Here is a 52,930-nt window from a genome sequence, read left to right on the forward strand (position 1 = left end):
GGAGGAGGGGCTGCGCTTTGCCATCCGCGAGGGCGGGCGCACGGTGGGCGCCGGCGTGGTGGCGAAAATCATCGAATAGCGGCTGGGACGCGGGCCACGGCCGTGGAGGGGCGCTTTCCCCTACGGAACCGGCCGCCGCGCCCAGACGCTTACATGGGGTTAAAGCATGCAGAGCCAGAAGATACGAATCCGCCTCAAGGCGTTCGATTACCGCCTGATCGACCAGTCGGCGCTGGAGATCGTCGAAACTGCCAAGCGGACCGGGGCGGTGGTGCGCGGCCCCGTGCCGCTGCCGACACGCATCGAGCGCTTCGATGTCCTGCGCTCGCCCCACGTCAACAAGACCTCGCGCGACCAGTTCGAGATTCGCACGCACTTGAGGCTGATGGACATCATTGATCCCACCGACAAGACGGTGGACGCGCTGATGAAGCTCGATCTGCCGGCGGGGGTGGACGTGGAGATCAAGTTATAGCGATGGGCGAAGGGTAAAGGCGGAACGGGTGCTCTCCGAGCCGCCCCCCTTAACCGAATCGTGCATGACCGCCGGTCAACCGCAACCGGCGCTGTTGAAGGGAACGAGAACGATGACACTGGGACTGATGGGCCGCAAAGTCGGCATGACCCGCATTTTCGCGGAGGACGGGACCGCCGTTCCCGTGACCGTGCTAGACGTCTCCAGCAACCGCGTCACCCAGATCAAATCGCCCGAGACCGACGGCTACAGCGCTGTGCAGGTGACTTTCGGCAAGCGCCGTGCGAGCCGGGTAACCAAGCCGATGGCCGGGCATTTCGCCAAGGCCGGGGTGGAGGCGGGGGAGGCGCTGAGCGAGTTCAGGGCCGCTGCGGAGGTCCTGGCGAGTCTCAAGCCCGGCGACGCGATCGGGGTGGAACTGTTCCAAGTGGGCCAGCACGTGGACGTGAGCGGAATCACGATCGGCAAGGGTTTCGCCGGCGTCATCAAGCGCCACAACTTCAGCTCCAACCGTGCGAGCCACGGCAATTCCATTTCCCACAACAAGCCCGGCTCCACCGGCCAGAACCAGGATCCGGGGCGGGTGTTCCCCGGGAAGCGCATGCCGGGCCACCTCGGCGCGGTCAAGCGCACGGTGCAGAATCTGGAAGTGGTGCGCGTCGACGGCGAGCGGCAGCTCCTGCTGGTCAAGGGCGCTGTGCCCGGCTCGAAGGGGAGCCGGGTGATCGTTCGTCCCAGCGTGAAGGCGGGTGCGTGATGGACCTCAAGTTGATCGACGACAAGGGGCAACCCAAGGCGAGCCTCAGCGCCTCCGACAGCCTGTTCGGGCGCGAGTACAACGAGGCGCTGGTGCACCAACTGGTGACCGCTTATCTGGCCAACGCGCGTCTCGGGACGCGCAAACAGAAAGCGCGGGGGGAGGTCAATAAGTCCCACCGCAAGCCCTGGCGCCAGAAGGGCACCGGCCGTGCCCGCGCGGGCTTCGCCGGCAGTCCCCTGTGGCGCGGTGGCGGGAAGATCTTTCCCAGTACGCCGGACGAGAACTTCAGCCACAAAGTGAACCGGAAGATGTACCGCGCCGGGATGGCCTCCATCCTCTCCCAGCTGGCCCGGGAAGGGCGGCTGTCGGTGGTGGAGGAACTCAAGGTCGAAGCGCCGAAGACCAAGCTCCTGGCGCGGAAGCTCAAGGACATGGGCCTCGAACGGGTTCTGATTATCGCCGATGGGGTCGACGACAACCTCTACCTCTCCGCGCGCAACTTGCCCGATGTGTTGGTGCTGGAGCCCCATCAAGCCGATCCGGTGAGCCTGGTGCGTTTCCCGAGCGTGTTGCTCACCCGGGGTGCGGTGGCCAAGTTCGAGGAGATGTACGCATGAGCGGGTTCAACCAAGAACGGCTGATGAAGCTCATCCTGGCGCCCGTGGTCTCGGAAAAGAGCACCCTGGTGGCGGATCGCCACCGGCAGTACGTTTTCCGGGTGGCCCAGGACGCCACCAAGCCGGAGATCAAGGCGGCGGTAGAGCTCATGTTCAAGACCCAGGTGTGGTCGGTCCAGGTGGCCAACGTGAAGGGCAAGAGAAAGCGCTTCGGGCGCCACGAGGGACGCCGGCGCAACTGGAAGAAAGCGTACGTGTGCCTTGCACCTGGGCAGGAGATCAATTTCGCCGCGGAGGTCAAGTAAATGCCGCTGGTCAAACTGAAGCCCACGTCCCCCGGACGGCGCGCCGTCATGCGGGTGGTCACGCCCGGGCTGTACAAGGGCCGGCCGTACGAGCCTCTCACCGAGTCCCAGAAGCGCGGCTCCGGTCGCAACAACGCCGGCAGGATCACCACCCGGCACCAGGGTGGCGGACACAAGCACCACTACCGGATCATCGACTTCCGCCGGACGAAGGACGGCATTCCCGCCCGGGTGGAGCGCATTGAGTACGACCCGAACCGCTCCGCCCACATCGCGCTCTTGTGCTACGCGGACGGTGAGCGCCGCTACATCATCGCCCCCAAGGGCCTTGCCGTGGGGGATCGGGTGATGAGCGGGGTGGACGCGCCGATCAAGCCTGGAAACGTCCTGCCGCTGCGCAATATTCCTGTGGGTACTACCGTCCACTGTGTGGAAATGGTCCCGGGCAAGGGCGCCCAGCTTGCCCGGGCGGCGGGCACGTCGGTGCAGTTGCTCGCCCGGGAAGGCGATTACGCCCAGCTGCGGCTGCGTTCCGGGGAGATCCGCAAGGTGCACCTGAATTGCCGAGCCGCCATCGGCGAGGTGGGCAACGAGGAGCACTCCCTGGAGTCGATCGGCAAGGCCGGGGCCAGCCGCTGGCGCGGCATCAGGCCCACCGTCCGCGGCGTGGCGATGAACCCCATCGACCACCCCCACGGCGGCGGCGAGGGCAAGACCTCGGGGGGGCGCCACCCGGTGTCGCCGTGGGGCGTACCCACCAAGGGCTACAAGACCCGGCGCAACAAGCGCACCACCGCAATGATCGTCAGCCGTCGCAAGAAGACTTGATGAGGCATCAGGCCAATGGCACGTTCAGTTAAGAAAGGCCCGTTCGTCGATCACCACCTCATGCGCAAGGTGGAGGCAGCGCGGGCGGCGAACGACAAGCGTCCGATCAAGACCTGGTCGCGCCGCTCCACCATCATTCCCGACTTTGTCGGCTTGACCATCGCCGTGCACAACGGCAAGCAGCACATCCCCGTGTTCATCACGGAAAACATGGTGGGCCACAAGCTCGGGGAATTCGCGCTCACCCGCACTTTCAGGGGCCATGCCGCCGACAAGAAGGCGGCGGTGGCGACGAAGAAATAGGGAGGGAGGCCATGGAGACTACCGCCAGGCTGTGGGGCGTGCGGCTTTCGGCGCAGAAGGGGCGGCTGGTGGCCGACCAGATCCGCGGGCTTCCGGTGGAGCGGGCGCTCAATATCCTGACCTTCAGCCCCAAGAAAGCGGCCGGGATCATCAAGAAGGTGCTGGAATCCGCCATCGCCAACGCCGAGCACAATGAAGGAGCGGACGTGGACGAGCTGAAGGTGGTGCGCGTCCTGGTGGAACAGGGACCCACCCTGCGCCGCTACCACGCCCGCGCCAAGGGCCGGGGGGCCAGGATCCTGAAGCCGACCTGCCACGTCTTCGTGACCGTCGGCGACGAAAAGACCGGCAAGGCGGCGAAAACTTAAGGAGCATCCATGGGACAGAAGATCCATCCGACCGGCTTCAGGCTCGCGGTCCTGCGCAATTGGACTTCCCGCTGGTACGCGAACGACAAGAATTTCCCGGTGATGCTCAACGAGGACATCAAGGTCCGGGATCATCTGCGCCAGAAGCTCGCCCACGCGGCGGTGAGCAAGATCGTGATCGAGCGGCCGGCCAAAAACGCCAAGATCACGATCCACAGCGCCCGCCCGGGGGTGGTGATCGGCAAGAAGGGCGAGGACATCGAGATGCTGCGCACCGAGCTGCAGCGGTTAATGGGAGTCCCGGTGCACGTGAACATCGAGGAAATCCGCAAGCCGGAGCTAGACGCGCAGTTAATCGCCGACTCCATTTCTGCCCAGCTGGAAAAGCGCATCATGTTCCGCCGAGCCATGAAGCGCGCCATCACCAACGCCATGCGGCTGGGTGCCCAGGGCATCAAGATCATGAGCGCCGGCCGATTGAACGGCGTGGAGATCGCCCGGACGGAATGGTACCGGGAGGGGCGCGTGCCGCTGCACACCCTGCGGGCCGACGTGGACTACGGTTTTTCCGAGGCGAAGACGACCTATGGGGTAATCGGCGTCAAGGTGTGGGTGTTCAAGGGGGAAATCCTGGGCAAGGCCGAGCAGCCGGCGACGGCCTTGCCGCCTGCGGCGCCGACCGAGCAGCCGCGGCGTGCTCGGAGAGCAGGAGCGAAAAATGCTGCAGCCAGCTAGAACCAAGTACCGCAAACAGCAGAAGGGGCGCAACAGGGGCATCGCCACCCGTGGCCACAAGGTTTCCTTCGGCGAGTACGGACTCAAGGCGATTACCCGCGGCCGCCTGACCGCACGGCAGATCGAGGCCGCCCGCCGCGCCATGACGCGGCACGTCAAGCGCGGCGGCCGGATCTGGATCCGCATCTTCCCGGACAAGCCCGTTTCCAAGAAGCCGGCGGAAGTGCGCATGGGCAACGGGAAGGGGAACCCGGAATTTTTCGTCGCCGAGATCCGGCCCGGCAAGGTTCTCTACGAAATGGACGGTGTGTCCGAGGCCATCGCCAGGGAAGCCTTCCGCCTGGCGGCGGCCAAGTTGCCGGTGCAAACCGAATTCGTCGTTCGCCAACTGGGGTGAGTCCGTGAAGCCAAGAGAGTTGCGTTCCAAGTCGGTGGACGAATTAAGAAAAGAGCTGGGCGAGCTGCTGCGCGCCCAGTTCAGCCTGCGCATGCAGCACGCCACCCAGCAGCTCGCCAACACGAGCCAGCTCGGCAAAGTGCGGCGGGACATTGCCCGGGTGCGCACGATTCTGAGGGAGAGGGCGGGTAAGCAATGAGTGAGGAACAGGCGAAACGCCGCCGCACCCTCATGGGGCGGGTGGTGAGCGACAAGATGGACAAAACCGTCACGGTGCTGGTGGAGCGCCGAGTCAAGCATCCCTTGATAGGCAAGGTGATTACGCGCTCCAAGAAGTATCACGCCCACAACGAGAACAACGAAGCACGCGAAGGCGACCTGGTGGAGATCGAGGAGTGCCGGCCGATTTCCAAGACCAAGTCGTGGCGTGTGACCAAGCTGCTGGAGAAGGCGCGGGCAGTTTGAGTCCTGGTACCGCGGCGGATTAGTTGATATAATTAGCGATTTTCCCTTTGTAGGGTGGCCTTTCCCGGACGGGATCCAAAACTGGCCGGTCAGCCGGGCGAGCCCGGCATCGGGTTAAGTTGGAGAGGGATTCGAAATGATACAGATGCAGTCCCTGCTGGACGTGGCCGACAACACCGGCGCGCGCACGCTCAAGTGCATCAAGGTGCTGGGCGGCTCGAAGCGGCGCTACGCCAACATCGGCGACGTCATCAAAGTGAGCATAAAGGAAGCGGCTCCCCGCGGCCGCGTCAAGAAGGGCGAGATCTACAACGCGGTCGTGGTGCGCACCGCCAAGGGCGTGCGGCGGGCGGACGGCTCGCTCATCAAGTTCGACTCGAACGCGGCGGTGCTGCTCAACAACAAGCTGGAGCCGATCGGGACCCGCATCTTCGGTCCCGTGACCCGGGAACTGCGCACCGAACGGTTCATGAAGATCGTTTCGCTTGCGCCCGAAGTGCTCTGAGGAAAAGCCGATGCGCAAGATCCGCAAAGGTGACGAGGTCATCGTGATCGCCGGCAAAGACAAAGGCCGGCGGGGCACCGTGCTGCGCGTGGTCGACGACGAGCGCGTGGTGGTGGAGGGCGTGAACAGAGTGAAAAAGCACCAGCGTCCCAACCCCATAAAGGGGACCACCGGGGGCATCATCGAGAAGGAGATGCCGATTCACGTCTCCAACGTGGCCATATTCAACCCGCACACGCAGAAGCCCGATCGGGTGGGATTCAGGCTCCTGGAGGACAAGCGCAAGGTGCGCTATTTCAAGTCCAACGGGGAAGTGATCGACGTTTGAAGGGACGGTCGATGGCACGTTTGCAGCAGTACTACCGCGAGACTGTGGTGCCCGAGCTGATGAAGCGGTTCGGGTACAAGAGCGTGATGCAGGTGCCGCGCATCGAGAAGATCACGCTCAACATGGGGGTGGGCGAAGCCGTGGCGGACAAGAAGGTGATAGAAAACGCGGTCGCGGACCTGGAAAGGATCGCCGGGCAGAAGCCCGTGGTGACCAAGGCCCGCAAGTCGATCGCCGCTTTCAAGATCCGCGCGGGCTTTCCGGTGGGCTGCATGGTCACGCTGCGCCGCGCGCGGATGTACGAGTTCCTCGACCGCCTGATCTCGATCGCGATTCCCCGCATCCGTGACTTCCGGGGTCTTTCGCCTCGGGCCTTCGACGGCCGGGGCGGCTACAGCATGGGCGTGAAGGAGCAGATCATCTTCCCGGAAATCGAGTACGACAAGATCGATGCGCTACGGGGCATGAACATCACGATCACCACCACCGCCAGGACAGACGAGGAAGCCCGGGCGCTGCTGGCGGCGTTCAAGTTTCCGTTCAAGAGCTGAGGGGCACATGGCGAAGAAGTCCTTGATCAATCGCGAATTGAAGCGCCGCGCCACGGTGAAGAAATACGCGGCCAAACGCCGGGAACTGCTCTCGATCGCCAGGAACCAGAAGCTTTCGGAAGATGAGCGGCACCTGGCGTTGCTCAAGTTGCAGCGCCTCCCGCGCAACGCCAGCCCGGTGCGGCTGCGCAACCGCTGCGCCCTCACCGGCCGTCCCCGGGGCACTTTCCGCAAGTTCGGGCTGGGCCGGAACAAGCTGCGGGAGATCGCGATGCGCGGCGAGATCCCGGGGATGATCAAGGCAAGCTGGTAACCGAATCGAGGCATCGGCCGGGCTCGCCTCGTCGACGGAGGATGGGTGACCGGAGCAAGCAGCCTGCAGGAGAACTTAGATGAGCATGAGTGATCCGATCGCCGACATGCTGACGCGGATCCGCAACGCGCAAGCGGCGGAGAAGTCGAGCGTCAGCATGCCGTCGTCCAAGCTCAAGGTGGCGATCGCCAAGGTGTTGAAAGAGGAGGGCTACATCGAGGACTTCGCCGTTCGCGAAGCGGAGGGAAAGCCCGTACTGGAGATCGCGCTCAAGTATTACGCGGGACGGCCGGTGATCGAAACCATCGAGCGCGTGAGCCGTCCCGGGCTGCGCGTCTATAGGGGGTCCAGGGAGATGCCCAAGGTCATGAACGGCCTGGGAATCGCCATCGTGTCCACGTCCAGGGGCGTGATGACGGACTATCAGGCTCGCGCCGCCGGCATCGGCGGCGAGGTGCTGTGCATCGTGGCGTGAGGATCTGGCCGTGTCCCGAATCGCGAAATATCCAATCCTGCTGCCCAAAGGGGTGGAAGTGGCGCTCTCCCGAAGCGAGATCACGGTCAAAGGCCCCCTCGGGACCTTGACCAGGCCGCTGACCCGCCACGTGATCGTGGAGAAGAACGGGGATGCCCTCCATTTCAAGGCGGCGAACGACAGCGCCATGGCGAAGGCCATGTCCGGAACCACCCGCGCCAATGTGGCCAATATGGTTCACGGCGTGACCAAGGGTTTCGAGAAGCGGCTGACGCTGGTCGGAGTGGGCTACCGGGCCCAGGCGAGCGGCGACAGCCTGAATCTGACGGTGGGCTTTTCCCACCCGATCAGCCGCAAGATGCCCAAAGGGATCAAGGTGGAGACCCCGAGCCAGACCGAAATCGTGGTCAAGGGCATCGACAAGCAGCAGGTCGGGCAGGTGGCGGCGGAAATCCGCGGCTACCGCAAGCCGGAGCCCTACAAGGGCAAGGGAATCCGCTACGCGGATGAGCACGTGGTCTTGAAAGAGACCAAGAAGAAGTGAGCCGAGGCTTCCCATGCTGAACAAGAAGCAAGCACGACTGCGCCGGGCTCGCAGGACCCGGCTGAAGATCGCGGAGCTCAAGGTCCCGCGGCTGACCGTGTTCCGCAGCAACCTCCACATCTACGCCCAGGTGATCGACGCCAGCGGCGGGAGGGTGGTGGCGAGCGCCTCCACCCTGGAGCCCGATGTGCGCAAGGACCTGCCCCGGGGCCACACCATCGCCGCGGCGGCGCTGGTCGGCAAGCGCATCGCGGAGAAGGCGAGAAACGCCGGGATCGAACGGGTGGCGTTCGATCGGAGCGGCTTCAAGTACCATGGACGCGTGAAAGCCCTCGCCGAGGCGGCGCGGGAAGGCGGCCTCAAGTTCTAGGACACGGGGAGAGCAGCCCTCGGGCAAAGGCCTGTATAGTCAGCCGACGAGGTTAAGCAGATGGCAAAAGGGCAGATCGAAGAGCGGCAGGACAACCTCCGGGAGAAAATGGTCGCGGTCAACCGGGTCACCAAGGTGGTGAAAGGGGGCCGGGTCCTCGGATTTGCCGCGCTCACCGTCGTCGGCGACGGCGACGGCGGAATCGGGATGGGCAAGGGCAAGGCGCGCGAGGTGCCGGTGGCGGTGCAGAAGGCGATGGAACAGGCGCGCCGCAAGATGGTGAAGATCAAGCTCAGGAACGGCACGCTGTATCATCCGGCGGTCGGGCGGCACGGCGCGGCGAAGGTCTACATGAAACCCGCCTCCGAGGGGACGGGGATCATCGCCGGCGGCCCCATGCGGGCCGTGTTCGAGGTGATGGGGGTGACCAACATCCTGGCCAAGTCCATCGGCTCCACGAATCCTTATAACGTGGTGCGGGCGACGATCAAGGGGCTGCTCGCCGTCCACGCGCCCTCCGAAATCGCCGCCAAGCGCGGCAAGAGCGTGGAAGAGATTCTGGAGCGGACCAAATGAGCGGGACCGGGAAGCGGTTGCGGGTCACACTGGTGCGCAGCCTGATCGGGACCAAAAAGGAGCACCGCGCCTGCGTGCGCGGGCTGGGGCTCAGGCGGCTGAACCACACGGTCGAAGTCGAGGACACGCCGGCGGTGCGGGGCATGATCCGCCGCGTCGGCTACCTGGTGAAGTGCGAGGATTGAATGCGGCTGAACGATCTTAAGCCGGCGGCGGGCGCCAAGCGACCGCGCCGCCGGGTCGGACGGGGCATCGGCAGCGGGCTGGGCAAGACCTCGGGCCGGGGCCATAAAGGCCAGAGGGCCCGCTCCGGCGGCTATCACAAGGTGGGCTTCGAGGGCGGGCAGATGCCGTTGCAGCGGCGGCTACCGAAACGGGGCTTCAACTCCCTGACCGAGGACGCCGTGGCCGAGGTGCGGCTCGGTGCGATCGATAAGCTCGGCATCGACAACGTGGACCTGGACGCCCTCAAGAAGGCGGGCGTGGTCCCGCGCCGAGCGCTGGGGGCGAAGGTCATCCTTTCGGGCAAGATCACCCGGGCGGTGAAGCTCCAGGGCGTCAAGGTGACCAAAGGGGCGCGGGCCGCGATCGAAGCCGCGGGCGGCAGCGTCGAGGGTTGAGGACCGTTCCATGGCGACGACCCGGGAGTCATTGCTGGGCATGACCGGCAAGATGGGCGATCTCAAGCGCCGGCTATGGTTTCTGGTCGGCGCGTTGATCGTCTACCGCATCGGCGCCCATATCCCCGTCCCGGGCATCGACGCCGCCGTGCTGGCGGAGCTCTTCCGCTCCCAGCAGGGGGGCATTCTCGGGCTGTTCAACATGTTCTCCGGGGGAGCGCTGTCGCGCTTCACCATTTTCGCCTTGGGCATCATGCCCTATATCTCGGCTTCCATCATCATGCAACTGGCGACGGTGGTGGTGCCGCAGCTTGAGCAGCTCAAAAAGGAAGGGGAGGCGGGGCGCCGCAAAATCACCCAGTACACCCGGTACGGAACCCTGTTCCTCGCCACGTTCCAGAGCATCGGCATATCCATCGCCCTGGAGGCGCAGCCGGGTCTCGTGCCGGAGCCGGGACTCATGTTCCGCTTCACCACCGTCGTCACCCTGGTCACGGGCACGATGTTCCTGATGTGGCTCGGGGAACAGATCACCGAGCGGGGCATCGGCAACGGGATTTCCCTGATCATCTTCGCCGGGATCGTGGCGGGCCTGCCCCAGGCCATCGGCGGGACGCTGGAGCTGGCGCGCACCGGTGCGTTCTCCATTCCCCTGGTGCTGATGCTCCTAGTCGGGGCGCTGGCGGTTACCGCCCTGGTGGTGTTCGTGGAGCGGGGGCAGCGCAAGATCCTGGTGAATTACGCCAAGCGCCAGGTCGGACGCAAGATCTACGGCGGCACCAGCTCGCACCTGCCGCTCAAGCTGAACATGGCAGGCGTCATTCCGCCCATCTTCGCCTCCAGCATCATCCTGTTCCCGGCTACCCTGGCCGGCTGGTTCGGCAGCCACGAGTCCGTCACCTGGCTGCGCGACATCGCGGCCACCCTTTCCCCCGGCCAGCCGATTTATGTGCTGCTGTACGCGGCGGCGATCATATTCTTCTGCTTCTTCTACACCGCCCTGGTCTTCAACCCGAAGGAGACTGCGGATAACCTGAAGAAAAGCGGTGCCTTCGTGCCCGGCATCCGTCCCGGCGAGCAGACCGCGCGCTACATCGAGCGGATCATGATGCGGCTGACCCTGGCCGGCTCCGTTTACGTGACCCTGGTCTGCCTGCTCCCGGAATTCCTGATCCTCAAGTGGAACGTCCCGTTCTATTTCGGCGGCACGTCCCTGCTGATCATCGTGGTCGTGACCATGGACTTCATGGCCCAGGTCCAGGCCTACGTGATGTCGCACCAGTATGAAAGTCTGCTCAAGAAGGCCAATCTGAAGGGCGGGCTTCCGGTGCGCTAGGTCGTATGGCCAAGGAAGAAACGATCCAAATGCAGGGCGAGGTACTGGAGACCCTGCCCAACGCCACGTTTCGCGTGAGACTGGAAAACGGGCATGTGATTTTGGGGTACATCTCGGGCAAGATGCGGATGCACTACATCCGCATCTTGCCCGGAGACAAGGTGACGGTGGAGCTCACCCCTTACGATCTTTCGCGCGGCCGCATCGTGTTCCGGGCGAAATAGGGCCGGTCGAGGGCGCGAGCCCCGGCCGCGGAGCCCGTAGAAGGAGCGTGGCGGGGTGGACTGCCCCAAGCTTTCGAGGAGCTGATGATGAAGGTTCAGGCGTCGGTGAAGAAAATCTGCCGCAAGTGCAAGATCGTGCGGCGCAAGCGGGTGGTCCGGGTGATCTGCTCGGACCCTCGTCACAAGCAGCGCCAAGGTTGAGCGGCTGCGCCTTTTCGCCTGGCGCGGCAAGGTTGTAGTGGATATAATTTAAAGTTTTCCGTTTTCGGAGTCTTTGCATGGCCCGCATCGCAGGCGTCAATATTCCGAACCATCAGCACGCCGTGATTGCGCTCACCGCGATCTACGGCATCGGGCGCAGCCGGGCGCGCCGCATTTGCGCTGCTGCCGGAATAGATGGATCAAAGAAAATCAAGGACTTGAGCGATTCCGAGATGGATCGCCTGCGCGACGAGGTGGGCAAATACACGGTCGAGGGCGATCTGCGCCGGGAAGTGTCCATGAGCATCAAACGGCTGATGGACCTCGGCTGCTACCGGGGGGTGCGGCACCGCCGGGGGCTTCCCGTGCGCGGGCAGCGAACCCGCACCAACGCGCGCACCCGCAAGGGCCCGCGCAAGATCATCGGCGCCGCCAAAAAGACGGCGACACAAGCCAAGTAAGGAACCAGCATGGCGAAAACCAGCACCAGGGTGCGAAAGAAGGTCAAGAAGAATGTGGCCGAAGGCATCGCCCACATTCACGCGTCGTTCAACAACACCATCGTGACCATCACCGACCGGCAAGGGAACGCCTTGGCCTGGGCCACGGCCGGAAGCAACGGATTCAAGGGCTCGCGCAAGAGCACGCCGTTTGCCGCCCAAGTCGCCGCCGAGCAGGCGGGGCGCGCGGCCCAGGAGTACGGGGTAAAGAACCTGGAGGTCAGGATCAAGGGGCCCGGTCCTGGGCGCGAGTCCGCGGTGCGCGCGCTGCACGCGGTCGGTTTCAAGATCACCAGCATCTCGGACGTGACCCCGATTCCGCACAACGGCGTACGCCCGCCGAAGCGGCGTCGCATCTGATTTTCCAAGGAGAGCAAGCGTGGCGAGATACCTGGATGCCAAATGCCGGCAGTGCCGCCGCGAAGGCGAGAAACTGTTTCTCAAGGGCGAGAAGTGCTTCACGGACAAGTGTCCGGTGGAGCGCCGCAGCTATCCGCCCGGGCAGCACGGCCAGAAGAGCGGACGGCTTTCCGACTACGCGATCCAGCTGCGCGAGAAGCAGAAGCTGCGGCGCACCTATGGGCTGCTGGAGCGGCAATTCCGCAATCTCTACTTCGAGGCCGACCGCCGCAAAGGGATCACCGGGGAAACCCTGCTGCAATTGTTGGAGAGCCGCTTGGACACCGTCGCCTTCCGCATGGGCTTCGGGGCCTCCCGCGCCGAGGCCCGGCAGCTCGTGCGCCACAACGGCATCCTGGTGAACGGCCGCCGCGTGAACATTCCGTCGTATCGGCTTCGACCAGGCGACGTGGTGGAGGTGGCGCAAAGGGCCAAGGAGCAACTGCGCATCAAAGCGGCGGCCGAAGCGGCCGAGCAGCGGGGCTTTCCCGAGTGGATCGAGGTCGATGTCAAGGCGCTGAAGGGAACGTTCAAGGCACGGCCCCAGCGCTCCGAGCTTCCCCAGACCATCAACGAGAACGTGGTGGTGGAGCTTTATTCCAAGTAGTCGGCCAAGGCGCCCGGGGGCGAGATCCTTGGTGCGGCGCCGTTGCGGGAGCAGAAAACGGAACGCAAGGGCGGTCGTGTGCCAGTTGACCAAGAGGTAGTGAACATGCAAGCCAGTGCTTTTCTCAAGCCGCGCATCGTCGACGTGCAGCATCTGTCGCCCATGTACGCGCGCATCACCATGGAGCCGTTCGAGCGCGGCTACGGCCACACGCTGGGCAACGCGTTGCGACGCGTCCTCCTTTCCTCGATGCCCGGATATGCGCCGACGGAAGTGCACATCAACGGCGTGCTGCACGAATACTCGACGATCGAGGGAGTGCGCGAGGACGTGGTGGACATCCTGCTCAACCTGAAAGGCGTGGTGTTGAGACTGCATAATCGCACCGAGGCAACCTTGACCCTCAAGAAGCAGGGCGAGGGCCCGGTGACGGCCGCCGATATCGAGGTCACCCACGACGTGGAGATCGTCAACCCCGAGCACGTGATCGCCCATTTGGCTGCCGGAGGCAAGCTGGAAATGCAGATCAAGGTGGAGCAGGGCCGCGGCTACGTGCCAGCCACCGTGCGCCGGCCGACCGAAACGGCCGGGCGGGGCATCGGCACCATCATGCTGGACGCCTCGTTCAGCCCGGTGCGCCGGGTGAGCTATACGGTGGAAAGCGCCCGGGTCGAGCAGCGCACCGATCTGGACAAGCTCGTCATGGATGTCGAAACCAATGGCGCCATCGAGCCCGAGGAGGCGATCCGCTACGCGGCGCGGATCCTGGTGGATCAATTGTCCTTGTTCGCCGATCTCAAAGGCACGCCGGCCCAAGTGGAGGCTCCCAAGTCGCCCCAGGTGGACCCGATCCTGCTGCGGCCGGTAGATGACCTGGAGCTTACCGTGCGCTCCGCCAACTGCCTCAAGGCGGAAAATATCTATTACATCGGCGACCTGATCCAGCGTACGGAAACGGAGCTGCTGAAGACGCCCAATCTGGGGCGCAAGTCGCTCAACGAGATCAAGGAAGTGCTCGCCTCGCGCGGGCTGACCCTGGGGATGAAACTGGAAAACTGGCCGCCCGCGGGACTGGAAAGGCCGTAAGGGAGGTGACATTGGCCGATCTCGGCCGCAGGCCCTTGGGGCCAGTTTCAGCGCAGGGTAACCTTCAGGTTGGCCGGAGCTAAGACTGACCGCCGCGGGACTGGAAAGGCCCTAAGCGCGGGCCGGTAGGGGGAAAGGACATCATCATGCGCCACCGTCAGGGATACCGCAAGCTCAACCGCACCACCAGCCACCGGCTGGCCATGTTCCGCAACATGACCAACTCGCTGCTGCGGCACGAGGTCATCAAGACCACCCTGCCCAAGGCGAAGGAGCTGCGTCGCGTGGCGGAACCCCTCATCACCCTGGCCAAGACGCCGACCCTGGCCAACCGCCGGCTCGCTTTCAACCGGCTGCGGGACCGGCAGAGCGTGGTCAAGCTCTTCGACGAGCTGGGTCCCCGCTACAAGAACCGTAACGGCGGTTACCTGCGAATCCTGAAATTCGGCTTCCGCCGGGGTGACAATGCGCCGATGGCACTCGTAGAGTTGCTGGATCGCCCAGAGACGGGCGAGAAGACCACGGGGGCGTCCGAAGCGAAAGAGTAAGGCTCATTGCTGCGGAGACTCACCCCCGGCGCAGCCGGGGTGATGTCGGAGCTACCATGCGCCGATGGGACTGGTAGAGCTCTTGGGTAGATCCGAGGCAGCGGAAAAACCCGAAAAGAAGGCGCGAGCCAAGCCCTAAGACGTGCGGGGGGCGAGAGTCGGCGCGCTTCAGGAAGCCGGGCGCCGCCCGGCTTTCGGCTTTGTGGGAAGCCACCGTGGCCATCGTCTTGTTAACCGATTTCGGCGCATCCGACCTCTATGTCGGCCAGGTGCACGGGGTGCTGGCGCGGGAAGCGCCGCAAGCGCGGGTGGTTGACCTGCTGCACGACGCGCCGGCCTTCGACGTGGAGGCGGGCGCCCACCTGCTCGCTGCGCTGGTTTCCGAGTTCGGAGCGGGATCGGTGTTCATGGCGGTGGTGGATCCCGGCGTCGGCGGCCCACGCCAGCCGGTGGCGGTCCAGGCCGATGGCCGCTGGTTCGTCGGACCGGACAACGGCTTGCTTTCGGTGGTGGCGGAACGGGCTCAGGAAGCGAGGTGCCATCGCATCGTCTGGCGGCCCGCCCGCCTGAGCGCCTCCTTCCACGGCCGCGACCTGTTTGCACCGGTGGCGGCGCGCCTGGCCAAAGGCGACGATCCGGCGGCCTTTCTCCAGCCGGTGCCGGCGCTGGAGGTGGCACTGCCCGCTGGCGACCTGGCCCGGATCATTTACATCGACCACTACGGCAACGCCATGACCGGGCTCCGCGCCCAAGGGGTGGACCCCGAGCGCCGTCTGCGGGTGGGCGGAGGCTCCCTTCCCCATGGCCGCGTCTTCAGCGAAGCGCCTCCCGGTACGCCTTTCTGGTACGAGAATTGTCTGGGCCTGGCGGAGGTGGCGGTGAACCGGGGCAGCGCGAAGGCCGTGCTGGGACTCTCCGTGGGCACCCGGGTTGCATGGGAGTGAGGGGCGCATGGCATTGGTCTACACGGTGGGCCACGGCGCTCGTCCGGGGGCGGCGCTGATCGACCTGCTCGCAGCCCAGGGCGTCGCCTGGCTCGTGGACGTGCGGGCTTACCCCGTCTCCCGCCGGCATCCCCAGTTCGAGCGGGCGCGGCTGGAGGCTTCCCTCCGGGAAGCGGGAATCCGCTACCAGTGGCAGGGAAAGGCCCTGGGAGGTTTCCGCGCGCCCGGGACCGGCTCGCCCCACGGGGCGCTGGAGGAACCGGCGTTCCGGGGCTTTGCCGATCATATGCAGACGGAGGCCTTTCGGGCCGCCGTCGCGGAGATTCTCTCCCTGGCCCAGCAGACGCCCCTCGCCCTCATGTGCGCGGAACAGGCGCCCCAACGCTGCCACCGTTCCCTGATCGCGGATTACCTGTGCGCCTGCGGGAACCCGGTCGTCCACCTCCTGCAGCCGGGGATGAGCGTTCGTCACCGGCTTCATCCGGCGGCCCGGTGGACGCCCGAGGGGCTGGTCTACGACGGCGGGCGGGTTCAGGCCCGCCTGGACTTCACAGGATCAGGATCGCCCGGTAGTCGTTGACGTTGGTGCGGGTGGGTCCGCTGATCACCAGATCCCCCAGCCGCTCGAAGAAGGTGTAGCCGTCGTTGTCCGCGAGCCGCTCTTTGCCATCCAGGCCGAGGGTTCGGGCCCGGGCCAACGTCTCGGGGCCGCAGACAGCGCCCGCATTGTCTTCCGTGCCGTCGATGCCGTCGGTGTCGCAGGCGAGGGCATGGACGTCCGGCAGGGCGTCCAGCGCCAGGGTCAAGGCCAGGAGGAACTCGCAGTTGCGCCCGCCGCGGCCCTTGCCCTGCACGGTGACGGTGGTCTCCCCGCCGCAGATCAGAGCGACCGGCGGCCTCCAGGGATGGCCGTAGGCGCGCACTTCCCGCGCTAGCGCTGCGTACACCTGGGCCACCTCCCGCGCCTCGCCCGTGACGCTGTCGCCCAGGATGGCGGTGGGGATGCGGCGGCGGCGAAAATACTCTCCCGCGGCCACCAGGGACCCGTGGGCCGTGGCGATGATCCGATTCTCCACCCGCGCAAAGACGGGGTCCCCCGGCTTGGGGGTCTCGGGAAGATCGCCGGCGCGGCCGCGCTCCAGATGGGCGCGCACGGCTGGGGGGGGTTCGATCCGGTAGTCCCTCAAGATCGCCAGGGCGTCCTCGTAAGTGGTGGGATCGGGGGCGAAGGGCCCCGAGGCGATGTGGGTCGGGTCGTCGCCGGTCACGTCGGAGACGATGAGCGCCAGGACCGGCGCCTGGGAGGCGGCGGCGAGGCGTCCGCCCTGGATCAGGGACAAGTGCTTGCGCACCGTGTTGATCTCCTGGATGGAGGCCCCGCAGGCGAGCAGCTCCCGCGTCACCGCCTTGAGGTCCACCATGCCGATGCCCGGCGCCGGGAGGGACAGCAGGCTGGAGCCTCCGCCGCTCACCAAGGCGAGGACCAGGTCGTCCGGCCCCACCCGTTTCACCTCCTCGAGGATTTCTCGGGCCGCCGCCTCCCCGCTCTCGTCGGGAACCGGGTGGCCTGCTTCCACCACCCGGATGCGCCGGGTGGGCAGCCCGTGCTGGTAGCGGGTGATGACCAGGCCCGAGAGGGGCGCCTCGGCCGGCCAATGGTCTTCCACCGCCTTGGCCATGGAGGCGGCGGCCTTGCCCGCCCCGACCACCAGGGTGCGCCCTTTGGGCGGCGGCGGCAGGTGCCTCGGCACGATGCGCAGAGGATCGGCCGCGGCAACCGCCGCGCGGAAGCTCTCGATGAGGAGAGTCCTCGGTTCTGTCGTTCTTTTTGCCATGGATGCCTCGTCAGGTGGTGAGTATGCGCCGTAAATATTGTCCGGTGAAACTCTCCGGTACCGTGGCTACCTGCTCGGGCGGCCCTTCGGCGATGATGCGACCCCCCCGGTCGCCGCCCTCCGGGCCTAGGTCCACGATCCAGTCGGCGGTCTTGATCACGTCCATGTTGTGCTCGATGACGATCACCGTATTGCCGTGGTCCCGCAGGCGGTGCAGCACCTTGAGCAGCAGATCGATGTCGTGGAAATGAAGCCCCGTGGTGGGCTCGTCCAGGATGTAGAGGGTGCGCCCGGTGTCCCGTTTGGAAAGCTCCAGGGCGAGCTTCACCCGCTGGGCTTCCCCGCCGGAGAGGGTGGTGGCCGACTGGCCGAGGGACATGTATCCCAGCCCCACGTCCAGCAGGGTGCGCAGTTTGCGGGCAACCAGGGGCACGGACTGAAAAAACTCGTAGGCCTGCTCCACGTTCATCGCCAGGACCTCGTGGATGGTCTTCCCTTTGTAGCGGATCTCCAGCGTCTCCCGGTTGTAGCGACGCCCGTGGCACACGTCGCACTGCACGTAGATATCGGGCAGGAAGTGCATTTCCACCTTGAGCATGCCGTCGCCCTGGCACGCCTCGCACCGTCCGCCCTTGACGTTGAAGGAGAAGCGGCCGGGCCCGTAGCCCCGCGCCCGGGCCTCGGGGACCTGGGCAAAGAGCTCCCGGATCGGGGTGAACAGGCCCGTATAGGTGGCCGGATTGGAGCGGGGCGTGCGCCCGATGGGGCTCTGGTCCACGCTGACCACCTTGTCGAAGTACTCGAGCCCTTCGATACGCTCGTGGGGCGCGGGCTCCAGGCTCGCCCCGTACAGAGCGCGCGCCACCGCGGCGTACAGGGTATCGTTGATGAGGGTCGACTTGCCCGAGCCGGAGACGCCTGTCACGCAGACGAACAAGCCCACTGGCACGTCCAGGGTGACGCCCTTCAAGTTGTTGCCGCTCGCCCCCACCAGCCGCAGCCGGCGTTCCGTATGGGGCCGGCGGCGGCGCCGGGGAACGGCGATGGTGCGCACTCCCGAGAGGTACTGTCCCGTGAGGGAGGCCTCCGCCGCCAAGATCGCCGCCGGCGGTCCCTGGGCGATCACTTCCCCGCCGTGCTCTCCGGCGCCGGGGCCCATGTCCACCACGTGATCGGCGCACAGGATCGCCTCCCGGTCGTGCTCCACCACGATCACCGTGTTGCCCAGGTCGCGCAGGCTCTTGAGGGTCGAGAGCAGCCGGTTGTTGTCCCGCTGGTGCAGCCCGATGGACGGCTCGTCCAGCACGTACATCACTCCCGTCAGGCCGGAACCGATCTGGGAGGCGAGGCGGATGCGCTGGGCCTCTCCTCCCGAGAGGGTGTCCGAGGAGCGATCCAGGGTGAGGTAGTCCAGCCCCACGTCGTTCAGGAAGCGCAGGCGATTGCCGATCTCCCTCACGATCTTGTCGGCGATCGCCTGCTTCGTGCCGGAAAGGCTCAAGCTCTCGAAAAACGCCTGGGCCTCCTTGAGAGGCATGGAAGATAGCTCATAGATGGTGCGGCCGGCGAAGCGCACGTGCCGCGCCTCCAACCGCAGCCGGGTGCCTTGGCACTGGGGGCAGACCCGGGTGTTCAAGTACTTGGCCAGCTCTTCTCGCACCACCGTGGAATCGGTTTCCCGGTAGCGTCGTTCCAGGTTGGAGATGATGCCTTCGAAGGGATGCTCCCGCCGGTGGCGCTGGTCCTTGTCCCCCAGATAGGTGAAGCGGATGCGCTCGTCGCCCGAGCCGTAGAGGATCACCTGCTGTATCTTCTCCGGCAGCTCCTCGAAGGGCTTTTCGATGTCGAAGCCGTAGTGCTTCGCGAGGCTCACGAGGAGCTGGTAATAGAACTGGTTGCGCCGGTCCCAACCCCGAATGGCGCCGGCGCCGAGGGATAGATGGGGAAAGGCTACCACCCGCTTCGGGTCGAAGAAGGTGATGGTTCCCAGTCCGTCGCATTCGGGGCATGCCCCCATTGGATTGTTGAAGGAAAAAAGCCGGGGCTCCAGCTCCGGCAGCGAGTAGCTGCACACTGGGCAGGCGAAGCGGGACGAGAACACGTGTTCCCGGCCGGTATCCATTTCGACGGCGAGGGCCCGCCCGTCGGAGTGGCGCAGCGCCGTCTCGAAGGATTCCGCCAGGCGCTGCTTGGCGTCGGGCGCGACCCGCAGCCGGTCCACCACCACCTCCACGGTGTGCTTGCGGTTCTTGGCGAGTTTGGGCAGCGCATCCACCTCATAGACCCTGCCGTCCACGCGCACCCGCACGAAGCCCTGGGCGCGCAGCTCGTCGAATAGTTCCGCCTGCTCGCCCCGGCGGCCCACCACCGCCGGCGCCAGGATCATGAGCCGGGTGCCTTCCGGCAATTGCAGCACGTGGTCCACCATCTGGCTCACGCTCTGGGCCTGCAGGACGATGCCGTGCTCGGGACAATGGGGGTCGCCCGCTCGGGCGAACAGCAACCGCAGGTAGTCGTGGATCTCGGTTACCGTGCCCACGGTGGAACGGGGATTCTGGGAGGCCGCTTTCTGCTCGATGGCGATGGCCGGGGAGAGCCCCTCGATCAGATCCACGTCCGGCTTTTCCATGAGTTCGAGAAACTGCCGGGCGTAGGCGGAGAGGGACTCCACGTAGCGGCGCTGGCCCTCGGCGTAGAGGGTGTCGAAGGCGAGGGAGGACTTGCCCGAACCGGAAAGGCCGGTGATCACCACCAGCCGGTTGCGCGGCAGGTCGACGTGGATGTTCTTGAGGTTATGCGTGCGAGCCCCGCGGATTCGAATGAAATCCATCGCTCGAAAAGAAAGCAAGCCAAATTTGTTAGTGTACTGAATTTTCGTTGCCCTTCTCGAGCCGACGTGCGGCTTTCCGCCGATGCGGCTCCGGGAGGCTCGAGCCCAGGTGGCGCCCCGGCGGCAGGTTTCCGTTTCCGGCCACCCGCCCCGCCCGATGGCGGCGGTCGGGCTTCTGCGCTATGCTGTCTGTGCGCGCGTAACCGGCGCAAAGAGGATTTTCCGATGGCATCCGTCAACAAAGTGATTCTGATCGGCAACTTGGGCGCCGATCCCGAGGTGCGCTACCTGCCCAGCGGCGACGCCGTGACCAATATACGCCTGGCCACCAGCGAGACCTGGAAGGACAAGAACGGGGAAAAGCAGGAACGCACCGAGTGGCACCGGGTAGCCTTTTTCGGCAAGCTCGCCGAGATCGCCGGCGAATATCTTAAAAAAGGCAGCCAGGTGTACGTGGAGGGGAGCCTCCGCACCCGCAAGTGGCAGGACAAGGAGGGCCAGGACCGCTATACCACCGAGATCGTCGCGGAGCGGATGCAGATGCTGGGGTCGCGGGGGGGAGGCGCTTTCGAAGCGGCCGATCGGGAGAGTGCGGGCGCCGCTCCAAGCCCCGCGCGGGCAAAGGCTTCGAGCGGCAGCAGCTTCGACGACTTCGAGGACGATATTCCCTTCTGAGCGGCGCCTAGGTGGCGAAGGGAGGGCGGCGACGGGCGATGAGCCCCCGCTGTTGCAGCAGCCGGCAGGTATGGCGGGCGATCACCAACTCCTCGTTGCAATGGACCACGCACACGGGAATGGGGCTTGCGGCGGCGCTCACTATCGGCCCGCCGGCCCGGTTGGCGTCGGGATCCAGCTTGATCCCCAGCCAGGCGAGCTGGGCGCAGACGCGTTCCCGGATCTCGGGCGAGCGCTCGCCGATGCCGCCGCTGAAGGCCAGCACGTCCAGCCCGCCCAGGGCGGCGACCAGGGAGCCCACCTCCCGCACCACCCGATAGACGAAGAGTTCCACGGCTTCTTGGGCCCGCGCATCGGGACTCGCCAGTAGCGCCCGCATGTCGTGGCTTAAACCCGAGACGCCCAGGAGCCCCGAGCGGAAGTACAGCAGGTCGCTCACCTGCTCGACCGTCATGTTCCGCTCCTGGATCAGGTAAAGGAGCACGCCCGGGTCCAGGGCCCCCGGGCGGGTACCCATCACCAAGCCGTCCAAGGCCGTGAAACCCATGGTGGTGGCGACGCTTTTCAGCCCCTGCAAGGCGCAAAGGCTCGCCCCGTTGCCGAGATGGGCCACCACCACCCGGCCTGAGGCGCGGTCCCCCACCAGGGCCGGCAAGGCGTGGGTGGCGTATTCGTAGGACAGGCCGTGGAAGCCGTAACGCTTCACTCCCTCGTCGTGGAACCGGCGCGGTAGCGCGAAGCGCCGCGCCACCTCCGGCTGGGTGGCGTGGAATGCGGTATCGAAACAGGCGACCTGGTGCAGGTCCGGCCGCGCCTGGGCCAGGGTCCGGATCGCCTCCAGCTCCCAGGGCTCATGCAGGCGGGCCAGGGGCACGAGCTGCTGCAGGTAGTCCATCACCTCCGGCGCAATGAGCACCGGCGCCGAGAAGCGCTCGCCGCCGTGGACCACCCGGTGACCGGCGGCCACCAGCCGGTGCTGTGTCAAGTGCCGGCCCAGCCACCCCACCAGAAAGGCCACCGCTTCCCGGGGCCCGAAAGACCGGGCATCGCGGGAGGGCAGCGTTTCCTCCCGGGCTAGCGGACCCTCCGGCGTTCTGGCGTGCAACCGGGGGGCGTGACCGATCCCCTCCAGCTCACCCCGCAGGCGGTAGTGGACCTTCCAGTCCCCATCCACGGGGTAGACGGCGAATTTCACGCTGGACGAGCCGGCGTTAACGACGAGGACGTGGTCGCTCACTCGGCGCTCGCTTTCCGGGCTTGGGCAAGCAGGCAGGCGACAGCGGTGGAGGCGATGCGGCTCGCCGGCGTGTCGGCGCGGCTGGTGAGGACCACCGGCACCCGGGCGCCCACCACCACGCCGGCGGCGAGGGCCCCGGAGAGGTAAACCAGTTGCTTGTAGAGCATGTTGCCCGCCTCCAGGTTAGGGACCACCAGCACATCCACTTGACCGGAGACGGGGGAGACGATGCCTTTGGTCCTGGCGGCCTGCGCCGAGATGGCGTTGTCGAAGGCCAGGGGACCGTCCAGGACGGCGCCGGTGATCTGGCCCCGATCGGCCATCTTGCACAGGGCCGCCGCATCCACGGTGGAGGGGATGTCCGGGTTGACGGTCTCCACCGCCGAGAGCAGGGCGACCCGGGGCGTCTCCACCCCGATCACCCGGGCCACATCGATGGCGTTCTGCACAATGTCGCGCTTGGTGGCGAGGCCGGGGGCGATGTTGACCGCCGCGTCCGAAATGAGGAGCAGCTTGGGATAGGCGGCCACGTCCATGCAGAAGACGTGGCTGATGCGCCGGTGGGTACGCAGGCCCGCGTCCCGGGACACGATCACCCCCATGAGCTCGTCGGTGTGGAGGCTCCCCTTCATGATCACCTGGGCCTCCCCTGCCCGGGCCAGGGCGGCGGCGCGGGCCGCACAGGCGACCGGCTCGGTCTCCTCGATCAGTACGCACCCGGCCAAGTCCACCCCCGCCTCGGCGGCGACCCGGCGAATGGTTTCACCCGGACCGACGAGCAGGGGATGGATGAGACCGCATCGGGCGGCTTCGACCGCCCCAAGCAGACCCTCCCGGCTCACCGGGTAAACCACGGCTGTGGCCACCGGCCCATGGAACCGGGCCTGGTCGATCAGCGCCTGGCAGCGTCCGAAGGATTGGGTCAAGGAAAACCTCCTGGGGCAAGAGATGGAAAAAGCTGATTATACGAGTCAAGGCGGGAGGCCTCTCCGTCCGGTAATCCTGGTTATGCTGCATCGCAGCATAACCAGGATAAAATTCAAGATCGGGCAAGCCTTCTGCACGCTCTGGGCGCCGAGCGAGGCCTCCACGACCGACTTGGAATCAGCCCGCAGGAACCCCATTTTTCCCCTTGCCTACTGGGCGCAGGGTATAATGGTTTTGATCGATTTTTCAGGGGGGTAGCCATGCCGATCTACGAGTATCGCTGTTCGTCCTGCGGTTTTCAGAGGGAATACCTGCAGAAGGTGGGAGAGCCGCTCATGACCGTGTGTCCCCAGTGCGGCCAGGAATCTTTCAATAAGCTACTCACCGCGGCGGGCTTCCAGCTCAAGGGCACGGGCTGGTACGTGACCGACTTCAAGAACAGCGGCTCCAGGCCTGCGGCGAAATCGGAGTCCAAGGAAGGGACTTCATCGGGCCACGCCTGCGGCGCGGGCGCCTGCGGCTGCGCCGCATCCAAGGCGGAGGCATGAAAAAATACCTGGTCACCGGGCTGCTGATCTGGATACCGCTTGGCATCACCTTGTGGGTGCTGAACCTGCTGGTGAGCAGCATGGACCAGACCCTGCTCCTCTTGCCCGACGCGTGGCAGCCGGAGCGCTGGCTCGGGTTTCGAATCCCCGGGCTGGGGGTGATCCTCAGTTTCGGGGTGGTGCTGGCCACCGGGGTGTTCGCCACCAACGTTATCGGGCAGCGCCTGATCGATTATTGGGAAGGGCTGCTGCGGCGCATTCCGGTGGTGAAGTCCATCTACTACAGCGTCAAGCAGGTGAGCGACAGCCTTTTCTCCAGCAAAGGCGTGGCCTTCCGCAAGGCGCTCCTGATCCAGTACCCGCGGCCGGGGGCGTGGACCATCGCCTTTCTCACCGGCAAACCGGGCGGAGACGTAGCTGACCACCTGCAGGGCGAGTACGTGAGCGTTTACGTGCCCACTACGCCCAACCCCACTTCCGGCTTCTTTCTGATGATGCCCAAGGGCGACGTGGTCGAGCTCGACATCAGCGTCGACGCGGCGCTCAAGTACATCGTCTCGATGGGCGTGCTCGCCCCGGAGGCGAAACCCGGCCCGGGCGGCCGCAGAGGGCGGGCGCGGATCGCTTGATTTTTCCCCCACGGCGCGTGCAGGCGCCCGGAGCGGCGTATCGCTACCCAGGACCGGAACTCTCATCGGATCGACATGCGAACGACCTATTGCGGATGGATTAACCGCCAGCACGTGGGCCAGGAGGTCACCCTCTGCGGCTGGGTGCACCGGCGCCGCGACCACGGCGGCGTCATTTTCATCGACCTGCGGGACCGGGAGGGCCTGGTCCAGATCGTGTGCGACCCGGAGCGGCCGGAGCCGTTCCGAGTGGCCGATTCGGTGCGCAACGAGTATGTGCTCCGGGTCGCGGGCCGGGTGCGGGAGCGCCCCGCCGGCACAGTCAATCCCAACCTGGCGAGCGGCGAGGTGGAGGTGCTTGCTCACCAGGTGGAAGTGCTCAATCCCTCCCTGCCGCCCCCGTTCCTCATGGACGACGAGACCATCAGCGAGCAGGTGCGCCTGGAGCACCGGGTGCTGGACCTGCGGCGACCTCAGATGCAGCGCAACCTGCGGCTGCGCCATCGGGTGGCCATGGCGGTGCGGGAATTTCTGGACCGGCACGGCTTCGTCGACATCGAGACCCCCATGCTCACCCGCTCCACCCCGGAGGGGGCGCGGGACTTCCTGGTGCCAAGCCGGCTGCATGCGGGGGAATTCTACGCCCTACCCCAGTCGCCGCAGTTGTTCAAGCAGCTACTGATGATGGCGGGCTTCGACCGCTATTACCAGATCGTCAAATGCTTCCGCGACGAGGACCTGCGAGCGGACCGGCAGCCGGAGTTCACCCAGATCGACGTGGAGACCTCGTTTCTGGACGTGCCGGAGATCACCGCCCTCATGGAGGATATGATCCGCAGCGTGTTCAAGGCGGTCCTGGACGTGGAGCTGCCCGCGCCGTTTCCGCGCCTCACCTATGACGACGCCATGGCACTATACGGCTCGGACAAGCCCGATCTGCGCGTTCCCTTGGTGCTCACCGAGCTCACCGATGCCATGGGGGATGTGGAGTTCAAGGTGTTCCGCGAAGCGGCGCGCCTGCCGGATGGTCGGGTGGCGGCGCTGCGCCTGCCCGGGGGCGGCGAGCTCACGCGCAAAGAGATCGACGACTATACGGAGTACGTCAAGATCTACGGCGCCAAGGGCCTCGCCTACATCAAGGTAAACGCGTTGGGGAAAGGGGTGGAGGGACTACAATCGCCCATCCTCAAGTTCCTTTCCCCGCAGGCGATCCAGACGATCCTGGAGCGTACCGGGGCCAAGGACGGAGACCTCGTCTTCTTCGGCGCGGACCGGGCCAAGGTGGTCAACGAGTCCCTCGGCGCGTTGCGGCTGAAGCTTGCCCACGACCGGGGGCTCGCGGAGCCCGGCTGGCGGCCCCTATGGGTGGTGGACTTTCCCATGTTCGAGTGGGACGAGGAGGAAAAGCGCTGGGCCGCCTTGCATCACCCTTTCACTTCGCCCGCGGTGGGCCACGAGGATCTGCTGGAGCGCGAGCCAGGACGCGCCCGCTCCAAGGCCTACGACATGGTGTTGAACGGCTGGGAGGTGGGGGGCGGCTCGGTGCGCATCCATCGCCAGGAAGTGCAGTCGAAAGTGTTCCGGGCCCTCGCCATCAGTGCCGAGGAAGCGGAGCAGAAGTTCGGCTTTCTGCTGCGGGCGCTCCAGTACGGCGCGCCGCCCCACGGCGGCATGGCCTTCGGGCTCGACCGGATCGTGGCCTTGATGGCGGGGGCGGAGTCGATCCGGGATGTGATCGCCTTCCCCAAGACCCAGCGGGGCCAGTGCCTGCTGACCCGCGCGCCGAGCCCGGTGGACGAGAAGCAGCTCCGAGAGCTGCACATCCGCGTCCGTCGTCCGGAGACCGCGAAAGCTTGAACAGGCCGAGCCGCAGGGCGGTAAGTGACCCCCTACAAGATACCGGTCTCGGTGCTGGTGCTGATCCACACGCCGGCGCTAGAAGTGCTGCTGCTGGAGCGGGCCGACCGGCCCGGGTTCTGGCAGTCGGTGACCGGCAGCCAGAACCCGGGCGAAACCCTGGAACAGACGGCCCGGCGGGAGGTGGCGGAAGAGACGGGCCTCGACCCCGCCGCCTACCGGCTCACGGACTGGGGAATCACCAACCGCTACGAAATCTTCCGCGAATGGCGCCACCGCTACCCGCCGGGGGTGACCCACAACACAGAGCACGTCTTCGCGCTGGAGGTGCCGGAGCCCACGCCGGTGCGGGTGGCGCCCCGGGAGCACTTGGGCTATCAGTGGCTGCCCTACCGGGAGGCAGCGCAGAAGGTCTTTTCCTGGAGCAACCGGGACGCTATCCTCTTGCTCCCCCAGCGGGTGGGGAAACCCTGACCGGTTGAAACGGTCTTAAAGGGACTCTATATCTATCCTTGAATAGCCACGAAGCGCGAGAGGTCATCACAGCCGTGCACACCGCCGCCATCGCCTTCGATCGCTTCCAGCGCCTGCCGGACGAGGATTGCCAAGAGCGCATCCTGGCCGCCAAGGCGGCACTCGGCAAGCGGGCCGTGATCCTGGGCCACCATTACCAGCGGGCCGACGTGTACAAGCACGCCGACCTGACCGGAGACTCGCTGAAGCTCTCCCGGCTCGCCGCCCAGACGGACGCCGAGTACATCGTCTTCTGCGGCGTGCACTTCATGGCCGAGGTGGCCGACATCCTCAGCCGGCCCGAGCAGGTCTCGATCCTGCCCGACCTGAACGCCGGCTGCTCCATGGCCGACATGGCGAACCTGGCGAAGGTGGAGCGGGCATGGCGGGAGCTCTCCGAAGTCCTAGATCCCGACGAGCAGGTGACGCCGGTCACTTACATCAATTCGGCGGCCGATCTCAAAGCGTTCTGCGGCGAGCACGGAGGTATCGTGTGCACCTCCAGCAACGCCCGCAAGATTCTGGAGTGGTCGTTCGCCCGGCGGCCCAAGGTTCTGTTCTTCCCGGACCAGCATCTGGGGCGCTGGACCGGCCACCAGATGGGCATTTCCCTGGAGGAGATGCTGGTGTGGGATCCGGACGAGCCCATGGGGGGCCTCGCCCCGGAGAAAATCCGCACGGCCAAGCTCCTGCTGTGGAAAGGCCATTGCTCGGTGCACCAGATGTTCCAGGCGAGCCACATCCTGCGCTACAAGAACCAGCACCCGGACGCCATCGTGATCTCTCACCCGGAGTGCAATTTCGACGTGTGCCGGCTGTCCGACTACGTCGGCTCCACCGAGTTCATCATCAAGACCATCGCCGAGGCGCCGGCGGGCACCCGCTGGCTCGTGGGCACTGAGCTCAACCTGGTGAACCGCATCGCCGAGCAGTTCAAGCCCGAGGGCAAGATCGTCCAGTTCATGGCGCCCACGGTGTGCATGTGCTCCACCATGGCCCGCATCGACCCGCAACACCTGGCGTGGACGCTGGAGAACCTGGCCCAGGGGAAGGTGGTCAACCGGATTGAGGTGCCCGAAGAAGAGGCCCGCCTTGCCCGCGTCGCCTTGGAGCGCATGCTGCAGGTCTCCTGAACGCCGCCGTCCCCAGGCGCGCCTGGGAGCTTTCCTGGCGCTGGTAGTATGTCTCTGGGCCTTCGCTGCGGCCGCCGACGAGCTGCGGGTGAGCCGCGACGGAGAGACGATTATCATCCACGGGCAGCTCGACTTGCCAGTTCCGCCCCGAGCCGCCTGGGCCACCCTGACCGACTACGCCCAGTTCGTCGATTTCGTTCCCGACGTGACGCACAGCCGGCTCCTGCCTAGCGGCATCCATGAGCGGCTCCTGGACCTGCGGGGCAAGAACCGGGTGCTGTTCTTCAGCGCCGAGTACCGGGCCGTGCTTGCCCTCCAGGAAGAAGGAGAAGAGCGCATCCGCTTCAAGGCCGTGTCGGGCAACTTCAAGGAACTGGAAGGCGAATGGCATCTAAGCCCCAACGGCGCCGGCACCCGCATCGCTTACCGCGCCCGCCTGGTGCCGGATTTCTGGGTACCGCCCTTGATCGGTCCCTTGCTCATCCGCTACAACGTGCGCCGGCAACTGGAGGGGATGGTGCGGGAAATGGAGCGGCGCGCCGTCCGTGGGCGCGCCATGCCCGTTCCCCCGCCTTCGGGAAACCAGTAACATACTCGCCAACCCGTGGCAGCCGTAGCGAACGATGACCGATACGTTGCACGTCGCAACCTACAACATCCACAAAGGATTTTCCCACTTCAACCGCCGCATGGTGGTGCACGAGCTGCGGGACCGGATCCACGCCCTGGGCGCGGACGTGGTCTTCCTGCAAGAGGTGGTGGGGGCCCATGAGCGGCACGCCGAGCGCTTCCACAACTGGCCGGTCAAGCCCCAGTACGAATTCCTCGCCGACACCGTCTGGATGGACTTCGCCTACGGGAAAAACGCCGTGTACGACGAGGGCCATCACGGCAACGCGATTCTGTCCCGTTTCCCCATCGTCGCCTGGGAGAACGAAGACATTTCCACCCACCGATTCGAGCGGCGGGGGCTCCTGCATTGCGAAGTCCAGGTGCCCGGCTGGACACGCACGCTGCACTGCGTTTGCGTGCACCTGGGGCTTTCCGCCCGGGGCCGCACCCGCCAGTTGAGGACCCTGGAGCGGCGCATCCGGGAGCTGGTGCCGGAGAACGCTCCCCTCATCATCGCCGGGGACTTCAACGACTGGCGGGGCAAGGCGAGCCGTATCCTGGTGGATGCCCTGGAGCTCAGGGAGGTCTTCGAGTTGACCCGGGGCCGGGCGGCCCGAAGCTTCCCCTCGGCCCTGCCCCTGTTCCGCCTGGACCGGATTTACGTGCGAGGCTTCCACGTGAGGCATGCGCATGTCCATCACGGGCATCCCTGGTCCCGGATTTCCGATCACGCGGCCTTGTCCGCCACCATGATTCGCTTGTAGCTTCCCTGCGTCCCCGCACGCGGGCGTGCCTCGATAGGGAGCCTCTATTGTCACATAGACCATTTTTATTAGATGCTGCATGGACTTAAGCGCTACATTATCCAATAAATAACTAAAATTCCCCTGGAAACCTCCCGGCGGTGCGCAAAGCCCGCACCATAATGCGGCACTTTTTGCGCGCTGAAGGGCGTCGTAGAGATCACCCAAGAACATACTCGTCTGAATACAAAAATGAAAATTTTTGGCATGATGATTGCTTCTAAGGGGATGAAGGCGGCGGGAGCTTCTCGTTGCTTTCATCCTCCTCCTTTGGCTATTGGGGCGTTCGCAAGAACGCCCCTTTTTTTCGTATCCTGACGCTGACGTTTCAGAAGGCGTTCCTGGTCGGTTCGTTGGCATCGGACCCGGCTTGAAGATCCGAACCACGCTCATGGAGGAGGGTGAGATGAAACGGATGAAACCATGCTTTGCAGCGGCGCTGGTGGCTTTGGCCTGGGCCGCGCCGGTCTCCGCCGCCGAGGGCGGCAAGCGGGGGGCGGCGCCCCTGGAGATGGAAAAACCCGCCGCGCCCGTCCCCTGGGTCCGGTATGCTCCCTGGCCCCAGGCCAACTGGGATAAGTTCAACACCCTGCGCACGGAAGCGTCCCCGCCCGTCGAAGGCTACCAGCGGGTGTTCGGGCCCATCACGGACGGGAACCCGGAAAACGGAAAGAAGCTCGCTTTCGATCGCTCCCGGGGCGGCGGATGCCTCGCCTGTCACATCCTGCCGGGCGGGGCGTTGCCGGGGAACGTGGGGCCGGACCTGTCCACCATCGGGACCTGGGGCCGCACCGACTGGTGGCTGTACAACTACATCTACGATCCCCGGGTCTTCAATCCCACCACCATGATGCCGCCCTGGGGGCGACACGGGCTCTATTCGCCGGAGGAGATCCGGGACATCGTGGCGTACTTGAAGACGCTGAAAGAGCCGGCCCAGTTCAAGGATCCGCGGGACGATCCCAATCGGCGGGTCAAGGAAGAGCCGGCCTACGATCCGGACGATCCTTTCCAGAATCCCGCCTGGGGGGAGGGAGAAAAGGGTGAGCGGCTCTTCGCCACGGCGGGTCCCAACGGCAAGTCGTGCGCGAGCTGCCATAAAGATCCGAAGAAGGCGTTTCGCACCTGGGCGGCACGCATGCCCTACTACGAGCCGCGGATGAAGAAGGTGCTGAACACCGAGGAATTCATTACCCGCCATGCCCGGGCCACCACCGGTGCCGAGTTTCCCATGCAGGGGGACGAGAACACCCAACTCTCCATCTACCTGCGGAGCCTCGGCCGTGGCGTGCCCATCAACATTCGTTTCCGCACCGCCGAAGAAAAGGCCCACGCGGACAAGGGTAAGGCCCTCATGGGGCGTAAAATCGGGCAGCTTAATTTCGCCTGCAACGACTGCCACGGCCAGGCGGAAAACAAGTGGATTCGGGGCCAGTTCCTGACGGGCTCCAAGAACCAGGTAGGCCATCACCCGTACTACCGCACCAGCCAGGGAGAAATCTGGACCATCCGCAAGCGTTTCCAGTGGTGCGGGGTGGCGATACGGGCCAACGAGCTTCCGCCCGATGCGCCCGAGTACGCCGACATCGAGTACTACCTGACCTCCCTCAGCAACGGGAAGAAGGTCAACACCCCCAGCATGGGGCACTGACGGGGCGTCGCGCTTAAGCTCGAGCACCCGCCGCAGCGGGAAAGATAAACCCGCCGCGGCGGGTGAGGGCCCCCGAACGCTCCAGCTCGGCCACCAGCCGTTCCGCCAGCCCGGCCGCCGGAAGCCCTAGGAACCGGCGGTTCACTTCCCGGTAAGCGTCCACCGCCTCCAGGTAGGCGGGCAGGGCGGCGAGCGTCATGCGCCCTTTCTCCAGCAGGGAGAACATGAGCATGACCTTGAGGAAGTGGCGCGCGGTGCGGCAGGGATCCGCCTGGAACGCCTCCAACCGTTTGAACGCCCGCTCCAGGGCGGCCTCCACGTCGCCGAAGGGCGGGCCGTGGCCGGGAATCACGGTGTGCACGTCCAGGCGGGCGAGGGCCTCCAGCGCCTCCCGCGCCGCCTTGAGGCGCACCGGCTCCCCGCTCTCCGGGGCGATGACGCCGAATCCGTGCTCCCAAAGAGCGTCGCCGGACACGAGCAACCGCGCTTCTTCGCAGTAGAAGGCGAGCGCCCCCATGTCGTGGCCGGGCACCGGAATGGCTTCCCACTCCAGATCGCCCAGGGTCAACCGCTCGCCGGGTGCGATCACGTCGTCGTAGAGGAAGGGGTCGCAGTACTGGTCGGCGTAGTCGAGCCACAGGGCCCGGGTGTCCCAATGCGCCACCAGGGGCGCTTCCCCCTGGGGGATGCTCACCCGGCAGCGGTAGGCGCTACGTAGCGCCGCGTTGCCCCCCACGTGGTCGCTGTGGCAATGGGTGTTGACCAGCCGATCGAGCCGGCGGGCCCCCAGCGCCTCAGGGCGCTGGAGCAGGCGGAGAGTCTCGCCGGCGCAGGCCGAGTAGCCGCTGTCGATCAACGCCGTTTCCCGGCTGCCCCGGATCAGGAGGCTATTGGAGTTGAGCCAATCGCGCACGATGACGTGCACCTGGGCCGGCAGCTTGACCTGGAAACGGTCGGCGGGACTTGCGGACATCGCTCTCGCGGGAGTCGGGTATCAGGGGCAGGACGACGGGGTCGGACGGCCCCGGCTATCCGAGGCGCGGAAACCCGCCCGGCCTGCTCCGATTCTCGGCCGGCATGGGCACGGGCGTCAATCGGGCGCGCTCTTCCCGGTGACGGCCTGCCTGCGGGCTGATAACCTTGCATTTTTACTTGTTTATCCTCTCGATGCGCGCCCATGATACGGTGGCGCCCGCCGCTTCAGGCGGCGACTGGCGCACCTTGAGACGGCTGCTCCCCTACCTGTGGGAGTTCCGCGGCCGGGTGGCGGCCGCCCTCGCCTTCCTGCTCGCCGCCAAGCTGGCCAACGTGGCCGTGCCGGTGGTGCTCAAGGAAATCGTGGACGCCCTTTCCGGCAGCCGGGTGCTGGTGGCGGTGCCTCTGGCGCTGCTCGTCGCCTACGGGGCGCTGCGGCTGTCCACCACCCTCTTCACCGAGCTGCGGGAGATCGTGTTCGCCCGGGTCACCCATCGGGCGGCGCGGCGCATCGCCCTGGAGGTCTTCCGCCATCTCCATGCCCTGTCCCTGCGCTTCCACCTGGACCGGCAGACCGGGGGCCTCTCCCGGGACATCGAGCGGGGCGTGCGCGGCATTTCAAGCCTCATGAGCTACACGCTCTACTCCATCCTTCCCACCCTGATCGAGATCCTCCTGGTGACCGGAGTGCTCCTGTACATGTACGACGTGAGGTTCGCCCTGATCACCTTCGCGACCCTCGTGGCCTACATCCTCTACACCGTGACCGTGACCGAGTGGCGCACCAAGTTCCGGCGCCAGATGAACGAGGAGGATTCCCGCGCCAACACCCGGGCCATCGACAGCCTACTCAACTACGAGACGGTGAAGTATTTCGGCAACGAGGAGCACGAAGCGCGCCGCTACGACGAAAACCTGCGGCGTTTCGAGGCGGCGGCGGTGAAAAGCACCACTTCCCTTTCCGCCTTGAACACGGGGCAGAGCGCCGTCATCGCCGTCGGCGCCACCCTGATCATGTGGCAGGCGGCCCAGGGTGTGGTGGCGGGGCGCATGACCATCGGTGACCTGGTGCTGGTGAACGCCTTCATGATCCAGCTCTACATCCCGCTCAACTTCCTGGGGGTGCTGTACCGGGAGATCAAGCAATCCTTGACCGACATCGAGCGCATGTTCGGGCTCCTCGGCGAGCATCGGGAGATCCAGGACAAACCCCATGCGCCGGCCCTGGCGGCGGCGAACCCCACCATACGCTTCGAGGACGTGCGCTTCGGCTACGACGGCCGGCGAGAGGTTCTCCGGGGGGTGAGCTTCGAAATTCCCGCCGGGCGCACGGTGGCGGTGGTGGGCCATTCGGGCGCCGGCAAGTCCACGCTGGCGCGCTTGCTGTTCCGCTTCTACGACGTGACCGGCGGGCGCATCACCATCGACGGCATCGACATCCGGGACGTGACCCAGGCGAGCTTGCGAGCCGCCATCGGCATCGTGCCCCAGGACACGGTGCTGTTCAACGACACCATTTTCTACAACATCCAATACGGCCGGCCCGACGCCAGCCCCGAGGAGGTGGTAGCGGCCGCCCGGGCCGCCCACATCCACGAATTCATCGAGCGGCTGCCCGACGGTTACGAGACCCGGGTCGGGGAGCGGGGGCTCAAGCTCTCCGGCGGGGAGAAGCAGCGGGTGGCCATCGCCCGGGCGCTGCTCAAGAACCCCCGCATCCTGGTGTTCGACGAAGCCACCTCGGCCCTGGACTCCCAGTCGGAAAAGGCGATCCAGGCGGAAATCGACCGCATCGCCCGGGGTCGCACTACCCTCATGATCGCCCACCGACTTTCCACCATCCTGCATGCGGACGAGATTCTCGTGATGGAACAAGGTCGTATCGTGGAACGGGGACGCCACGAGGAGCTGCTGGAACGGGGCGGCGCCTACGCCCGGCTCTGGGCCCTGCAGCAGCGGGAGCGGGAGGCCTCAAGCCCCGGAGGCTTGTCCATGACCCAGCCAGCGGCTTGAATGGGGCGCCGCAAACGCCTCGAAAATACACTAAGTTTTCCGTTCAACCCTTTCCATAGGCTATGTTTTTTGCTATGGTAGTCATGGATCGAAAGCGGCCCAGGCAGGGGAGTGCCGCAGGGGCGGCCGGTCGAACACGGAATCAGGGAGGACTCCATGGGACGACGGCTGGCGATGCTGCTCGCCGCGATGATTATCGGCACGGCGCAGGCCCAGGACGAGGGCGCGGCTCCGCGCGGGAAAGCTTCTCCTAGGACAGCCGCCATGGCCCTCGCCGACGGACCCCATCTCAAATCGGCGGCCGCGCTGGTTTTGGATTACGCGAGCGGCACCGAGCTCTACGCGAAAAACAGCACGGAAGTGATGCCCATCGCTTCCATCACCAAGCTGATGATGGCCATGGTGGTGCTGGATGCCGGGCTCGACCTGGACGAGCCGATCGCCATCGCCGCGGCCGACGTGGATACCCTGAAGCACACCAGCTCCCGGCTGCGGGTCGGGACGGTACTCCCGCGCCGGGAGCTCTTGCGCTTGGCCCTCATGGCCTCGGAGAACCGGGCCGCCGCCGCCCTAGCGCGCACCTATCCCGGGGGAACCGAGGCTTTCGTCCGCACCATGAACGTCAAGGCCCGGATCATCGGCATGGCCCGCACCGAGTTCGTGGAGCCGACCGGCTTGGATGCCCGCAACGTCTCCACCGCGCAGGATCTGGCGAAGCTGGTGGAGGCCGCTGGGGGCTACGCGCTGATCCGGGAGTTCACCACGACGCCCCGGGCCAGGATCGAGGTCCCGGGCACCCGGCGTGCCATGGCCTTCAGCAACTCCAACCGCCTGGTGGCCCATAAAGACTGGGAAATCGAGGTTTCCAAGACCGGCTTCATCCGGGAGGCCGGCCGCTGCCTGGTGATGCAGGCCCGGGTCGCGGGCCGCCAAGTCATCATCGTGCTCCTGGATTCTTGGGGTAAACTCACCCGCATCGGCGACGCCAACCGCATCAAGCGCTGGATGGAGAGTTCCTCCCGGCTGCCTGCGGTATCAGGCTAAGCGAGCGGCTTTCCTTCGCGCTGGGGGTCCCGGGCGCGGGGCCGCTGACCAACCCGGCCCCCGGATTTCCATGGCGAACGAGCGTTCCGCTCCCGATCCCCCTTCGACCCCTGCGGGGATCCAGGCACCACGGTCCGTGGCACCCAGGGCGAGGCTGCACGCCCGCACCCCCGTCGCCGACCGGTTCCGGGAGGACGTGCTGGCGGGCCTCGCCGCTCGCCCGAAGCGGATACCGCCGAAATACTTCTACGACGAGCGGGGCAGCCGGCTGTTCGAGGCCATCTGCGAGCTGCCCGAATATCCCATCGCCCGGACCGAGACGGCCCTCATGGAGCAGCACCGGGACGAGATGGCGGCCTGCCTGGGGGCGGGGGTCTGGCTCATCGAATACGGCAGCGGCAACAGCCGCAAATCGCGCCTCCTCCTCGAGGCGCTGCGGCCGGCGGTGTACATGCCCGTCGACATTTCCCTGGAAATGCTGGAGCGCACGGCCCGCGGGCTCGCCCTGGACTATCCGTGGCTGCACATCGAGGCGGTGTGGGCCGATTACGCCGAAGTCTGGGAGCTTCCCCAGGCGGCGCCCCACACGCGCCGCATCGCCTACTTTCCCGGCTCCAGCATCGGCAATTTCGACCCGGAGGACGCGGGGCGCTTTCTGGCGCGGACCGCCCGCCAGGTGGGCGCGGGCGGCGGGCTGCTGATCGGTATCGACCTCAAGCGGGGAGTGGACCGGTTGACCCGGGCCTACGACGATGCGGGCGGCGTGACCGCCCGGTTCAACCTCAACCTGCTCCTGCGCATCAACCGGGAGCTGGGAGGGAACTTCGTCCCCGAGCGTTTCCGCCACCTAGCCTTCTACAACGAGGCGCTCGGCCGGATCGAAATGCACCTGCAAAGCACGGTCTACCAGCAGGTCACGGTCGCCGGGCGGCGCTTTTCCTTTTTCGCGGGAGAGGCGATGCACACCGAGAACTCCTACAAGTACTCGGTGGAGGATTTCGAGGCGCTGGCCCAGGGCGCCGGATTCAGGCTGAAGCGGGGCTGGATCGGGGGAGAGGAGCCCTTCGCCGTGCTCTATCTGGAGGCGACCTGATCAACGCCGCAGCGCCCGCACCGGCCGGTAACCGATGGCGTGGGAGATGTCGTCGGCCACCTCCTTGACCAGGGGGCCCCAGGCCTTGTTCAGGCGTTCCGAGGGCGCGGAGATGGAAAGCCCCGCCACGAGGCGCCCCTCGTCGTCGCGGATGCCGGCGCCGACGCAGGAGACGCCCCGCTCCGCTTCCTCGTTGTCGAAGGCGTAGCCCTGCCGGCGCACCCGTTCCAGCTCCTGGGTGAGCTTGGGCAGGGTATTGAGGGTGTTACGGGTGAAGGTGGGCAGGCCAGTGCGCTGGGCGTATTCCCGGACCTTTTCCGGCCCGTCTTCCACGAGAAACAGCTTCCCCACGGCCGTGATGTGGAGCGGCGCCCGGGCGCCGATCAGATGCACCACCCGCATGGCCGAGCGGCTCGACACCAGGCGCTCCACGTAGACCATCTCGTCCCCCTGGCGGATGGAGAGGTTCACCGTCTCGTGGATCTTCTCGTGCAGCTTCTGCATGAAGGGCAGGGCCTCGTCCCGGATGTTGATCCGACTCTTGACCAGGTTTCCCAGCTCCAGCAGATGGATGCCGAGGCGATAGGTGCCGGGCTCGATGCGGTCCACCAGGCGGTGCTCCACCATGACGCCCAGGATCCGGTGGGCGGTGGAAGGATGGAGGCTGGTCTTGACGGCGAGCTGCTTCAGGTTCAGCGGCTCGGGGCTTTCGGCCAGTGCGTCCAGCAGCGCCATCATGCGCTCCAGCACCTGGATGGAGGATTTGGTCCCGTTTTCGGCCAAGAAAATATCTCCCGCGGTGCACAAAGACCGGCGAAATTTTACATTATGAAATTTCCGGCGGCAACGGGCCCGGGCGGGGAAAGGTGGTGTGCTATGATCACGCGACCTTTTTCTGCCCCTTTTGCTTCCCAAGCGCCGTGCGCGTCGGGCTTTTCGTCACCTGTCTCGTCGATCTGTTGCGCCCCCGCATCGGGTTTGCGGCGCTCAAGCTCTTAGAGGCTGCGGGCTGCCAGGTGATAGTGCCGGCCACTCAGACCTGTTGCGGCCAGCCGGGCTATAACAGCGGGGAACGCCTCGGCGCCCAGGGGCTGGCGTTGAAGCTCGTGGAAGAATTCGCGGACTGCGACTACGTGGTGGTGCCTTCGGGCTCCTGCGCCGGGATGATTCGGGCCCATTACCCGGAGCTGCTCCAGGAATTTCCTGCGCGCCGGGAGGCAGTGGAGCGGCTTTGCGCCAAGACCTATGAACTCGCCGATTTCCTGGTGCGGGTGGCGAAGCTGGAAGCGGTACCCGGCCGCTTCGCCGGCACCGTCACCTATCACGACGCCTGCGCGGGCCTGAGGGAGCTGGGGGTGAAACGCCAGCCCCGGGAGCTGCTGGCGAAGGTGCCGGGGCTTTCCCTGGTGGAACTACCCGGCGCCGAGCAGTGCTGCGGCTTCGGGGGCACCTTCGCTGTGAAGTTCGGCGAGATCTCCACCCGCATCGTGGACCGCAAGTGCCAGGCCATCGAGGCCACGGGGGCCGACGCGGTGGTGCTGGGGGATCTGGGCTGTATGCTCAACATCGAAGGCCGGCTGCGCCGCCGGGGCGATCGCCGCACCCGGGTGCTGCACGTGGCGGAGGTGTTGGCGGGCGTCGACGGAGAGCTGTAAGGGAGCAGGGGCCCCATGCAAGCGACCTCCATGTACTTCAAGGCCCGGGCCCGGGAAAAGCTGCGGGACGAGCGGCTGCAGCAGGCGCTCGCCAGGCTGCAGACCAACTTCGTCGACGCCCGCGCCCGGGCGATCGCGGAACTGCCCGACTTCGAGGGGTTCCGGGAGGCGGCGGCCCAGATCCGGGAGCGCGCCCTGGCCGACCTGGACCTCTATCTGGAGGAGTTCGAGAAAAACGCCACCGCCCGGGGCGCGGAGGTGCACTGGGCGGCGACCCACCAGGAGGCGGCGCGCATCGTGTGCGAGATCGCCCGCCGCCACGGGGTACGCAAGGCGGTCAAGTCCAAGTCCATGGTGTCGGAGGAGTGCGATCTTAACGCGGCGCTGGAGGCGGCCGGCGTGGAAGTGGTGGAGACCGACCTGGGGGAATATATCCTGCAACTCGCCCACGAGCCTCCATCCCACATCGTGGCGCCGGTGGTGCACAAGAACAAGGACGAGATCGCGACTCTCTTCGAGCACCAACACCGGCGGCCGCGCCAGAGCGAGATCGAGGCCCTGTGCCGGGAAGCCCGGGAGGTGCTGCGGCCCCATTTCCTCACGGCGGACATGGGGATCTCGGGGGCCAACTTCCTCTGCGCCGAGACCGGCTCTACCCTGATCGTCACCAACGAGGGCAACGGCCGCATGGTGACGACGCTTCCCCGGGTGCACGTGGCGATCACCGGGATCGAAAAGGTGGTGCCGACGCTGGAGGATCTCGCCACCCTGCTGCGGCTTTTGCCCCGCTCCGCCACCGGGCAGTCCATCACCAATTACGTCACCCTGTCCACCGGCGTGAAGGGTGAAGGCGACCTGGACGGGCCGGAGCACTTCCACATCGTGCTGGTGGACGCGGGCCGCACCGCCCTCCTGGGCACGGCACTGCAGCCCATGCTCCGCTGCATCCGCTGCGGCGCCTGCATGAACCACTGTCCGGTCTACCAGAGCGTGGGCGGCCACGCCTACGGCTGGGTGTATCCTGGCCCCATGGGCTCGGTGCTCACCCCGGCCTACGTGGGGCTGGAGAACGCCCTGGACCTGCCCCATGCGGCCACCCTATGCAACCAGTGCGGGGTCGTCTGCCCGGTGAAAATTCCGCTTCCCGAGCTTATGCGCAAGCTGCGGGAAAAGCAGATGGAGCGGGGCCTGCGGCCCTGGCCCGAGCGGTCGGCGCTGCGGGCGTGGGCCTGGCTGGCGCAGCGGCCCCGGGCTTACGCCTGGGCGACGCGCCTCGGCGCCCGGCTGCTCAAGCGCATGGCCGGCGAAGAGGGGCTGTTGCATCGGCTGCCCTTCGGCGGCGGCTGGACCGACGGACGGGATTTTCCGGCGCCCGCGGGCAAAACTTTTCGCGAACTTTATCGGAGCCGAGGTGGATCATGAGCACTGCAACGTCTAGAGCGGCGAGGGAGCGGGAACCGGCGGTCGTCCCCCTGTGGATCGGCGGCCAGCGGGTGGAACCCTGCACCGAGCGCTCCGGCGAGGTCACCAATCCCGCCACCGGCGCGGTGATCCGGCGTGTGCCCCTCTGCGGGGCCGAGGACGTGGAACGGGCGGTAGCCGCGGCCCGCGCGGCCTTTCCCGGGTGGCGCGGCACCACGCCGTTGAGGCGCGCCCGGATCCTCACCCGCTTTCGCGAGCTCATGGAGGCGCACCGGGATGAGCTCACACGCCTCGTCACCGAAGAGCACGGCAAGACCCTGGCGGACGCGGCGGGGTCGGTGCAACGGGGGATCGAGGTGATCGAGTTCGCGGCCGGCGCGCCCCACCTCCTCAAGGGCGAGCACGCGGAGGACGTGGGCCGGGGCGTGGACTGCCACTCCCTGCTCCAGCCGCTCGGGGTCTGCGCCGGCATCACGCCCTTCAACTTCCCCGTCATGGTGCCCCTGTGGATGTTCCCGGTGGCCGTTGCCTGCGGCAACACCTTCGTGCTGAAGCCCTCCGAGAAGGTTCCCTCGGCCTCCCTGCGCATGGCGGAGCTCTTCAAGGAGGCGGGGCTGCCCGACGGCGTGTTCAATGTGATCCACGGCGATAAGGCTGCGGTGGACTCCCTGCTCGCCCACCCGGACGTCAAGGCGCTCTCCTTCGTGGGCTCTACTCCCATCGCTCGCTACGTCTATGAAACCGGCGCGCGCCACGGCAAGCGGGTGCAGGCGCTGGGCGGCGCCAAGAACCACGCCGTGGTATTGCCCGATGCCGATCTCGACTTCGCGGCGGAGGCTCTGGCAGGTGCCGCCTACGGGTCGGCTGGGGAGCGCTGCATGGCCATCTCGGCGGTGGTGGCGGTGGGGGAGGCGGCCGATCCCTTAGTGGAAAAGCTCGCCGCCCGGGCGCGCGGCCTCAAGGTCGGCCCGGGAGCCGAGCCTGGGGTGGAGATGGGGCCCCTCATCTCCCGCGCCCACCGGGACCGGGTGAAGGGTTACGTGGACCAGGGCGAGGCGGCCGGTGCCCGGCTGGTGGTGGACGGCCGGGGGCTGCAGGTTCCCGGTCACGAGAACGGCTTCTTCCTCGGCCCCACCCTGTTCGATCGCGTTACCCCCGAGATGTCCATCTACCGGGACGAGATTTTCGGGCCGGTGCTGGTGGTGCTGCGGGCGCGAGACTTCGACGAAGCCCTGGATCTCGTGAACCGCAACCCCTACGGCAACGGTACCGCCCTCTTCACTCGCTCCGGGGCCGCGGCGCGGCGCTTCCAGAATGAGGTGGAGGCGGGCATGGTGGGTGTGAACGTGCCCATCCCGGTGCCCATGGCCTTCTTCTCCTTCGGCGGCTGGAAGCAGTCGCTGTTCGGCGACCTCCATGTCCACGGCATAGAAGGGGTGTACTTCTACACCCGCACCAAGGTGGTGACCACCCGCTGGTCCGAGACGGACCTGCCGGGCAAAGGCCTGTCGATGCCGACGCTGGGATGAATTCCAGGGAAGAAATTCTGAGCCGCATCCGCAAGGCCCTGCGGCGCTCGAGCGGCGGCGCGCCCCTGGAGGTGCGCGAAGCGGTGCGCCACACCCTCGAGGCCCACATGCCCGGCCCGCGCCCCCCGTTCGACGGGCAGCACATCGAACGCTTCCGGGAGCGGGCCCTCGCCATGGCCTGCACCGTGGCGCGGGTCGATGCCCAGGAAAACGTGCCGGCCGCCGTCGCCGCCTACCTGTCCGAGCGGGGGCTGCCCCTCAAGGCCGTGGTGTGGCCGGAGCTGGCTGGCTGGGGCTGGGAGTCGGCGGGCATCTTGGCCGAGAGTCGGCACCCCGTGGGGGAGGACCGGGTGGGCATCACCGGCGCTTTCTGCGCCGTCGCGGAGACCGGCACCCTGGTAATGCTCTCGGGACCGGCCACGCCACCCGCGGTGAGCCTGGTGCCGGAAACCCATGTAGCCGTGGTGCCAGTCGAGCGCATCGTGGAGGCGCTGGAGGATGCCTGGGCGCTCCTGCGGGCCGAGCGGGGAAAGCCGCCCCGTGCCGTCAACCTGATCTCGGGCCCCTCCCGCACGGCCGACATCGAGCAGACGGTTACCCTGGGCGCCCATGGGCCGTCCCGGGTGCACGTCATCCTGATGGGCTGAAGGGGCGAAGCCGCATCAACCCCGCACCGATTCTTGCCGGATCTCGTCGGGCGGCGTGAGGGAGGAATCGACCCCCCGCCTGGCGCCCGCCCGGGCCATGAGGTGGGCAGAAACCGGCGCCGTCACAAACAGAAACAGGGTGATCAGCAGCTCGTGCAGGCTCAGCCCGGGGCCCGCGAAGCTGAAATGGAGCATGGACGCGATCAGCACGCCGCCCACTCCCAGGGTGGTGGCCTTGGTGGGCCCATGTAGACGCATGTAGAAGTCGGGCAGGCGGGCCAGTCCGATGGATCCCGTGAGCCCGAAGAAGGCGCCCGCCAGGATGAACAGGGAAACGATGGCCTCGGCGATCATGATTTGCAACCTCCTTGCTCCGGTTATTCGATCACCGGGCCTTGGGCCAGATACTTGGCCAGGGCCACGGTGCTCACGAAACCTACCGCCGCGATCAGCAGGGCCGCCTCGAAATACACCGTCGTATCCTGGGCGATTCCGAGCAGCATGATGATGGCGATAGCGTTGATGTAAAGGGTGTCCAGGGCGAGCACCCGGTCGATGGCGTCCGGGCCCCGCGCGAGGCGCCACAGGCATAGCAGAAAAGCGGCGGAAAATGCGCCCAGCGCGACGGTGACGGCGGCGGTCATCATTCGAACAGCTCCTTCAGCGGCTCCTCGTAGCGGCGTTTGATTTCGGCGACGGCGCCTTCGGGATCCTCCACGTTCAAGGCGTGGATCCACAGGGTGCGGCCGTCGGGCGACAGATCCACCGATACCGTTCCGGGCGTCATGGTGATCATGCCGGCGAGCACGGCGATGGCGTACGGATTGGTGAGGGAAAGCGGCAGGGCCAGAAAGCTCGGTTTGACCCGCAACTCCGGTGCCAGGATGATGCGCGCCATCGCCACGTTGGCCATCACGATGTCCCATAAGAAGTGCAGAAACAACTTCAGTGCCATTCCCAGGTGGATGGATTGCAGCCGCTCCGGGAAGAGCCCGGCGGTGAGTCGGGGGATGGCGATGCCCAGGAGCGCGGCGAGGAGCAAATGGGCCGGCGCCACGGAATTGGCGAGCAACAGCCACACCAGAGCCACAGCCAGGGAGAGTAGGGGATGGGGCAGAAGCCGGGATAGCGCCCTCATCGGGTGGTCTCCTCGGATGGTGCGCCCGGCAGACCGCGCTGGGGCAGGGCGGGATGGCCAAGCACGGTGGCGGCATAGCGTTCTGCGTTGAAAAGCTCCCGCGCGGTTTGATCGGTGAAGGCTTTGAACGGCGCGGCGAGGATCACCAGCCCGGCGAGCGCCGCCACCAGGGCGAGCAGGGGAGCCGCCTGGGCCGGGGAAGTGGCTTGCGAGGCGGGCGGCGGCTCCCGGGAGATGTCCCAGAAGAGGCGACTGCCGGCCCGGGCTACGGCGAAGATGGCGAGGAGTCCGGTGACCAGGAGCACTCCCCAGACCGGAAGCGCAGCGTCCGCCTTCCGGGCGCTTTCCAGGATCATCACCTTCCCTAGGAAGCCGGAGAACGGGGGCAGCCCCACTGCGGTGGCGGCGAGAAACGCGTACGTCCCGGACAGCAGGAGAGGCCGGCCGAGCCGGGGCCCGCGCTGAAAGCGGTCGGCGGCGAAACCACGCTCCACCGCCACCCGCTCCCAGAGGAGGAACAGGCCGGCGGTCACCAAGGTACTGTGCACCAGATAGAACAAAGCGCTCGACAGGGCTTGGGGGGTGAACAGGCCGACGGCGGCGAGCAGTGTGCCCACCGACGAGAGGGTGAGATAGGCCGCGAGGCGTCCCAGGTCGGTCGCCGCCAGGGCCCCCAGGGTGCCGAGGCCCAGGGTGATGAGTCCCGCCGGCAGGACCCAGGGTGCGGCCAAGCCGCCCGTCCCCTGTTCGCCGAAGACCAGGACGAACACCCGCAGGATCGCGTACACCCCCACTTTGGTCATGAGGGCGAAGAGGGCCGCCACCGGGGCTGCCGCCGCGGTGTAACTGATGGGAAGCCAGAAGTACAGGGGAAAAAGCGCCGCTTTCACGGCGAAGACCGCGAGCAGCAGGAGCCCCGCCACCTGGGCGAGCAGCGCCGCTTCCCCCTCCAGCCTTCCCACCGCGCGGGCCAGGTCTGCCATGTTGAGGGTCCCGGCCGCGCCGTAGAGCAGGGCGACTCCAATGAGGAACAGGGCTGAAGCCGTGAGGTTTACCGCCACGTAGTGAATGCCTGCCCGCGCCCGTCTGGTACCGCCGCCGTGCACCAGAAGCCCGTAGGAGGCGATCAGCAGCACTTCGAAGAAGACGAACAGGTTGAACAGATCCCCAGTTAGGAAGGCGCCGTTCAACCCCATGAGCTGGAACTGGAACAGGGCATGGAAATAGCGTTTTCCCGCGGGGCCCGCAGCATCCCAGCCGGTCATCGCGTAGGCGAGGCAGCCGAGCGCCACGCTCGCGGTGAGGGTGAGCATCAGGACGCTCAACCGGTCCAGCACTAGTACGATGCCGTAGGGCGCCGGCCAATTGCCCAGCAGATAGACGCGTGGGAAATCGTCCAGGGACGCGGCGAGCCCTACGCAAACGGCGGCGAGGGCCGCCGCGGCGGTTCCCGAGATCCAGCGCTGCACCGGCATGGGCCGGCCGGCGGCGAGGAGCAACACGGCGGCCGCGAGGGCGGGCAGGACGACGGGGACGATGATCCAGTGGTTCATCGGTCGTCCGCGGGCGCGCCGTCCACATGATCGGTGCCGCTCGCCCATCGGCTCCAGACGGCCAATACCGCCAGAAAGGCGGTCATGCCGAAGCTGATCACGATAGCAGTGAGCACCAGGGCCTGGGGCAGAGGATCGGCGTATTCGGAGACCCCTTCCACGATGCGCGGGGGTGCCGCGAGCCTGAGCCGTCCCATGGCAAAGATGAAGAAGTTGACCGCGTAGGAGAGGAGAGTGAGTCCCAAGAGCACGGGGAAGGTGCGGGCACGCAGCAGGAGGAACACGCCTCCCGCCGTGAGGGCGCCGATGCCGATGGCCACCAGCGCTTCCATCACGGGGCTCTTGATGCGGCCGACGGCGGCACGCGGGCCAGCCGGGTGAGGTAGACCAGGGTGGCGCCCACCACTGTCAAGTACACGCCCAGGTCGAAGATCACGGCGCTCGCCAGCTCTAGGTCGCCGAGCACTGGCAAGTGCAAGTGTCCGTAGGTGCTGGTGAGGAAGGGATAGCTGAGAAAGAAGCTTCCCAGGCCCGCGGCCCCGGCGACGAGCACGCCCCAGCCGATGATGGGCCGCGGGGCGAGCTTGAGCCGCTGCTGCGCCCAGGCGAGGCCGCTCGCCATGTATTGGATCACCAGGGCGATGGCGGTCACCAGCCCCGCGATGAAGCCGCCGCCGGGGTCGTTGTGGCCCCGCAGGAACAGGTAGACCGCCACCAGCAGCGCGAGGGGCAGAATCACCCGGGCCGCGACGGTGAGGATGAGGGACCCTCCTTCCGTGGGACGATTCCCCTCGACCGGGGTTTCCGCGTCACCCGCCGGGGCGTCGAACCCGGTGGGTGAGGGGTGCTGCTGGGCTTGCGTTTCCGAAGAAGCCCCTGCGCCGCGCTCCAGCGCGCCCGCGGACGGCGGAGCAGTGCCTGCCCCCGAAGGGGGTAGGTGCGACCCGGGAGCGGGCGGTGGCGCGCTGGACGCCGCCGGTGAGGGGTGCTGCTGGGCTTGCGTTTCCGAAGAAGCCCCTGCGCCGCGCTCCAGCGCGCCCGCCATGGCGAGCACGCCGATCGCGGCGATGGCCAGCACGATGATCTCCCCGAAGGTATCGAAGCCGCGGAAGTCCACCAGGATCACGTTGACCACGTTGGCGCCCCCGCCGCCGGGCACCGACTGCTCCAGGAAGAAGGGCGAGATGCTGGAGAGCGGCCGGTTCATGACGCCGTAGGCCAGCAAGCCGACCCCAAGGCCGGCGAGGACAGAGAGAAGCGCGTCCCTCGCCCGCCGCAGGGACGAGCTTTCCCGGGGGGAGCGCTCTGGCAGGCGCCGCAGGGCTAGGAGCAGCAGAATGATGGACACCACTTCCACCGAAAGCTGGGTGAGGGCCAGGTCGGGAGCGGAAAAGCGGAGAAAGGCGAGGGAGACGATCAATCCTGCCACGCCGACGAACAGGGCCGAAAGCAAGTGGTCATGGCGGTAGATCACGCTGCCCGCGACCGCCACCAGCAGGGCGGCGAGGACCACCACGCTCACCCCGTCCGCGGGCGTCGAGGACGGGACGAGGGGCAGCGCCGACTCGGTGAGGGGAGCGGCGGCCACGATCAGGGCGGTGGCGAGCAGGAGCGCCAGGGAGCGCTGCAGGGAGCCGTTGTCGAGCCGCGCCGTCGCCCACGCGGCGGCCCGGGTCACCAGGATGGCGCTCTCGTCGAATAGGCGCTTGGCGGTGCGGCGGGAGGGGATGTGGGCATGCAGGCGGAACTTGCGCTGCAACCAGAAGTACAGAGCTACGCCGCCTCCCAGCGCCGCGAGGCTCATGGCGAGGGGCAGGTTGAAGCCGTGCCAGATGGCCAGGCTGTACTCGGGGGGCGGCGCGCCGAGGACGCTCGCCGAGGCGAGGTGCAGCAAGGGACCGACGGTCACGGCGGGAAAGAGGCCCACCACCACGCAGGTGACCACCAGGATCTCCACCGGCACCTTCATCCAGCGGGGCGGCTCATGGGGCTCCCTCGCCAGATCCCGGGCCTCTCCGTGGAAGAAGACGTCGTGGATGAAGCGCAGGGAATAGGCCACGGAGAACATGCCGGCCGCCGCGGCCAGCAACGGTTCGATCCATCCGAGCAGCCGGCCTTGCAGCGCCTCGGCGAAAAACATCTCCTTGGACAGGAACCCGTTGAGCAGGGGCACCCCCGCCATGGCGGCGGCGGCCACCATGGCGAGCGCCGCCGTGTGGGGCATGTCCTTCCATAAGCCCGCCAGCCGCCGCATGTCCCGGGTGCCGGTTTCGTGGTCGATGATGCCGGCGGCCATGAAGAGGGAGGCCTTGAAGGTGGCGTGGTTCAGGATGTGGAACACACCGGCCACCACCGCCAGCGGCGAGCCCAGGCCCAGCAGCAGGGTGATCAGGCCCAGGTGGCTCACGGTGGAATAGGCGAGGAGCCCCTTCAGGTCGTGCTTGAACATGGCCATGTAGGCGCCGAACACCAGGGTCACCAGGCCAGTGGCCGTGACCAGGTAGAACCACGCCTCGGTGCCGGCGAGCACCGGGTGCAGCCGCGCCATGAGGAAGATGCCGGCCTTCACCATGGTGGCGGAATGCAGGTAAGCCGACACGGGGGTGGGCGCCGCCATGGCGTGGGGCAACCAGAAATGGAACGGGAACTGGGCCGACTTGGTGAAGGCGCCCAGGAGCGTGAGCACCACGATGAGCGGGTAGAAGGGGCTCTCCAGGACCGCTTCCCGGGAAGCGAGGATGTCGCTCAACTCGAAGCTGCCCGCCGCCTGGGCGAGGAGCAAAAGCCCGGCGAGCAGGGCAAGTCCCCCGCCCCCGGTCACCGACAGGGCGGTGATGGCGCCGGAACGGGACTCGTAGTGGTGGTGATGGAAAGCGATGAGCAGGAAAGAGCTCAGGCTGGTGAGTTCCCAGAACACCAGCATGAGCAGCACGTTCTCCGAGAGCACGATGCCGATCATGGCCGCCATGAACAGCATGAGGTAGCAGAAAAAGCGGCCATAATTGTCCGCGGGGGACAGGTAATAGCGGGCGTAGAGGATGATCAGCAGCCCGATGGCGAGGATCAGGAAGGCGAAGAGGAACGCCAGGCCGTCGATGCGGAAAGTCAGGTTGAGCCCCAGCGCCGGCAGCCATTGCCAGCCGGCGCGCAGGACCTCGCCCTGAAACGCGCGCGGGGAAAGCCATAGCAGCCAGCCCAAGGCCGCCGCCACCGGCAGCGCCACGCCCAGGACGGTGGCGTTGCGCCCATGGCGGCCGAGCATGGGGGCGATACCCGCGGCTACCAGGGGCAACAGAACGAGGACGAGGATGCTCATGGCCTTTTTCTGCTTGTTGCGAGGGGAAGGGCTCTCGCGTAGAGCCGCCAGAAGAAAGAAAAGTTTCCCTGACGCGGCCAGGGCGATTTTATCCCAACGGGCGGATTCAGCGATTCCCCCGCTCGGGCCGGTCGCCGCTGCGTCGCCCGGGTGCAGGTTTGGCGCGGCCCGCAGCGGGAGGCTACAATGAGCGCCCGCGCGCTGTCACCGCATGACCGGGCGACAACGATCACAATCAGAGGAGGGGGACGTCACCGTGCCAGCACCGGGTACACTCAACGCTGTCCGGCTTGCGCTGGGCTGCGGCGTCCTGGCCACCGCCGTGTGGTCCGTACAGGCCGCCGCCGCCGTCACGGCTGAAGCCGAGCACACGGCCTGGGTCTTCCTGTGGATCGCCCTGATCCTGGCAGCGGCCAAGACGGCGAGCCTGGTGGAGCGCCTCGGCCAGCCGGCGGTGTTGGGGGAACTGCTGGTGGGCATCGCCCTGGGCAACCTGTTCTTGGTGGGCATCGACTGGTTCGAGCCCATCAAGACGGACGAGATCGTCAGGTTCCTGGCCGAGCTGGGCGTCGTCATCCTCCTCTTCCAGATCGGGCTCGAGTCCAGCGTGGACTCCATGCGCCGGGTGGGGGTGCGGGCGTTCCTGGTGGCCGTGGTGGGCGTGGCGCTGCCTTTCCTGCTAGGGACCTGGATCGTGGGGCCCGCGCTGCTGCCCGGCCTTTCCTTCAACGCCTACCTCTTTCTCGGCGCCACCCTCACTGCTACCTCCGTAGGCATTACCGGGCGGGTGTTCAAGGACATGGGAACGCTCCAGACGGCCGAGTCGCAAATCGTGCTGGGCGCGGCGGTGATCGACGACGTGCTCGGGCTGGTGATCTTGGCAGTGGTCTCCGCCATCGTGTCGGCGGGCACCGTGGACGCCCTCGGTGTGGCCTGGATCATCGCCAAGGCGGTCCTGTTCCTGGTGGCGGCCCTCGCGCTGGGGCAGACGTTCGCCCCGCGCATCAGCCGGTTCTTCAGCCGCATCCACACGGGCGTCGGCATGAAGTTCATGCTGGTCATCGGCACCTGCCTGGTGTTCGCCTTCCTGGCCCAGCAGATCGGCCTGGCGCCCATCGTGGGGGCGTTTGCGGCGGGCCTGATCCTGGACGAGGTGCAGTTCCGGGACTTCGAGTCCCCCGAGTTCATCACCGACGTGTCGCGCGCCATCCAGGACATGGAACCCCCCGTGCGCCAGCGACTGGAAAAAGTGATCGCCCATCACCAGCAGCGCGGCCTGGAGGAGCTGATCAACCCGCTGGGGCATTTCCTGGTGCCGTTCTTTTTCGTGATCACCGGCATGGGCGTGCGCCTGGACGCCCTTTTCAACCTGCACGCGCTCCTGATCGCGGTGGGCATCACCGCGGCCGCCGTGATCGGCAAGGTGGCGGCCGGCGTGGTGGCGGGGAGGGTGAACAAGTGGCTGGTGGGCTGGGGCATGGTGCCGCGGGGGGAGGTGGGCCTGATTTTCGCCGTGGTGGGCAAGGGGCTGGGCGTGGTCAGCGACGAGGTGTTTTCCATCATCGTCATCATGGTGATGCTCACCACCCTTATGACGCCGCCCATTCTGGCGTTCTTGATCCGGCGCCGGGGCGGGGGGCGGCGTCTTGAACCGGGGAACCCTCCCTGAGGCGGCCCTAAGGCACTGGTCAAAAAACATCTTTCGAAGGTATGATAGCGGTTACGTTGCGAGCGCCAGACCGGGTGGTCTAGCCGGGCGTGAAAACGAACGCTGCGACAGAACGGCAGGCACGGTGCGGTTCTTGTACGCCGCAGGCGCCGGTCTCTTCGGCTTGCAGCGCGGTTTGAGCTATACCGTCACTGCCTTAACAACAAATTGGAGGAAGCGATGAGTGAGGTAATCCGCAAATCCGGGATCGAACAACAACCGAGTTCCGCCAAGGAGGAGAAGGTCAAGACTTCCCGCCGCAAGTTCCTGAAAGGCGCCGCCGCGGCGTCCGCCGGCGCTGCCATCACCGGCTTTCCTATGTTCTCGGTCGCCCAGTCCCCTGTCGTCTTGAAGATGCAGGGCGCGTGGGGCGCCAAGGACGTCTTCAACGAGATGGCCGAGGAGTATGTCCAGAGGGTGAACGAGATGGCCGGGGGCCGGTTGCGTATCGATTATCTGGTGGCCGGCTCGGTGGTGAAGCCCTTCGAGGTCATGGACGCGGTGAGCAAGGGGGTGCTGGATGCCGGCCACCACGTTCCGGTGTACTGGTACGGCAAGAGCAAGGTGGCCTCCCTCTTCGGCTCGGGCCCGATTAACGGCTGCGACGCGGCCCAGACCCTCGCCTGGATCCACAAGGAGGGCTACCCCCTGTACCAGGAGCTGCTCAAGAAGCTGAACCTGGACGTGGTGGGCTTCTTCGCCATGCCCATGCCGACCCAGCCCTTGGGCTGGTTCAAGAAGCCGATCAAGTCGGCCGAGGAGTTGAAGGGCCTCAAATACCGCACCGTGGGGCTGGCGGCGGACCTGATGCAGGAACTGGGCGTAAAAGTCACACAGCTCCCGGGCGGCGAGATCGTGCCGGCCATGGAGCGGGGCGTGATCGAAGCATTCGAGTTCAACAACCCCACCTCCGACCTGCGCTTCGGCGCCCAGGACGTGGCGAAGAACTACATGATGGGCAGCTACCACCAGGCCATGGAGTTCTTCGAGATCGTCTTCAACCGCAAGAGGTACGAGGCTTTGCCGAAGGACTTGCAGGCGATCCTCAAGTACGCTGCAGAAGCCGCCAGCACCTCCAACTTCGCCCTGGCCATGGACCAGTACTCCAAGGACCTGCAGGAGCTGATCCAGAAGCACCGGGTCAACGTCATCCGCACGCCCCAGTCGATCTTCGAGGCCCAGCTCAAGGCCTGGGACGTCGTCACCAAGCGGCTGTCGGACGAAGACCCCATGTTCAAGAAGGTGGTAGATTCCCAGCGTGCCTGGGCCAAGCGGGTCGGCTACTACTGGTTCTTCAACAACGCCGACTACAAACTGGGCTACGAGCACATCTTCGGCAAGCTGCCGTTCTGAGCAAAGCGGCGGAGTCGAAGGTTTCGTGAGGGTAGACGGGGCGGCGCTCGGGCGCCGCCCCATTTCGTATCCGGTCTCTCCCGGGTGAACCCATGGTCCAACGTCTGCTGCACGCCATCGATCAGTTGAGCCGGTCGGTGGGCCACGCCTTCGCGTGGTGCATCCTGATCCTCACTTTGGGCACGACTTACGAAGTGTTTGTGCGATACGTGCTCCGAGACCCCACCAGCTGGGCCTTCGACTTCAGCTACATCCTGTACGGGGGGCTATTCATCATGTCGGGCGCGTACGCTCTGTCGCGCAACGCCCACGTGCGGGCCGACATGTTCTACCGGCTGTGGCCGATCCGGGTGCAGGCCACCGTGGAGCTGGTGCTGTATTTTATCTTCTTCTTTCCGGGGGTGCTGGCGCTGGTCATCGCCGGCGGCGGTTACGCCCTGGAATCGATCCGCATCCGCGAGGTGAGCGTGAATAGCCCGGTGGGTGTTCCCATCTACCAGTTGAAGGCCCTCATCCCGGTGGCGGGCGCTCTCCTCGCCCTTCAAGGAGTGGCGGAAGTGATCCGCTGCATCATCGCCTTCCGTACCGGGCGCTGGCCCCAGCGGCTGCACGACGTGGAGGAGATGGAAACGGCGATCCTCGCCCAGCAGCAGGAGAGGGCGCGGGCGCAGGCCCAGGCGCACCAGGGAGCGAGCCGATGACCAACCCGGAAATCGCCCTCCTCATGCTGGGGGCGTTCATCTTCATCATCATGCTGGGTTTTCCCATCGCCTTCACCCTCATGGCGATGGGCGTGGGCTTCGGCTATTACGCCTACTACGTGCCGGACCAGGCCTTTTTCGACAACCGGGTGTTCTACCTGCTTTCCCAGAACACCTTCAGCATCATGAACAACGACGTGCTGGTGGCGGTGCCCCTGTTCCTGTTCATGGGTTATCTGATTGAGCGCTCCAATATCCTCGACCGCTTGTTCTACAGCCTGCAGGTGAGCCTGCGCTGGATGCCGGCGCCCATGGCGGTGGCGGCGCTGGTGACCTGCGCCCTGTTCGCCACCGCCACCGGCATCGTGGGCGCGGTGGTGACCTTGATGGGGCTGCTGGCCTTTCCCGCCATGATCAAGGCGGGCTACGACCAGAAGCTCTCGGCCGGGGTGATCTGCGCTGGCGGCACGCTGGGGATTCTGATCCCGCCCTCCATCATGCTGATAGTCTACGGCGCCACCTCGGCGGTGTCGGTGGTCAAGCTCTACGCCGCGGCGCTGTTCCCGGGATTCCTGCTGGCGGGCCTGTACGTGATCTACGTGCTGATTCGGGCCGTCCTCAACCCGAGGCTGGCGCCCAAGCTGCCCAAGGAGGAGACCCAGGTTCCTTTCCTCAAGATCGTGTGGCTGCTGCTCACGGCGTTCTTCCCCCTGGCGATCCTGATCCTCGCCGTGCTCGGTTCCATCCTGTTCGGCCTCGCCACACCCAACGAGGCGGCGGCGGTGGGCGCCTTCGGCGCCATCGTGTTGGCCGCCGGCTACCGGGCCCTCACCTGGGAGCGGCTGAAGGAGGCGGTGTTCCTCACCGCCCGCACCTCCGCCATGGTGTGCTGGCTGTTCGTCGGCTCCTGGACCTTCTCGTCGGTGTTCTCCTACCTGGGGGGCGAGGGATTGATCAAGGAGTTCGTGCTGGGCCTGGATCTCAACCCCGTGACCTTCCTGATCCTGTCCCAGTTCATCATCTTCCTGCTGGGCTGGCCCCTGGAATGGAGCGAGATCATCATCATCTTCGTGCCCATCTTCCTGCCCCTGCTGCCCCACTTCAACATCGACCCCATGTTCTTCGGCATCCTGGTGGCCCTGAACCTGCAGACTTCTTTCCTCACGCCGCCCATGGCCATGTCCGCCTACTATCTGAAGGGCGTCGCCCCGCCCCACGTCCAGCTCACCACGATTTTCCGGGGCTGCATGCCGTTTCTGGGCATGGTGTTCATCGCCATGATCATAGTCTACGTTTTCCCGGGTCTGGTGGCCTGGCTGCCGGACCGGCTCTATGGCGTCCGGTAACGGGAGGGGAACGACACCCATGGGCGGAATCGATCCAGGAACCGGGCTCCACCGGCTCGGCGTCTTCCAGGCGGCCGAGGCCCTCCGGGAAGGGCGCTTGAGCGCCGAGGAGCTGGTCAGCGCCTGCCTCGCCCGCATCGACGCGGTGGAGCCCCAAGTGCAGGCCTGGGTATACCTGGACCGGGAGTGGGCGCTGGAATCGGCACGGCGCGCCGACGAGGCCCGAAAGCGCGGCGAGCCCTTGGGGCGGCTCCACGGCGTACCCGTGGGTCTCAAGGACATCATCGACTGTCGCGGCATGCCGACCGAAGACGGCACGCCCCTTCATGCTGGGCGGGTAGCCCTGTTCGACGCTGCCCTGGTGCGCGCCCTCAAGGCGGCCGGCGCGGTCATCCTGGGCAAGACCGTGACCACGGAGCTCGCCACCTATACCCCGGGCAAGACGCGCCATCCCCAGGACCCCGGTCGCTCCCCGGGGGGTTCCTCCAGCGGCTCGGCGGCGGCTGTGGCAGCGTTCATGGTGCCGGGGGCGGTGGGCACCCAGACCAACGGCTCGGTGATCCGGCCGGCGGCGTACTGCGGCGTTTACGGCTTCAAGCCGAGCTTCGGCTTGATCCCTCGCAGCGGCGTGCTGCAGCAGTCCCGGCCCCTGGACCAGATCGGCGTCTTCGGCCGCAGCTTGGAGGACGTGGCGCTGCTCGCCGAAGCGCTGGTGGGATACGACGAGGAGGATCCCGATACGGTGCCGAGGCCCGTTCCGCCCCTGGTCAAGCTGTGCGGCGAGGAGCCGCCCCTGCCGCCCAAGAT

The 52,930-nt window shown here is 66.4% G+C and carries 64 protein-coding genes and 1 pseudogene (1 of these 65 cut by a window edge); 53 read left to right on the top strand and 12 right to left on the bottom strand.

What is annotated here, in order from left to right:
* The 32 genes and pseudogenes from ACTFO6_RS10695 to ACTFO6_RS10850 form a co-directional block, all read left to right on the top strand.
* A pseudogene (locus ACTFO6_RS10695) lies at positions 1–79 on the top strand (elongation factor Tu); the annotation flags it as partial.
* An 87-nt stretch (positions 80–166) separates the two neighbouring features.
* On the top strand, positions 167–475 hold the full coding sequence (rpsJ, locus tag ACTFO6_RS10700; RefSeq protein WP_173059996.1) for a 30S ribosomal protein S10: 309 nt from the start codon (positions 167–169) through the stop codon (positions 473–475).
* Positions 476–587: 112 nt separating this feature from the next.
* Complete coding sequence (gene rplC, locus ACTFO6_RS10705; RefSeq protein WP_439934452.1) at positions 588–1,232, top strand: 50S ribosomal protein L3; 645 nt, start codon at positions 588–590, stop codon at positions 1,230–1,232.
* Positions 1,232–1,852: a 50S ribosomal protein L4 gene (rplD, locus tag ACTFO6_RS10710; protein WP_439934453.1), complete on the top strand. Its 621-nt coding sequence runs from the start codon at positions 1,232–1,234 to the stop codon at positions 1,850–1,852. The genes rplC and rplD overlap by 1 nt, the downstream gene beginning before the upstream one ends.
* Positions 1,849–2,157 carry a 50S ribosomal protein L23 gene (gene rplW, locus ACTFO6_RS10715; protein ID WP_439934454.1) on the top strand — a complete coding sequence of 103 codons (309 nt, stop codon included), beginning with the start codon at positions 1,849–1,851 and terminating at the stop codon, positions 2,155–2,157. Before rplD ends, rplW begins: the two co-directional genes overlap by 4 nt.
* Entirely contained in the window at positions 2,158–2,985 is an 828-nt protein-coding gene (rplB, locus tag ACTFO6_RS10720; RefSeq protein ID WP_439934455.1) for a 50S ribosomal protein L2, read from the top strand. It abuts the gene before it with no gap.
* A gap of 15 nt (positions 2,986–3,000) precedes the next feature.
* Positions 3,001–3,288, top strand: coding sequence for a 30S ribosomal protein S19 (rpsS, locus tag ACTFO6_RS10725; RefSeq protein WP_439934456.1), 288 nt, complete (start codon positions 3,001–3,003; stop codon positions 3,286–3,288).
* An 11-nt stretch (positions 3,289–3,299) separates the two neighbouring features.
* Positions 3,300–3,656 carry a 50S ribosomal protein L22 gene (gene rplV / locus ACTFO6_RS10730; RefSeq protein WP_439934457.1) on the top strand — a complete coding sequence of 119 codons (357 nt, stop codon included), beginning with the start codon at positions 3,300–3,302 and terminating at the stop codon, positions 3,654–3,656.
* 9 nt (positions 3,657–3,665) lie between these two features.
* Entirely contained in the window at positions 3,666–4,391 is a 726-nt protein-coding gene (gene rpsC / locus ACTFO6_RS10735) for a 30S ribosomal protein S3 (protein ID WP_439934458.1), read from the top strand.
* The gene (rplP, locus tag ACTFO6_RS10740; RefSeq protein ID WP_439934459.1) at positions 4,375–4,788 is read left to right on the top strand and encodes a 50S ribosomal protein L16; all 414 of its coding nucleotides are present in this window, start codon (positions 4,375–4,377) and stop codon (positions 4,786–4,788) included. The genes rpsC and rplP overlap by 17 nt, the downstream gene beginning before the upstream one ends.
* 4 nt (positions 4,789–4,792) lie before the next feature.
* Positions 4,793–4,987: a 50S ribosomal protein L29 gene (gene rpmC / locus ACTFO6_RS10745; protein ID WP_439934460.1), complete on the top strand. Its 195-nt coding sequence runs from the start codon at positions 4,793–4,795 to the stop codon at positions 4,985–4,987.
* The gene (gene rpsQ, locus ACTFO6_RS10750; protein ID WP_439934461.1) at positions 4,984–5,253 is read left to right on the top strand and encodes a 30S ribosomal protein S17; all 270 of its coding nucleotides are present in this window, start codon (positions 4,984–4,986) and stop codon (positions 5,251–5,253) included. Before rpmC ends, rpsQ begins: the two co-directional genes overlap by 4 nt.
* Positions 5,254–5,389: 136 nt before the next feature.
* Entirely contained in the window at positions 5,390–5,758 is a 369-nt protein-coding gene (rplN, locus tag ACTFO6_RS10755; protein WP_333840063.1) for a 50S ribosomal protein L14, read from the top strand.
* Positions 5,759–5,768: 10 nt separating this feature from the next.
* Positions 5,769–6,086, top strand: coding sequence for a 50S ribosomal protein L24 (rplX, locus tag ACTFO6_RS10760; protein ID WP_439934462.1), 318 nt, complete (start codon positions 5,769–5,771; stop codon positions 6,084–6,086).
* Between the two features lie 11 nt (positions 6,087–6,097).
* On the top strand, positions 6,098–6,637 hold the full coding sequence (gene rplE / locus ACTFO6_RS10765) for a 50S ribosomal protein L5 (RefSeq protein ID WP_439934463.1): 540 nt from the start codon (positions 6,098–6,100) through the stop codon (positions 6,635–6,637).
* A gap of 7 nt (positions 6,638–6,644) precedes the next feature.
* The gene (gene rpsN / locus ACTFO6_RS10770; RefSeq protein ID WP_439934464.1) at positions 6,645–6,950 is read left to right on the top strand and encodes a 30S ribosomal protein S14; all 306 of its coding nucleotides are present in this window, start codon (positions 6,645–6,647) and stop codon (positions 6,948–6,950) included.
* Positions 6,951–7,029: 79 nt separating this feature from the next.
* Positions 7,030–7,425: a 30S ribosomal protein S8 gene (rpsH, locus tag ACTFO6_RS10775; RefSeq protein ID WP_439934465.1), complete on the top strand. Its 396-nt coding sequence runs from the start codon at positions 7,030–7,032 to the stop codon at positions 7,423–7,425.
* Positions 7,426–7,435: 10 nt separating this feature from the next.
* The gene (rplF, locus tag ACTFO6_RS10780) at positions 7,436–7,969 is read left to right on the top strand and encodes a 50S ribosomal protein L6 (protein WP_439934466.1); all 534 of its coding nucleotides are present in this window, start codon (positions 7,436–7,438) and stop codon (positions 7,967–7,969) included.
* A 16-nt stretch (positions 7,970–7,985) separates the two neighbouring features.
* Complete coding sequence (rplR, locus tag ACTFO6_RS10785) at positions 7,986–8,339, top strand: 50S ribosomal protein L18 (RefSeq protein ID WP_439934586.1); 354 nt, start codon at positions 7,986–7,988, stop codon at positions 8,337–8,339.
* 60 nt (positions 8,340–8,399) lie between these two features.
* Positions 8,400–8,915 carry a 30S ribosomal protein S5 gene (gene rpsE / locus ACTFO6_RS10790; RefSeq protein WP_439934467.1) on the top strand — a complete coding sequence of 172 codons (516 nt, stop codon included), beginning with the start codon at positions 8,400–8,402 and terminating at the stop codon, positions 8,913–8,915.
* Complete coding sequence (gene rpmD / locus ACTFO6_RS10795) at positions 8,912–9,100, top strand: 50S ribosomal protein L30 (protein ID WP_439934468.1); 189 nt, start codon at positions 8,912–8,914, stop codon at positions 9,098–9,100. Before rpsE ends, rpmD begins: the two co-directional genes overlap by 4 nt.
* Complete coding sequence (gene rplO, locus ACTFO6_RS10800; protein WP_439934469.1) at positions 9,101–9,535, top strand: 50S ribosomal protein L15; 435 nt, start codon at positions 9,101–9,103, stop codon at positions 9,533–9,535.
* A gap of 10 nt (positions 9,536–9,545) precedes the next feature.
* Positions 9,546–10,871 (top strand): preprotein translocase subunit SecY, encoded by a 1,326-nt coding sequence (gene secY, locus ACTFO6_RS10805; RefSeq protein ID WP_439934470.1) that lies wholly within the window; start codon positions 9,546–9,548, stop codon positions 10,869–10,871.
* Between the two features lie 5 nt (positions 10,872–10,876).
* Positions 10,877–11,095: a translation initiation factor IF-1 gene (gene infA / locus ACTFO6_RS10810; RefSeq protein WP_333839879.1), complete on the top strand. Its 219-nt coding sequence runs from the start codon at positions 10,877–10,879 to the stop codon at positions 11,093–11,095.
* Positions 11,096–11,182: 87 nt separating this feature from the next.
* Positions 11,183–11,296 (top strand): 50S ribosomal protein L36, encoded by a 114-nt coding sequence (gene rpmJ / locus ACTFO6_RS10815; RefSeq protein WP_333839877.1) that lies wholly within the window; start codon positions 11,183–11,185, stop codon positions 11,294–11,296.
* A 77-nt stretch (positions 11,297–11,373) separates the two neighbouring features.
* Positions 11,374–11,757, top strand: a complete 384-nt coding sequence (gene rpsM / locus ACTFO6_RS10820; RefSeq protein ID WP_439934471.1) for a 30S ribosomal protein S13 — start codon at positions 11,374–11,376, stop codon at positions 11,755–11,757.
* A 9-nt stretch (positions 11,758–11,766) separates the two neighbouring features.
* Positions 11,767–12,156, top strand: coding sequence for a 30S ribosomal protein S11 (gene rpsK / locus ACTFO6_RS10825; RefSeq protein WP_439934472.1), 390 nt, complete (start codon positions 11,767–11,769; stop codon positions 12,154–12,156).
* A gap of 19 nt (positions 12,157–12,175) precedes the next feature.
* A complete protein-coding gene (rpsD, locus tag ACTFO6_RS10830) occupies positions 12,176–12,802 on the top strand; it encodes a 30S ribosomal protein S4 (protein WP_439934473.1) in 627 nt (208 codons plus the stop codon).
* Between the two features lie 105 nt (positions 12,803–12,907).
* A complete protein-coding gene (locus ACTFO6_RS10835; RefSeq protein ID WP_439934474.1) occupies positions 12,908–13,888 on the top strand; it encodes a DNA-directed RNA polymerase subunit alpha in 981 nt (326 codons plus the stop codon).
* 146 nt (positions 13,889–14,034) lie between these two features.
* Complete coding sequence (rplQ, locus tag ACTFO6_RS10840) at positions 14,035–14,436, top strand: 50S ribosomal protein L17 (RefSeq protein WP_439934475.1); 402 nt, start codon at positions 14,035–14,037, stop codon at positions 14,434–14,436.
* Between the two features lie 215 nt (positions 14,437–14,651).
* On the top strand, positions 14,652–15,380 hold the full coding sequence (locus ACTFO6_RS10845; protein ID WP_439934476.1) for an SAM hydrolase/SAM-dependent halogenase family protein: 729 nt from the start codon (positions 14,652–14,654) through the stop codon (positions 15,378–15,380).
* Positions 15,381–15,387: 7 nt separating this feature from the next.
* Positions 15,388–15,960, top strand: coding sequence for a DUF488 domain-containing protein (locus ACTFO6_RS10850; RefSeq protein WP_439934477.1), 573 nt, complete (start codon positions 15,388–15,390; stop codon positions 15,958–15,960).
* Here ACTFO6_RS10850 and ACTFO6_RS10855 read toward each other — a convergent pair.
* Positions 15,929–17,215 carry a glycerate kinase type-2 family protein gene (locus ACTFO6_RS10855; RefSeq protein WP_439934478.1) on the bottom strand — a complete coding sequence of 429 codons (1,287 nt, stop codon included), beginning with the start codon at positions 17,213–17,215 and terminating at the stop codon, positions 15,929–15,931. The two genes, ACTFO6_RS10850 and ACTFO6_RS10855, sit on opposite strands and share 32 nt — an antisense overlap.
* Positions 17,216–17,225: 10 nt before the next feature.
* Entirely contained in the window at positions 17,226–20,045 is a 2,820-nt protein-coding gene (uvrA, locus tag ACTFO6_RS10860; RefSeq protein ID WP_439934479.1) for an excinuclease ABC subunit UvrA, read from the bottom strand.
* 225 nt (positions 20,046–20,270) lie between these two features.
* Here uvrA and ssb point away from each other — a divergent pair, with 225 nt between their 5' ends.
* Complete coding sequence (gene ssb / locus ACTFO6_RS10865) at positions 20,271–20,720, top strand: single-stranded DNA-binding protein (protein ID WP_439934480.1); 450 nt, start codon at positions 20,271–20,273, stop codon at positions 20,718–20,720.
* A gap of 7 nt (positions 20,721–20,727) precedes the next feature.
* Here ssb and ACTFO6_RS10870 read toward each other — a convergent pair whose 3' ends face one another.
* Complete coding sequence (locus ACTFO6_RS10870; protein WP_439934481.1) at positions 20,728–21,957, bottom strand: acetate/propionate family kinase; 1,230 nt, start codon at positions 21,955–21,957, stop codon at positions 20,728–20,730.
* The gene (locus tag ACTFO6_RS10875) at positions 21,954–22,883 is read right to left on the bottom strand and encodes a bifunctional enoyl-CoA hydratase/phosphate acetyltransferase (protein WP_439934482.1); all 930 of its coding nucleotides are present in this window, start codon (positions 22,881–22,883) and stop codon (positions 21,954–21,956) included. The genes ACTFO6_RS10870 and ACTFO6_RS10875 overlap by 4 nt, the downstream gene beginning before the upstream one ends.
* Positions 22,884–23,144: 261 nt before the next feature.
* Between ACTFO6_RS10875 and ACTFO6_RS10880 the strand changes: the two genes are divergently transcribed.
* The 8 genes from ACTFO6_RS10880 (at position 23,145) to soxA (ending at position 30,630) form a co-directional block, all read left to right on the top strand.
* Entirely contained in the window at positions 23,145–23,432 is a 288-nt protein-coding gene (locus ACTFO6_RS10880; protein ID WP_439934483.1) for an FmdB family zinc ribbon protein, read from the top strand.
* Positions 23,429–24,061 carry a DUF502 domain-containing protein gene (locus ACTFO6_RS10885; protein ID WP_439934484.1) on the top strand — a complete coding sequence of 211 codons (633 nt, stop codon included), beginning with the start codon at positions 23,429–23,431 and terminating at the stop codon, positions 24,059–24,061. Before ACTFO6_RS10880 ends, ACTFO6_RS10885 begins: the two co-directional genes overlap by 4 nt.
* Before the next feature lie 75 nt (positions 24,062–24,136).
* On the top strand, positions 24,137–25,918 hold the full coding sequence (aspS, locus tag ACTFO6_RS10890; protein ID WP_439934485.1) for an aspartate--tRNA ligase: 1,782 nt from the start codon (positions 24,137–24,139) through the stop codon (positions 25,916–25,918).
* A 24-nt stretch (positions 25,919–25,942) separates the two neighbouring features.
* Positions 25,943–26,392 carry a dihydroneopterin triphosphate diphosphatase gene (gene nudB / locus ACTFO6_RS10895; RefSeq protein ID WP_439934486.1) on the top strand — a complete coding sequence of 150 codons (450 nt, stop codon included), beginning with the start codon at positions 25,943–25,945 and terminating at the stop codon, positions 26,390–26,392.
* A 74-nt stretch (positions 26,393–26,466) separates the two neighbouring features.
* The gene (gene nadA, locus ACTFO6_RS10900; RefSeq protein ID WP_439934587.1) at positions 26,467–27,564 is read left to right on the top strand and encodes a quinolinate synthase NadA; all 1,098 of its coding nucleotides are present in this window, start codon (positions 26,467–26,469) and stop codon (positions 27,562–27,564) included.
* An 88-nt stretch (positions 27,565–27,652) separates the two neighbouring features.
* The gene (locus ACTFO6_RS10905; RefSeq protein WP_439934487.1) at positions 27,653–28,153 is read left to right on the top strand and encodes an SRPBCC family protein; all 501 of its coding nucleotides are present in this window, start codon (positions 27,653–27,655) and stop codon (positions 28,151–28,153) included.
* Positions 28,154–28,187: 34 nt separating this feature from the next.
* Positions 28,188–28,940 (top strand): endonuclease/exonuclease/phosphatase family protein, encoded by a 753-nt coding sequence (locus tag ACTFO6_RS10910; protein WP_439934488.1) that lies wholly within the window; start codon positions 28,188–28,190, stop codon positions 28,938–28,940.
* Positions 28,941–29,385: 445 nt separating this feature from the next.
* Complete coding sequence (gene soxA, locus ACTFO6_RS10915) at positions 29,386–30,630, top strand: sulfur oxidation c-type cytochrome SoxA (RefSeq protein ID WP_439934489.1); 1,245 nt, start codon at positions 29,386–29,388, stop codon at positions 30,628–30,630.
* A 13-nt stretch (positions 30,631–30,643) separates the two neighbouring features.
* Here the strand turns inward: soxA and ACTFO6_RS10920 are convergent, their stop codons facing one another.
* Positions 30,644–31,603, bottom strand: coding sequence for an MBL fold metallo-hydrolase (locus tag ACTFO6_RS10920; protein ID WP_439934490.1), 960 nt, complete (start codon positions 31,601–31,603; stop codon positions 30,644–30,646).
* Between the two features lie 194 nt (positions 31,604–31,797).
* Between ACTFO6_RS10920 and ACTFO6_RS10925 the strand changes: the two genes are divergently transcribed.
* The 3 genes from ACTFO6_RS10925 (at position 31,798) to egtD (ending at position 35,755) form a co-directional block, all read left to right on the top strand.
* On the top strand, positions 31,798–33,618 hold the full coding sequence (locus tag ACTFO6_RS10925; protein WP_439934588.1) for an ABCB family ABC transporter ATP-binding protein/permease: 1,821 nt from the start codon (positions 31,798–31,800) through the stop codon (positions 33,616–33,618).
* Between the two features lie 156 nt (positions 33,619–33,774).
* Complete coding sequence (pbpG, locus tag ACTFO6_RS10930) at positions 33,775–34,662, top strand: D-alanyl-D-alanine endopeptidase (protein WP_439934491.1); 888 nt, start codon at positions 33,775–33,777, stop codon at positions 34,660–34,662.
* A 136-nt stretch (positions 34,663–34,798) separates the two neighbouring features.
* Positions 34,799–35,755 carry an L-histidine N(alpha)-methyltransferase gene (gene egtD / locus ACTFO6_RS10935; RefSeq protein WP_439934492.1) on the top strand — a complete coding sequence of 319 codons (957 nt, stop codon included), beginning with the start codon at positions 34,799–34,801 and terminating at the stop codon, positions 35,753–35,755.
* Here egtD and ACTFO6_RS10940 read toward each other — a convergent pair whose 3' ends face one another.
* The gene (locus ACTFO6_RS10940; protein WP_439934589.1) at positions 35,756–36,493 is read right to left on the bottom strand and encodes an IclR family transcriptional regulator; all 738 of its coding nucleotides are present in this window, start codon (positions 36,491–36,493) and stop codon (positions 35,756–35,758) included.
* A 182-nt stretch (positions 36,494–36,675) separates the two neighbouring features.
* On the opposite strand from ACTFO6_RS10940, the gene ACTFO6_RS10945 reads away from it, so the two are divergent.
* From ACTFO6_RS10945 to ACTFO6_RS10960, 4 genes are read left to right on the top strand one after another with little or no spacing between them, the layout of a single operon-like run.
* Positions 36,676–37,410, top strand: a complete 735-nt coding sequence (locus ACTFO6_RS10945; RefSeq protein WP_439934493.1) for a (Fe-S)-binding protein — start codon at positions 36,676–36,678, stop codon at positions 37,408–37,410.
* A gap of 15 nt (positions 37,411–37,425) precedes the next feature.
* Positions 37,426–38,832, top strand: coding sequence for a LutB/LldF family L-lactate oxidation iron-sulfur protein (locus tag ACTFO6_RS10950; RefSeq protein WP_439934494.1), 1,407 nt, complete (start codon positions 37,426–37,428; stop codon positions 38,830–38,832).
* Positions 38,829–40,361, top strand: coding sequence for a CoA-acylating methylmalonate-semialdehyde dehydrogenase (locus ACTFO6_RS10955; RefSeq protein ID WP_439934495.1), 1,533 nt, complete (start codon positions 38,829–38,831; stop codon positions 40,359–40,361). The genes ACTFO6_RS10950 and ACTFO6_RS10955 overlap by 4 nt, the downstream gene beginning before the upstream one ends.
* On the top strand, positions 40,358–41,008 hold the full coding sequence (locus ACTFO6_RS10960) for a LutC/YkgG family protein (RefSeq protein ID WP_439934496.1): 651 nt from the start codon (positions 40,358–40,360) through the stop codon (positions 41,006–41,008). The genes ACTFO6_RS10955 and ACTFO6_RS10960 overlap by 4 nt, the downstream gene beginning before the upstream one ends.
* A 15-nt stretch (positions 41,009–41,023) precedes the next feature.
* Here ACTFO6_RS10960 and ACTFO6_RS10965 read toward each other — a convergent pair whose 3' ends face one another.
* Genes ACTFO6_RS10965 through ACTFO6_RS10990 form a run of 6 tightly spaced genes read right to left on the bottom strand, consistent with a single transcriptional unit; the run spans position 41,024 to position 47,015 of the window.
* Positions 41,024–41,362, bottom strand: a complete 339-nt coding sequence (locus ACTFO6_RS10965) for a Na+/H+ antiporter subunit G (protein ID WP_439934497.1) — start codon at positions 41,360–41,362, stop codon at positions 41,024–41,026.
* 23 nt (positions 41,363–41,385) lie between these two features.
* Positions 41,386–41,655 carry a K+/H+ antiporter subunit F gene (locus ACTFO6_RS10970; RefSeq protein ID WP_439934498.1) on the bottom strand — a complete coding sequence of 90 codons (270 nt, stop codon included), beginning with the start codon at positions 41,653–41,655 and terminating at the stop codon, positions 41,386–41,388.
* Positions 41,652–42,146, bottom strand: coding sequence for a Na+/H+ antiporter subunit E (locus ACTFO6_RS10975; protein ID WP_439934499.1), 495 nt, complete (start codon positions 42,144–42,146; stop codon positions 41,652–41,654). Before ACTFO6_RS10975 ends, ACTFO6_RS10970 begins: the two co-directional genes overlap by 4 nt.
* The gene (locus tag ACTFO6_RS10980; protein ID WP_439934500.1) at positions 42,143–43,699 is read right to left on the bottom strand and encodes a monovalent cation/H+ antiporter subunit D; all 1,557 of its coding nucleotides are present in this window, start codon (positions 43,697–43,699) and stop codon (positions 42,143–42,145) included. The genes ACTFO6_RS10975 and ACTFO6_RS10980 overlap by 4 nt, the downstream gene beginning before the upstream one ends.
* Entirely contained in the window at positions 43,696–44,031 is a 336-nt protein-coding gene (locus tag ACTFO6_RS10985) for a Na+/H+ antiporter subunit C (protein WP_439934590.1), read from the bottom strand. Before ACTFO6_RS10985 ends, ACTFO6_RS10980 begins: the two co-directional genes overlap by 4 nt.
* Positions 44,031–47,015, bottom strand: coding sequence for a monovalent cation/H+ antiporter subunit A (locus ACTFO6_RS10990; RefSeq protein ID WP_439934501.1), 2,985 nt, complete (start codon positions 47,013–47,015; stop codon positions 44,031–44,033). Before ACTFO6_RS10990 ends, ACTFO6_RS10985 begins: the two co-directional genes overlap by 1 nt.
* 256 nt (positions 47,016–47,271) lie before the next feature.
* On the opposite strand from ACTFO6_RS10990, the gene ACTFO6_RS10995 reads away from it, so the two are divergent.
* From ACTFO6_RS10995 to ACTFO6_RS11015, 5 genes are all read left to right on the top strand, one after another.
* Positions 47,272–48,684 carry a cation:proton antiporter gene (locus tag ACTFO6_RS10995; RefSeq protein WP_439934502.1) on the top strand — a complete coding sequence of 471 codons (1,413 nt, stop codon included), beginning with the start codon at positions 47,272–47,274 and terminating at the stop codon, positions 48,682–48,684.
* A gap of 219 nt (positions 48,685–48,903) precedes the next feature.
* A complete protein-coding gene (locus ACTFO6_RS11000; RefSeq protein ID WP_439934503.1) occupies positions 48,904–50,076 on the top strand; it encodes a TRAP transporter substrate-binding protein in 1,173 nt (390 codons plus the stop codon).
* Between the two features lie 92 nt (positions 50,077–50,168).
* The gene (locus tag ACTFO6_RS11005; RefSeq protein WP_439934504.1) at positions 50,169–50,777 is read left to right on the top strand and encodes a TRAP transporter small permease subunit; all 609 of its coding nucleotides are present in this window, start codon (positions 50,169–50,171) and stop codon (positions 50,775–50,777) included.
* Positions 50,774–52,123, top strand: coding sequence for a TRAP transporter large permease (locus ACTFO6_RS11010; RefSeq protein WP_439934505.1), 1,350 nt, complete (start codon positions 50,774–50,776; stop codon positions 52,121–52,123). Before ACTFO6_RS11005 ends, ACTFO6_RS11010 begins: the two co-directional genes overlap by 4 nt.
* 19 nt (positions 52,124–52,142) lie before the next feature.
* Positions 52,143–52,930, top strand: the 5' portion of a protein-coding gene (locus ACTFO6_RS11015) for an amidase (protein ID WP_439934506.1). The gene runs 568 nt beyond the window's last position; the window shows 788 of its 1,356 coding nt (coding positions 1–788); the start codon lies at positions 52,143–52,145; its stop codon lies off the right edge, out of view.

Origin of the sequence: Pelomicrobium sp. G1, assembly GCF_051905455.1 — a bacterium.
Classification (GTDB): Bacteria; Pseudomonadota; Gammaproteobacteria; order Burkholderiales; family UBA6910; genus Pelomicrobium.

Excerpts from the sequence above, each read along its gene's own strand:
- ACTFO6_RS11005 (WP_439934504.1), top strand. The coding sequence starts at position 50,169 with ATGGTCCAACGTCTGCTGCACGCCATCGATCAGTTGAGCCGGTCGGTG.
- ACTFO6_RS10955 (WP_439934495.1), top strand. The coding sequence starts at position 38,829 with ATGAGCACTGCAACGTCTAGAGCGGCGAGGGAGCGGGAACCGGCGGTC.
- rplW (WP_439934454.1), top strand. The coding sequence starts at position 1,849 with ATGAGCGGGTTCAACCAAGAACGGCTGATGAAGCTCATCCTGGCGCCC.
- ACTFO6_RS10885 (WP_439934484.1), top strand. The coding sequence starts at position 23,429 with ATGAAAAAATACCTGGTCACCGGGCTGCTGATCTGGATACCGCTTGGC.
- ACTFO6_RS10910 (WP_439934488.1), top strand. The coding sequence starts at position 28,188 with ATGACCGATACGTTGCACGTCGCAACCTACAACATCCACAAAGGATTT.
- rpsC (WP_439934458.1), top strand. The coding sequence starts at position 3,666 with ATGGGACAGAAGATCCATCCGACCGGCTTCAGGCTCGCGGTCCTGCGC.
- rplN (WP_333840063.1), top strand. The coding sequence starts at position 5,390 with ATGATACAGATGCAGTCCCTGCTGGACGTGGCCGACAACACCGGCGCG.
- aspS (WP_439934485.1), top strand. The coding sequence starts at position 24,137 with ATGCGAACGACCTATTGCGGATGGATTAACCGCCAGCACGTGGGCCAG.
- rplB (WP_439934455.1), top strand. The coding sequence starts at position 2,158 with ATGCCGCTGGTCAAACTGAAGCCCACGTCCCCCGGACGGCGCGCCGTC.
- rplE (WP_439934463.1), top strand. The coding sequence starts at position 6,098 with ATGGCACGTTTGCAGCAGTACTACCGCGAGACTGTGGTGCCCGAGCTG.
- rplV (WP_439934457.1), top strand. The coding sequence starts at position 3,300 with ATGGAGACTACCGCCAGGCTGTGGGGCGTGCGGCTTTCGGCGCAGAAG.
- rplQ (WP_439934475.1), top strand. The coding sequence starts at position 14,035 with ATGCGCCACCGTCAGGGATACCGCAAGCTCAACCGCACCACCAGCCAC.
- rpsH (WP_439934465.1), top strand. The coding sequence starts at position 7,030 with ATGAGCATGAGTGATCCGATCGCCGACATGCTGACGCGGATCCGCAAC.
- infA (WP_333839879.1), top strand. The coding sequence starts at position 10,877 with ATGGCCAAGGAAGAAACGATCCAAATGCAGGGCGAGGTACTGGAGACC.
- ACTFO6_RS10985 (WP_439934590.1), bottom strand. The coding sequence starts at position 44,031 with ATGGAAGCGCTGGTGGCCATCGGCATCGGCGCCCTCACGGCGGGAGGC.
- rpsK (WP_439934472.1), top strand. The coding sequence starts at position 11,767 with ATGGCGAAAACCAGCACCAGGGTGCGAAAGAAGGTCAAGAAGAATGTG.
- pbpG (WP_439934491.1), top strand. The coding sequence starts at position 33,775 with ATGGGACGACGGCTGGCGATGCTGCTCGCCGCGATGATTATCGGCACG.
- ACTFO6_RS11000 (WP_439934503.1), top strand. The coding sequence starts at position 48,904 with ATGAGTGAGGTAATCCGCAAATCCGGGATCGAACAACAACCGAGTTCC.
- rplC (WP_439934452.1), top strand. The coding sequence starts at position 588 with ATGACACTGGGACTGATGGGCCGCAAAGTCGGCATGACCCGCATTTTC.
- ACTFO6_RS11010 (WP_439934505.1), top strand. The coding sequence starts at position 50,774 with ATGACCAACCCGGAAATCGCCCTCCTCATGCTGGGGGCGTTCATCTTC.
- ACTFO6_RS10850 (WP_439934477.1), top strand. The coding sequence starts at position 15,388 with ATGGCATTGGTCTACACGGTGGGCCACGGCGCTCGTCCGGGGGCGGCG.
- ACTFO6_RS10975 (WP_439934499.1), bottom strand. The coding sequence starts at position 42,146 with ATGAGGGCGCTATCCCGGCTTCTGCCCCATCCCCTACTCTCCCTGGCT.
- ACTFO6_RS10940 (WP_439934589.1), bottom strand. The coding sequence starts at position 36,493 with ATGATGGCGCTGCTGGACGCACTGGCCGAAAGCCCCGAGCCGCTGAAC.
- rpmJ (WP_333839877.1), top strand. The coding sequence starts at position 11,183 with ATGAAGGTTCAGGCGTCGGTGAAGAAAATCTGCCGCAAGTGCAAGATC.
- ACTFO6_RS10835 (WP_439934474.1), top strand. The coding sequence starts at position 12,908 with ATGCAAGCCAGTGCTTTTCTCAAGCCGCGCATCGTCGACGTGCAGCAT.
- ACTFO6_RS10950 (WP_439934494.1), top strand. The coding sequence starts at position 37,426 with ATGCAAGCGACCTCCATGTACTTCAAGGCCCGGGCCCGGGAAAAGCTG.
- secY (WP_439934470.1), top strand. The coding sequence starts at position 9,546 with ATGGCGACGACCCGGGAGTCATTGCTGGGCATGACCGGCAAGATGGGC.
- rpsJ (WP_173059996.1), top strand. The coding sequence starts at position 167 with ATGCAGAGCCAGAAGATACGAATCCGCCTCAAGGCGTTCGATTACCGC.
- soxA (WP_439934489.1), top strand. The coding sequence starts at position 29,386 with ATGAAACGGATGAAACCATGCTTTGCAGCGGCGCTGGTGGCTTTGGCC.
- rplX (WP_439934462.1), top strand. The coding sequence starts at position 5,769 with ATGCGCAAGATCCGCAAAGGTGACGAGGTCATCGTGATCGCCGGCAAA.
- rplP (WP_439934459.1), top strand. The coding sequence starts at position 4,375 with ATGCTGCAGCCAGCTAGAACCAAGTACCGCAAACAGCAGAAGGGGCGC.
- rpsS (WP_439934456.1), top strand. The coding sequence starts at position 3,001 with ATGGCACGTTCAGTTAAGAAAGGCCCGTTCGTCGATCACCACCTCATG.
- ACTFO6_RS10970 (WP_439934498.1), bottom strand. The coding sequence starts at position 41,655 with ATGATGACCGCCGCCGTCACCGTCGCGCTGGGCGCATTTTCCGCCGCT.
- rplD (WP_439934453.1), top strand. The coding sequence starts at position 1,232 with ATGGACCTCAAGTTGATCGACGACAAGGGGCAACCCAAGGCGAGCCTC.
- ssb (WP_439934480.1), top strand. The coding sequence starts at position 20,271 with ATGGCATCCGTCAACAAAGTGATTCTGATCGGCAACTTGGGCGCCGAT.
- rplO (WP_439934469.1), top strand. The coding sequence starts at position 9,101 with ATGCGGCTGAACGATCTTAAGCCGGCGGCGGGCGCCAAGCGACCGCGC.
- ACTFO6_RS10965 (WP_439934497.1), bottom strand. The coding sequence starts at position 41,362 with ATGATCGCCGAGGCCATCGTTTCCCTGTTCATCCTGGCGGGCGCCTTC.
- ACTFO6_RS10920 (WP_439934490.1), bottom strand. The coding sequence starts at position 31,603 with ATGTCCGCAAGTCCCGCCGACCGTTTCCAGGTCAAGCTGCCGGCCCAG.
- ACTFO6_RS10880 (WP_439934483.1), top strand. The coding sequence starts at position 23,145 with ATGCCGATCTACGAGTATCGCTGTTCGTCCTGCGGTTTTCAGAGGGAA.
- ACTFO6_RS10925 (WP_439934588.1), top strand. The coding sequence starts at position 31,798 with ATGCGCGCCCATGATACGGTGGCGCCCGCCGCTTCAGGCGGCGACTGG.
- rpmD (WP_439934468.1), top strand. The coding sequence starts at position 8,912 with ATGAGCGGGACCGGGAAGCGGTTGCGGGTCACACTGGTGCGCAGCCTG.
- uvrA (WP_439934479.1), bottom strand. The coding sequence starts at position 20,045 with ATGGATTTCATTCGAATCCGCGGGGCTCGCACGCATAACCTCAAGAAC.
- ACTFO6_RS10960 (WP_439934496.1), top strand. The coding sequence starts at position 40,358 with ATGAATTCCAGGGAAGAAATTCTGAGCCGCATCCGCAAGGCCCTGCGG.
- ACTFO6_RS10980 (WP_439934500.1), bottom strand. The coding sequence starts at position 43,699 with ATGAACCACTGGATCATCGTCCCCGTCGTCCTGCCCGCCCTCGCGGCC.
- rpsE (WP_439934467.1), top strand. The coding sequence starts at position 8,400 with ATGGCAAAAGGGCAGATCGAAGAGCGGCAGGACAACCTCCGGGAGAAA.
- rpsQ (WP_439934461.1), top strand. The coding sequence starts at position 4,984 with ATGAGTGAGGAACAGGCGAAACGCCGCCGCACCCTCATGGGGCGGGTG.
- rpsM (WP_439934471.1), top strand. The coding sequence starts at position 11,374 with ATGGCCCGCATCGCAGGCGTCAATATTCCGAACCATCAGCACGCCGTG.
- ACTFO6_RS10855 (WP_439934478.1), bottom strand. The coding sequence starts at position 17,215 with ATGGCAAAAAGAACGACAGAACCGAGGACTCTCCTCATCGAGAGCTTC.
- rpsN (WP_439934464.1), top strand. The coding sequence starts at position 6,645 with ATGGCGAAGAAGTCCTTGATCAATCGCGAATTGAAGCGCCGCGCCACG.
- ACTFO6_RS10990 (WP_439934501.1), bottom strand. The coding sequence starts at position 47,015 with ATGAGCATCCTCGTCCTCGTTCTGTTGCCCCTGGTAGCCGCGGGTATC.